At 59.5% G+C, this 56565-nt stretch carries 54 protein-coding genes (1 of these 54 only partly in view); 15 read left to right on the forward strand and 39 right to left on the reverse strand.

The genetic code is table 11. The features are described from left to right. Positions 1-387 precede the first annotated feature (387 nt). The 4 genes from ACWKV9_RS15020 to ACWKV9_RS15035 form a co-directional block, all read right to left on the reverse strand. Positions 388-1158: an SDR family NAD(P)-dependent oxidoreductase gene (locus ACWKV9_RS15020; RefSeq protein WP_483836909.1), complete on the reverse strand. Its 771-nt coding sequence runs from the start codon at positions 1156-1158 to the stop codon at positions 388-390. A gap of 108 nt (positions 1159-1266) precedes the next feature. Continuing rightward, positions 1267-2502, reverse strand: coding sequence for an MFS transporter (locus ACWKV9_RS15025; RefSeq protein ID WP_483836910.1), 1236 nt, complete (start codon positions 2500-2502; stop codon positions 1267-1269). Between the two features lie 55 nt (positions 2503-2557). Continuing rightward, positions 2558-3328 carry a class I SAM-dependent methyltransferase gene (locus ACWKV9_RS15030; RefSeq protein WP_483836911.1) on the reverse strand — a complete coding sequence of 257 codons (771 nt, stop codon included), beginning with the start codon at positions 3326-3328 and terminating at the stop codon, positions 2558-2560. Positions 3329-3443: 115 nt separating this feature from the next. Next, positions 3444-3923, reverse strand: coding sequence for a GlcG/HbpS family heme-binding protein (locus tag ACWKV9_RS15035; protein WP_483836912.1), 480 nt, complete (start codon positions 3921-3923; stop codon positions 3444-3446). Positions 3924-4254: 331 nt separating this feature from the next. On the opposite strand from ACWKV9_RS15035, the gene ACWKV9_RS15040 reads away from it, so the two are divergent. From ACWKV9_RS15040 to ACWKV9_RS15065, 6 genes are all read left to right on the forward strand, one after another. After that, a complete protein-coding gene (locus ACWKV9_RS15040) occupies positions 4255-5178 on the forward strand; it encodes a LysR family transcriptional regulator (RefSeq protein WP_483836913.1) in 924 nt (307 codons plus the stop codon). 146 nt (positions 5179-5324) lie between these two features. Continuing rightward, positions 5325-6392 carry a maleylacetate reductase gene (locus ACWKV9_RS15045; RefSeq protein ID WP_483836914.1) on the forward strand — a complete coding sequence of 356 codons (1068 nt, stop codon included), beginning with the start codon at positions 5325-5327 and terminating at the stop codon, positions 6390-6392. A 40-nt stretch (positions 6393-6432) separates the two neighbouring features. Continuing rightward, positions 6433-7308 carry a dioxygenase family protein gene (locus ACWKV9_RS15050; protein WP_483836915.1) on the forward strand — a complete coding sequence of 292 codons (876 nt, stop codon included), beginning with the start codon at positions 6433-6435 and terminating at the stop codon, positions 7306-7308. 12 nt (positions 7309-7320) lie between these two features. Then, entirely contained in the window at positions 7321-8238 is a 918-nt protein-coding gene (locus ACWKV9_RS15055) for an alpha/beta hydrolase (protein ID WP_483836916.1), read from the forward strand. A gap of 50 nt (positions 8239-8288) precedes the next feature. Further along, entirely contained in the window at positions 8289-10211 is a 1923-nt protein-coding gene (locus ACWKV9_RS15060) for a flavin-containing monooxygenase (RefSeq protein ID WP_483836917.1), read from the forward strand. Between the two features lie 101 nt (positions 10212-10312). Further along, a complete protein-coding gene (locus ACWKV9_RS15065) occupies positions 10313-11245 on the forward strand; it encodes a LysR family transcriptional regulator (RefSeq protein WP_483836918.1) in 933 nt (310 codons plus the stop codon). Here ACWKV9_RS15065 and ACWKV9_RS15070 read toward each other — a convergent pair. The 11 genes from ACWKV9_RS15070 to ACWKV9_RS15120 form a co-directional block, all read right to left on the reverse strand. Further along, positions 11239-11895: a hypothetical protein gene (locus tag ACWKV9_RS15070; protein ID WP_483836919.1), complete on the reverse strand. Its 657-nt coding sequence runs from the start codon at positions 11893-11895 to the stop codon at positions 11239-11241. The two genes, ACWKV9_RS15065 and ACWKV9_RS15070, sit on opposite strands and share 7 nt — an antisense overlap. A gap of 125 nt (positions 11896-12020) precedes the next feature. Beyond that, positions 12021-13391, reverse strand: coding sequence for an MFS transporter (locus tag ACWKV9_RS15075; protein ID WP_483836920.1), 1371 nt, complete (start codon positions 13389-13391; stop codon positions 12021-12023). Positions 13392-13439: 48 nt separating this feature from the next. Next, positions 13440-14126, reverse strand: coding sequence for an SDR family NAD(P)-dependent oxidoreductase (locus ACWKV9_RS15080; RefSeq protein WP_483836921.1), 687 nt, complete (start codon positions 14124-14126; stop codon positions 13440-13442). Between the two features lie 77 nt (positions 14127-14203). Further along, positions 14204-14977, reverse strand: coding sequence for an enoyl-CoA hydratase/isomerase family protein (locus tag ACWKV9_RS15085; protein WP_483836922.1), 774 nt, complete (start codon positions 14975-14977; stop codon positions 14204-14206). Then, positions 14974-15771, reverse strand: a complete 798-nt coding sequence (pcaD, locus tag ACWKV9_RS15090; RefSeq protein ID WP_483836923.1) for a 3-oxoadipate enol-lactonase — start codon at positions 15769-15771, stop codon at positions 14974-14976. Before pcaD ends, ACWKV9_RS15085 begins: the two co-directional genes overlap by 4 nt. Positions 15772-15871: 100 nt before the next feature. Continuing rightward, the gene (locus ACWKV9_RS15095; RefSeq protein WP_483836924.1) at positions 15872-16492 is read right to left on the reverse strand and encodes a glutathione S-transferase N-terminal domain-containing protein; all 621 of its coding nucleotides are present in this window, start codon (positions 16490-16492) and stop codon (positions 15872-15874) included. 275 nt (positions 16493-16767) lie between these two features. Beyond that, the gene (locus ACWKV9_RS15100; RefSeq protein WP_483836925.1) at positions 16768-17055 is read right to left on the reverse strand and encodes a DUF3861 domain-containing protein; all 288 of its coding nucleotides are present in this window, start codon (positions 17053-17055) and stop codon (positions 16768-16770) included. Between the two features lie 77 nt (positions 17056-17132). After that, a complete protein-coding gene (locus tag ACWKV9_RS15105) occupies positions 17133-17897 on the reverse strand; it encodes a glucose 1-dehydrogenase (protein WP_483836926.1) in 765 nt (254 codons plus the stop codon). A 149-nt stretch (positions 17898-18046) separates the two neighbouring features. After that, a complete protein-coding gene (locus ACWKV9_RS15110; protein WP_483836927.1) occupies positions 18047-19456 on the reverse strand; it encodes an efflux transporter outer membrane subunit in 1410 nt (469 codons plus the stop codon). Between the two features lies 1 nt (position 19457). Next, a complete protein-coding gene (locus ACWKV9_RS15115; RefSeq protein WP_483836928.1) occupies positions 19458-20489 on the reverse strand; it encodes an HlyD family secretion protein in 1032 nt (343 codons plus the stop codon). After that, positions 20486-22015, reverse strand: coding sequence for an MFS transporter (locus tag ACWKV9_RS15120; protein WP_483836929.1), 1530 nt, complete (start codon positions 22013-22015; stop codon positions 20486-20488). The genes ACWKV9_RS15115 and ACWKV9_RS15120 overlap by 4 nt, the downstream gene beginning before the upstream one ends. A gap of 81 nt (positions 22016-22096) precedes the next feature. Between ACWKV9_RS15120 and ACWKV9_RS15125 the strand changes: the two genes are divergently transcribed. Beyond that, positions 22097-22852, forward strand: a complete 756-nt coding sequence (locus ACWKV9_RS15125) for an IclR family transcriptional regulator (protein ID WP_483836930.1) — start codon at positions 22097-22099, stop codon at positions 22850-22852. Positions 22853-22892: 40 nt separating this feature from the next. Here the strand turns inward: ACWKV9_RS15125 and ACWKV9_RS15130 are convergent, their stop codons facing one another. The 16 genes from ACWKV9_RS15130 to ACWKV9_RS15205 all read right to left on the reverse strand — a co-directional run bounded on the left by ACWKV9_RS15130 (position 22893) and on the right by ACWKV9_RS15205 (position 38683). Then, positions 22893-23132 (reverse strand): hypothetical protein, encoded by a 240-nt coding sequence (locus ACWKV9_RS15130; protein ID WP_483836931.1) that lies wholly within the window; start codon positions 23130-23132, stop codon positions 22893-22895. Between the two features lie 177 nt (positions 23133-23309). Continuing rightward, a complete protein-coding gene (gene fumC, locus ACWKV9_RS15135) occupies positions 23310-24722 on the reverse strand; it encodes a class II fumarate hydratase (protein WP_483836932.1) in 1413 nt (470 codons plus the stop codon). A gap of 48 nt (positions 24723-24770) precedes the next feature. Further along, on the reverse strand, positions 24771-26270 hold the full coding sequence (gene mqo / locus ACWKV9_RS15140; RefSeq protein WP_483836933.1) for a malate dehydrogenase (quinone): 1500 nt from the start codon (positions 26268-26270) through the stop codon (positions 24771-24773). Positions 26271-26377: 107 nt separating this feature from the next. Then, positions 26378-27310, reverse strand: a complete 933-nt coding sequence (locus ACWKV9_RS15145; protein ID WP_483836934.1) for an AEC family transporter — start codon at positions 27308-27310, stop codon at positions 26378-26380. A gap of 65 nt (positions 27311-27375) precedes the next feature. Beyond that, positions 27376-28239 carry an alpha/beta fold hydrolase gene (locus tag ACWKV9_RS15150; protein ID WP_483836935.1) on the reverse strand — a complete coding sequence of 288 codons (864 nt, stop codon included), beginning with the start codon at positions 28237-28239 and terminating at the stop codon, positions 27376-27378. A gap of 45 nt (positions 28240-28284) precedes the next feature. After that, positions 28285-29616: a c-type cytochrome gene (locus tag ACWKV9_RS15155; RefSeq protein WP_483837112.1), complete on the reverse strand. Its 1332-nt coding sequence runs from the start codon at positions 29614-29616 to the stop codon at positions 28285-28287. Positions 29617-29624: 8 nt separating this feature from the next. Beyond that, entirely contained in the window at positions 29625-31397 is a 1773-nt protein-coding gene (locus ACWKV9_RS15160; protein ID WP_483836936.1) for a GMC family oxidoreductase, read from the reverse strand. Positions 31398-31401: 4 nt separating this feature from the next. Continuing rightward, positions 31402-32115: a gluconate 2-dehydrogenase subunit 3 family protein gene (locus ACWKV9_RS15165; protein WP_483836937.1), complete on the reverse strand. Its 714-nt coding sequence runs from the start codon at positions 32113-32115 to the stop codon at positions 31402-31404. 51 nt (positions 32116-32166) lie between these two features. Beyond that, entirely contained in the window at positions 32167-33015 is an 849-nt protein-coding gene (locus tag ACWKV9_RS15170) for a fumarylacetoacetate hydrolase family protein (protein WP_483836938.1), read from the reverse strand. A 92-nt stretch (positions 33016-33107) separates the two neighbouring features. Then, positions 33108-33374, reverse strand: coding sequence for a DUF2790 domain-containing protein (locus ACWKV9_RS15175; RefSeq protein WP_483836939.1), 267 nt, complete (start codon positions 33372-33374; stop codon positions 33108-33110). A gap of 219 nt (positions 33375-33593) precedes the next feature. Next, a complete protein-coding gene (locus ACWKV9_RS15180) occupies positions 33594-34412 on the reverse strand; it encodes an alpha/beta fold hydrolase (protein ID WP_483836940.1) in 819 nt (272 codons plus the stop codon). 149 nt (positions 34413-34561) lie between these two features. Continuing rightward, positions 34562-34909, reverse strand: a complete 348-nt coding sequence (locus ACWKV9_RS15185; RefSeq protein WP_483836941.1) for a hypothetical protein — start codon at positions 34907-34909, stop codon at positions 34562-34564. An 83-nt stretch (positions 34910-34992) separates the two neighbouring features. Beyond that, a complete protein-coding gene (gene dmeF, locus ACWKV9_RS15190; RefSeq protein ID WP_483836942.1) occupies positions 34993-35910 on the reverse strand; it encodes a CDF family Co(II)/Ni(II) efflux transporter DmeF in 918 nt (305 codons plus the stop codon). A gap of 15 nt (positions 35911-35925) precedes the next feature. Then, entirely contained in the window at positions 35926-36201 is a 276-nt protein-coding gene (locus ACWKV9_RS15195; protein ID WP_483836943.1) for a metal/formaldehyde-sensitive transcriptional repressor, read from the reverse strand. A 166-nt stretch (positions 36202-36367) separates the two neighbouring features. Beyond that, positions 36368-37747, reverse strand: coding sequence for an aspartate aminotransferase family protein (locus ACWKV9_RS15200; protein ID WP_483836944.1), 1380 nt, complete (start codon positions 37745-37747; stop codon positions 36368-36370). A 42-nt stretch (positions 37748-37789) separates the two neighbouring features. Next, positions 37790-38683 carry a phytanoyl-CoA dioxygenase family protein gene (locus ACWKV9_RS15205; protein WP_483836945.1) on the reverse strand — a complete coding sequence of 298 codons (894 nt, stop codon included), beginning with the start codon at positions 38681-38683 and terminating at the stop codon, positions 37790-37792. A 247-nt stretch (positions 38684-38930) separates the two neighbouring features. Here ACWKV9_RS15205 and ACWKV9_RS15210 point away from each other — a divergent pair, with 247 nt between their 5' ends. Both ACWKV9_RS15210 and ACWKV9_RS15215 read left to right on the forward strand, forming a co-directional pair. After that, entirely contained in the window at positions 38931-39824 is an 894-nt protein-coding gene (locus tag ACWKV9_RS15210) for an alpha/beta hydrolase (RefSeq protein ID WP_483836946.1), read from the forward strand. 100 nt (positions 39825-39924) lie between these two features. Then, entirely contained in the window at positions 39925-41259 is a 1335-nt protein-coding gene (locus ACWKV9_RS15215; RefSeq protein ID WP_483836947.1) for an aspartate aminotransferase family protein, read from the forward strand. 57 nt (positions 41260-41316) lie between these two features. On the opposite strand, the gene ACWKV9_RS15220 is transcribed toward ACWKV9_RS15215, so the two are convergent. From ACWKV9_RS15220 to ACWKV9_RS15255, 8 genes are all read right to left on the reverse strand, one after another. Then, positions 41317-42114 (reverse strand): SDR family NAD(P)-dependent oxidoreductase, encoded by a 798-nt coding sequence (locus tag ACWKV9_RS15220; protein ID WP_483836948.1) that lies wholly within the window; start codon positions 42112-42114, stop codon positions 41317-41319. A gap of 156 nt (positions 42115-42270) precedes the next feature. Next, the gene (locus ACWKV9_RS15225; protein WP_483836949.1) at positions 42271-43245 is read right to left on the reverse strand and encodes an alpha/beta hydrolase; all 975 of its coding nucleotides are present in this window, start codon (positions 43243-43245) and stop codon (positions 42271-42273) included. Further along, positions 43242-44723 (reverse strand): flavin-containing monooxygenase, encoded by a 1482-nt coding sequence (locus ACWKV9_RS15230; RefSeq protein WP_483836950.1) that lies wholly within the window; start codon positions 44721-44723, stop codon positions 43242-43244. Before ACWKV9_RS15230 ends, ACWKV9_RS15225 begins: the two co-directional genes overlap by 4 nt. Before the next feature lie 126 nt (positions 44724-44849). Beyond that, positions 44850-45650 (reverse strand): SDR family NAD(P)-dependent oxidoreductase, encoded by an 801-nt coding sequence (locus tag ACWKV9_RS15235; RefSeq protein WP_483836951.1) that lies wholly within the window; start codon positions 45648-45650, stop codon positions 44850-44852. 93 nt (positions 45651-45743) lie between these two features. After that, positions 45744-46886, reverse strand: coding sequence for an AraC family transcriptional regulator (locus tag ACWKV9_RS15240; protein ID WP_483836952.1), 1143 nt, complete (start codon positions 46884-46886; stop codon positions 45744-45746). A 515-nt stretch (positions 46887-47401) separates the two neighbouring features. Next, on the reverse strand, positions 47402-47977 hold the full coding sequence (locus tag ACWKV9_RS15245; RefSeq protein WP_483836953.1) for an NAD(P)-binding domain-containing protein: 576 nt from the start codon (positions 47975-47977) through the stop codon (positions 47402-47404). 28 nt (positions 47978-48005) lie between these two features. Continuing rightward, positions 48006-48884: an NAD(P)-dependent oxidoreductase gene (locus ACWKV9_RS15250; RefSeq protein ID WP_483836954.1), complete on the reverse strand. Its 879-nt coding sequence runs from the start codon at positions 48882-48884 to the stop codon at positions 48006-48008. An 85-nt stretch (positions 48885-48969) separates the two neighbouring features. Then, positions 48970-49956, reverse strand: a complete 987-nt coding sequence (locus tag ACWKV9_RS15255; protein ID WP_483836955.1) for an aminotransferase class IV — start codon at positions 49954-49956, stop codon at positions 48970-48972. A 213-nt stretch (positions 49957-50169) separates the two neighbouring features. Here ACWKV9_RS15255 and ACWKV9_RS15260 point away from each other — a divergent pair, with 213 nt between their 5' ends. The 6 genes from ACWKV9_RS15260 to ACWKV9_RS15285 form a co-directional block, all read left to right on the forward strand. Continuing rightward, complete coding sequence (locus ACWKV9_RS15260; RefSeq protein WP_483836956.1) at positions 50170-51105, forward strand: NAD(P)-dependent oxidoreductase; 936 nt, start codon at positions 50170-50172, stop codon at positions 51103-51105. A 164-nt stretch (positions 51106-51269) separates the two neighbouring features. Further along, positions 51270-51494: a hypothetical protein gene (locus tag ACWKV9_RS15265; protein ID WP_483836957.1), complete on the forward strand. Its 225-nt coding sequence runs from the start codon at positions 51270-51272 to the stop codon at positions 51492-51494. Positions 51495-51507: 13 nt separating this feature from the next. Next, positions 51508-52983, forward strand: coding sequence for a cytosine permease (locus tag ACWKV9_RS15270; RefSeq protein WP_483836958.1), 1476 nt, complete (start codon positions 51508-51510; stop codon positions 52981-52983). A gap of 166 nt (positions 52984-53149) precedes the next feature. After that, positions 53150-54625 (forward strand): cytosine permease, encoded by a 1476-nt coding sequence (locus ACWKV9_RS15275; RefSeq protein ID WP_483836959.1) that lies wholly within the window; start codon positions 53150-53152, stop codon positions 54623-54625. Positions 54626-54926: 301 nt separating this feature from the next. Then, on the forward strand, positions 54927-55568 hold the full coding sequence (locus tag ACWKV9_RS15280) for a TetR/AcrR family transcriptional regulator (RefSeq protein ID WP_483836960.1): 642 nt from the start codon (positions 54927-54929) through the stop codon (positions 55566-55568). A 105-nt stretch (positions 55569-55673) separates the two neighbouring features. Then, positions 55674-56565, forward strand: the 5' portion of a protein-coding gene (locus ACWKV9_RS15285; protein WP_483836961.1) for an AraC family transcriptional regulator. The gene runs 137 nt beyond the window's last position; 892 of the gene's 1029 nt are visible here — the first part of the coding sequence; its start codon is at positions 55674-55676; the stop codon falls past the right edge of the window.

Here is a 56565-nt window from a genome sequence, read left to right on the forward strand (position 1 = left end):
CTATATCGCGGGCAAGCGCGCTCCTACAGATCTCGCGTCAGAACTGAATTTCAGCGGCGATGCGCATCCGGTGTGGGAGCGGATCTGTGTCAGACCTCTATTTCGGTAACGCCCAGACCTGTTGTAGGAGCGCGCTTGCCCGCGAAAGCAATCTGCAAGGCGCTGAAGATGCGTCGGATGTACCGGCCTATATCGCGGGCAAGCGCGCTCCTACAGATATCGCGTCAGATCTGAATTTCAGGGGCGCTGCGCATCCAGTGTGGGAGCGGACCTGTCCGCGAAGAGGTCGGGATGTTCAACGCAGCTTCAGCGCCTGACCCATAGCCTTCGTGACAAGTCCGCTCCCACTGAATCTGTGTTGAATCAGTAATTCGCAAATTCACCCAATCACCACGCAATAGGCTGGTCGTCCCACGCCCAGAAAGTGCCGGTGTCTGCCGGGCCGTGACGGCCGACCAGGTCGATGATGCATTGCGCAGCGAAGGCGGGGGTGAACAGTTGCTCGGCTGGCACATTGGCCTGAAAAGGTTGCGACAGCTGCGTGTCGGTGGTGCCGGGGTGTAGCGTCAGCACGGTGGAAGCAGGGTTCAGGCGCTTGAGTTCGATGCTGGCGGTGTGCAGCAGTTGATTAAGCGCCGCCTTGCTCGCTCGATAGCTGTACCAACCGCCAAGACGGTTGTCACCGATGGACCCCACCCTGGCCGACAGTGCCGCGAAGGTCGACGGTTGCTTGCGCAGTAGCGGCAACAGGTATTTGAGCAACAGCACGGGGGCAAAGGTATTGGTTGAGAAGCTTGCCTGAAGGCTGGCCAGGTCCAGTTGCGTCAGACCTTTTTCCGCCCGAGCGCCGTCCTGATGCAGGATGCCCAGGGTGCTGATGACCAGATGCAGGTGCTCGCACGTGGCGCTGATTTCTTGGGCGAGGGCCGCAAGCGCAGGCTCCTGGCGTACGTCGCAATCGATCAGCGTCAGTCGCGGGCCATATTGCCGGGCGAGCCTTGAAAGCTCATTCGATGTGCTGGCCTGACGCGAAGCGGCCCATAACTGGCCGACGTCATCGCGCTTCAATAACAGTTCACACAATGCCAGGCCGATACCCTGGCTGGCCCCGCAGATCAATACGCTGGCGTTGCCGGGCAGATCAGGAATCAGACTCATAAGACACCTCGCAAAAGAGTGATCGCAGTATGGCAGGCGCTCGAATCTGCGCACGTGGCGGTCTGCACCGTCGCACTGCAGCCCCTGATGTCCCTGGCTAATGCATCCTCAGCCTCGGGTTCGCGTCAGTAGACCACGCTGAACCCGCCACACCAGATAACAGGCCACAAGGGTGGTGGCGACCAGGCAATACCCGACCACGTCGAAGTGCTGCAATTTGCCGTCGGCACCGATCACTACGATGTGCCCGGCCAGCAGCGAGGCAAAGCCGCCTGACAACTGTTGAATTGCCGCGCTGACGGCGTTGAACGCGCCGCGATGGGAGGCCTCCGGAACTCCCGCGACCATGGCCTGGAAGGGGATCAGCCTGGAGAAAATGCCCACGAACAACACAGCATTTACCACGATGACCCAAGGCAACGGCACGTCGGACAGATGCGTGTAAATGGTCACCATGATGATGGTCAGCGCGCTGCCGAGGTAGAACACCGGCAACTTGCCGAAAGCATCGCTGGCCCGGCCTATCAAAGGCCCGGTCACAATCGTGCACAGTCCGGTGAGCAGATACACCGTAGGCAAGCTGGCAATATCGATGCCCAGATTATTGACGGTGAAGGCGCTGCCGAACGGCATCAGCATATAGCCGCCAGTGGTCAGCAGCGCAGTGGCGGCGAAGGCAGCCCAGTGGCGACGCGTTGCCAGCGTGGTGAACAGATGTCTGAAGGCGGTGTGTTCCTGGCGGGTCGCCAGATGGTCGACCACTGGACGCATCGCCATCACAATCACCAATCCGCCGGCGGCGCCCATGGCTGCCAACAACAAAAAGGGTGCATGCCAGCCCCAGTGATTGGCCAGAAACAGCCCCACCGGCAGGCCGAGCACCTGGCTGGCGGCGAAGGCTGTCTGGATCACACCCATGACGCGGCCGCGCGATTGTGGTGCGAACAAATCGGCGGCGATGGCCAGGACGATGGAGCCGATCACCCCGGCGAAGATGCCAGTGACCACCCGTGCCAGCAGCAGGGTCTCAAAGCTGTCGGCCAGGCCGCACCAGAGCGTGCCGATGACGAAGCCAGTGTAGAAAAACAGCAGCAGCTTTTTGCGATCGAAGCGATCGGCGAAACCTGCGGTGAGCAGACCGGACAGCCCTGCGCTGAAGGCATAGGCGCTGACCACCAGGCCGAACTGACGGGCCGACATGCTCAGCGCCGGCATGATCATCGCGCCCAGCGGCGCCATGAGCATGAAGTCGATGATGACGGCGAACTGCAAGGTGGCCAGAAGGCCGACGACGAATTTCTGATAACGGCTGAAGGGCGTCAAAACGGGTACGTCGGAAGTCATCAATGGGCTCGGGCAGGAATTGGCAGGTAAGGATCTCGACGGTTTAATCTCTCTCTCAATCCAGTCGACGGCAAAGATAGGCCTGAGTCTGGTACGGAAACTCGATAGTCTCGCGACCGCTCAGGGCAGGGTGGGTGGCAATCAGCTCGCGCAGTTGCCGTGTGACGATGGCTTTTTCAGCGGGGGGCAGTGCGGCAATAAAGCTCACCGAAAGGAATCGGTTCATGATCACGGTCTCGGCATTGCCTGAGTGGGTATAGCGGAAGGTGCTCAGTTCAGGCTGCGCGAAACAATCGCCGTTGAAAGGCACGCGCCAGTTGCCGGTGTGAAAGCGCGGGGTGTCGCCCTCAAAGGGGGTGATGATGCGGGTGATCTCGGCGACCCAGTCGACAGACTCGTCACGCACGTTCCAGATCAGACCAAGGCGACCACCGGGCTTGAGAACGCGATGAATCTCGGCCAGTGCGGCCTCGTCGGCAAACCAGTGGAACGCCTGTGCGCAGACCACAGCGTCAGCGCTTGCAGCGGCAAGGGGCAGCGATTGGGCGGTGCCGTCGACGATGGTGGTGTCGGGGAAAGCCTTTTCGAATTCCTCGCGCATGGCTTGCACCGGCTCTACAGCGGTCAGGTGCCGGGTCAACGGCGTGAGCAATCGGGTGAACTTGCCGGTTCCCGCCCCCAGATCTACCACGCAAGCCTCAGCATCGACGCCCAATGTGTGCCGCAGCCAAAGGTCGAGTGCTTGCGGATAATCCGGGCGACCCTGGGTGTAGGCGCCCGCTTGCGTCGAAAATCCCACCTGAGCAGCTGTATGAATGACTGACATTGTCGGCGATCTTCTTCGTTAAAAAAGTGGCCGGCGCATTATGCGGCAAATTCACAGAAGCTGATCGGCTGTCAGTTGTTGTCGTCAGGTCTTTTTCAAAAACTAACGATCAGACTTAAAAGGCGGCGAGGGCCGAGGCTGTTTTTTCCGCCAACGCGCCATCGTCGGGCGATGCCCCTCCTGCTACACCGACGGCACCTGCCAATTGGCCGTTAACCACAACAGGAATGCCCCCCTCTACGGGTAACATGTCCGGCAGATTCTGAAAGCCCGGGTGCCCTTGAACGATTTGCTGCTCAAGCATTTTGGTTGAATACCCATAAAGCGCCGCTGCTCGCGCTTTGCCGATAGCGGCCTGAACCATTCCGCTGGCGATCCCGTCAGCTCGCTCCAGATAAATCAGCTGCCCGCCGTCATCCACCACGCAGATCACCAAGGGCGGATGCCCCTTTGGAGCTGACTGCGCAGCAGACGAAATCACAGCTTTTGCGGATTCCAGTGTAATGAGGGGCTTCGTCGCCGAAGATTGAGCAAACGCAAAACAGGGAACGAGAAACGAGAATGCGAAGACCGGCCAATTTTTTTTCGATGTCATGCTGCGCTCGCATAGAGGAAATAATCCAGGTGCTGGCATTCTCTCAAGGCTGCGGCTTTCGTTGTTTCCAATATCCAGCGGATTAGCGTCGAGATTATCGATAGATTACCCGCCAATTTGTCTGGGAAAGGGAGATGCCTGAGGAATGGGGCGATTCTCCACGCCTCGCAGAGTGACTGTGTGATCAGCTGTGGATCGGTGTCGCCGCTAGATCGGACAATCATTCATTGGCGTGTTCGCTTTACGCATAGGACAATGGAGCAAGTTTTTACAACAGTCTGAATCGCACACTTTTACTCGACGGCTTAATTCAAAACGGGAGTGGCCTCGGATGGACACCAGGGCACTGACGATCTTCTTGAAGTTATCCGAGCTGGGCAGCTTGACGCGTGCCTCATTGGCCCTGGAGCTGACTAACTCGACAGTCAGCCGACAATTGGCGCAACTGGAAACGGAATGCGGGGGCAAACTGTTTTTTCGTAATGGCCGCGGCGTCATCCTGACACCGCTGGGAGAGTGCGTTCTTCCCCACGCGAAGGCGATTCTGTCCGGGGTCGAACGGCTGCAGCGTGACTCTGCAGGCATGGCAGGCGTACCCACCGGCGTGGTCAGAATCGGGATGATGCCCGCGCTGGCACCATTACTGGTACCGCAGCTTTACGCACGGGTCGCGGAGCGTTATCCGCGCGTCACACTCAGTGTGTCGGAGGGTTATAGCAGCCAGTTGGACGAGATGCTGGCGGACGGTTCCATCGATTTGGCAATCATCTTCCAATACGGCAGATCGACCCGGGTCGGAAGAGATTTCCTCGCACCAGTCGACTCTTGGCTGGTAGCTGGCCCAGGTGTGTTGGCTGCTCACGAAGCGCCCATTGCCTTCGAAAAAATGGCACGTCATCCGTTGGCATTGCCACCGTTGCCCAATAACCTGCGCGTCACTCTGGCCCGTCAGGCTGAGCAGCGGGGCATTGATCTCAACGTGGTCATCGAAATCAGCTCGTTCATGGCCCTGCTGGAATTGCTCGGACAAGGACAGTGTCTGGCCATCCTTCCTTATTTCTCCGTCCGCAAGAAGCTGGCCAATGGTGAGTTGTCCGGAGTACCCATTGCCGAACCTTCCATCGCAAGGTCGATGGTACTGGCCACTACATCATTCGTACCGGCAAGCCTTGCCGTGCGCGAAGTGTCACGGATATTGCGCGAACTGGTGATGGAAGAGCGGGACAACATGCTGCTCAGTGCCGATCCGTTGTAACTGCTGCACCGGATGTTGCGTCTGAAGCGTAAGCGGTCGCGTTGTTCGCGTTTCGCAAACAGTCATTTCGCCGAGAATGGCCTTGTGAGGCAAGGGGGGGCACCTTAACGTCTGGCCACTCAACACAAAAATAAAAGGCCAGAACGATGCATTCCTTTATTTACCAAGGCACGCCGACGCGGGTAGTTTTCGGTGCGGGCAAACTCTCCAGTCTGAGCGACGAAATTCAGCGGCTTGGTGCCCGTCGTGCCCTGATCCTTACCACCCCTGAGCAACAGGAACTTGGCGAGCAGGTCGCCCGTCTGCTGGGTGATCGCAGTTCCGGCGTGTATTCCAGAGCGGTGATGCACGTCCCACTTGAAACTGCTCAGGCCGCCCGCCAAGAGGCCGTGCGTCGCGAAGCGGATTGCTGCGTGGCGGTGGGCGGCGGTTCGACCATCGGCCTGGGCAAGGCCATCGCCATGGAGAGCGGTTTGCCGATTCTGGCCGTGCCCACTACCTATGCCGGATCGGAAATGACGCCGATCTACGGCCTGACCGAAAACCGCCTGAAGAAAACTGGACGCGATCCGCGGGTGCTGCCAAAGACAGTGATCTACGATCCGCAACTGACCCTGACGCTGCCGGTCGCGATGTCGGCCTGCTCAGGCATGAACGCCATGGCCCACGCCATTGAAGCGCTGTATGCAGAAGACGCCAATCCGGTGATCTCGTTGATGGCCGAAGAGTCGATCCGCGCACTGGCCCAGTCACTGCCCAGGATCGTGGATGACCCACACAACGTCGAAGCTCGCAGTCAGGCTTTACAAGGGGCGTGGCTGGCCGGTATCTGCCTGGGTTCGGTCGGCATGGCGATCCACCACAAGCTCTGCCACACCCTGGGCGGCACTTTCAATCTGCCGCACGCTCAGGCCCACGCCATCGTTCTGCCCCATGCCGCGCACTACAACCGCGAAGCCGCGGCCGAGCCGTTGCGCCGTGCAGCGCGGGCTCTGGGTGGTGATCAGGCAGACGACGTCGGGCCGCTGCTGTACGCCCTTAATCGGCGTCTGGGCATCCCCTTGGCCCTGGCCGATGTCGGCTTCCCCGAACATGGCCCTGCCGAAGCTGCGCGCATCGCCTGCGCCAGTCCTTACTACAACCCGAGGTCGTTCGAGCAGGATGCCATTGAGTCTTTGCTGACCCGCGCGTTGAATGGGCACGCCCCGGCCTGAGGGTGTTTGCGCTGATCCACCATTGCCAGAGAATATAAAAATGACTAACGCAGATTTAGCTTCCGAGCGTGAGATCACTGCCCGGGCCGTCAACAGTTTTGCCCATACACCTGATGCGCGCTTACGATTTTTACTGCAGAAACTGGTAGGGCATCTTCACCAGTTTGCCAGCGAAGTGCAGCTCAGCGAGGCCGAGTGGTTCCAGGCGATACGGTTCCTCACCGCCACCGGGCAGAAATGCGACGACGTGGTGCGCCAGGAATTCATCCTGCTTTCCGATGTGCTGGGGCTGTCGATGCTGGTCGATGCCGTTGAGCACCGCAACGGCGCCGAGGCGACCGAGAGTACGGTGTTCGGACCGTTCTATATCGCCGGCATGCCGGATCGCCAATACGGTGAAAACATGGCGCTGATTCCCGGTAGCGCTTCGTTGATCACCGGCCATGTTCGCGACACCGCCGGCAAGCCGCTGGTGGGCGCCACCCTGGATGTCTGGCAGACCGCCGAAAACGGCCAGTACTCGGGGCAGGACGTTACCCAGCCGCACGGCAACCTGCGCGGTCGTTATCACACAGACGCACAAGGGCGCTATGCAATCCGCAGCGTAGTCCCGGTCAGTTATCCGATTCCTACCGATGGCCCCGTGGGTCAGTTGCTTGACGCGACCGGGCGGCATCCGTGGCGCCCCGCGCACCTGCATTTCATGCTCGATGCCCCGGGCCACAAGCGTCTGGTGACGCATGTGTTCAATGACGACGATCCCTATATCGATTCGGACGCGGTGTTCGGTGTCAAAGACTCCCTACGAGTGGTCTATCAGCCACGTGAAGCCAGCGACCCACTGGCGAACGGGTTCGATATCGGCACCGATTTCCACTTGGCGAATTTCGACTTCGTTCTGGAAGCCACGGCGTAGGAGGGCAACGCTATGACACTCGATATCGAGTCTGCCCGGCTGTTGGCACAGTTGGCCGAAACCGGTTTGAAGCCGTTTCATTTGATGGATCCGCCAGAGGCCCGCGAGGTCATGGCGCAGATGCGACCTGTGGAGCAAGGGCCGACCATGCACCGCGTCGAGGATGTGCAACTGGGAGGAGCGCGTCTGCGGGTGCTGAGCCCAGGCGCCTCGGTCCGTGGCGCCATTCTGTACCTGCACGGCGGTGGCTGGGTCCTCGGCGGCATCAATGATTTCGACTATTTCGCTCGCCAATTGGCGCAGCGTACTCAGTGCACTGTGGTGCTGGTCGAGTATCGCCTGGCCCCCGAGTTTCCGTTTCCGGCGGCCATTGATGATGTCGAGCGCGCGGCGCAGTGGCTGGTGGATCGCCGCGCACAACTTGCTGGCGGTGCCGAGGGCACGCTGATCGTCGCCGGCGATAGCGCTGGCGGCAACCTCGCTGCGGTGTTCGCCCAACGCGCGGCTCGGCTGGGTCAGTTGCACTGGACCTTGCAAGTGCTGATCTACCCGGTCACCCAGGCGGATCTCGACGGCCCGGCCTATCAGGACCCGCAACGTCAATTGCTGCTGACCCGCGAAGGCATGCGCTGGTTCTGGGATCACTACCTGGCCGATGCCAGCCAGCGTCAACAAGCCGATGCCTCGCCGCTCGCCGCCACGGACCTGCGCGGCGTGCCACCGGCGGTCGTACTGACCGCGCAGTTCGATGTGCTGCGTGACGAAGGCCAGGCTTACGCCGACCGCCTTACGCAAGCCGGTATCACGGTGGTCGAGCGCTGTTTCAGTGGGCAGATGCACGGCTTCGTGACCATGCCTTTGCTGCGTGCCAGCGGCGATGCGCTGGACTGGCTGCACGAGCAGATCGAACCTTTTTTATCGCCCGTTTGACCCCTCGCTGACGATCAACGACTCCTGACAAAAAGAACAAGAGGTTTACCATGAGCGCCTTCAATACCACTGTACCCTCCATCGATTGTGATGATGAAACCCTGCGCGACCACCTGCAGGGTGCCGATATTCCCACCTTGCTGATGACGGTCGCACACCTCACTGGCGACCTCTCAGCACTGGATCCCGCCTGGAAACCCGTGGTCGCCATGGGCGTGGCGGTCAGCGGCATGGCCCCTGAAACAGAAGCCCAGGTTCGCGAATTCTGCCTGCAGCGCCTAGTGGCTTTTCGTGACAGCGGTCGGCGTGTGCCCGGAAGGCCTACCAGCGACCAGTTGCACACGTTGGGCACTTGGTTGATGGGGCCGGTCATTGAACCGTATCTGCCACTGATCGCCGAGGAAGCCGTCACCGCCGAGGAAGACCTGCGTACCCCGCGCTGGCATAAGGACCATATTGCCCCTAACCGTGACTTCAAGGTTGTCATCATCGGTGCGGGTGAGAGCGGCATGATCGCCGCCCTTCGCTTCAAGCAGGCCGGTGTGCCCTTTGTAGTCTACGAAAAAGGCGATGATGTCGGGGGCACATGGCGGGAGAACACTTACCCCGGTTGCCGCGTCGACATCCATAGCTTTTTCTATAGTTTCTCTTTTGCACGGCATATCTGGGACGACTGTTTTGCGCCCGCGCCGCAGGTCTTCGCCTACATGCAGGCGGTGGCCCGGGAAAAAGGTCTGTACGAGCATATCCAGTTCAACACAGAAGTCAGCGATGCCCATTGGGATGAAGCAACGCAGCGCTGGCAGCTGCTGTGTCGTAACAGCGCCGGGCAGGTCCGGGTAGACAGCAACGTCGTGGTGTTTGCCGTAGGGCAATTGAATCGGCCGATGATTCCGGCAATTCCCGGTATCGACACGTTCGAAGGGCCGACCTTTCACTCGGCGCAGTGGGACCACAGCATCGACTGGAGCGGCAAGCGTGTCGGGGTGATCGGCACGGGGGCCAGCGCGACCCAGTTCATTCCTCAGCTCGCCGGGACAGCTGCCGATCTGAAGGTGTTTGCGCGCACCACCAACTGGCTGCTGCCGACCCCTGATCTGCATGGTAAGAACTCCGACAGCTGCAAGTGGCTGCTTGCCAATCTGCCCCATTACAGCCTGTGGAACCGGGTAGCCATGGCGATGCCGCAGGGTGTCGGCTTCCTGGAAGACGTGATGGTGGATGTCGATTATCCACCGACCGAAGTCGCGGTGTCGGCACGCAACGAGCAACTGCGCCAGGATATCAGTGCCTGGATGGATCCGCAGTTCGCCGACCGACCGGATTTGCGAGACGTGTTGGTGCCTGACTCGCCCGTAGGTGGCAAGCGCATCGTGCGCGACAACGGCACCTGGATCTCGACGCTCAAGCGCGACAACGTCAGCATGATTCGCCAGCCTATCGAGGCCATCACGCCCAAGGGGATCTGCTGTATAGACGGCACCGAGCACGAGTTCGACCTGATCGTTTATGGCACCGGGTTTCATGCCTCCAGGTTCCTCATGCCGATCAACATAACCGGACGTGGCGGCGTGAACCTGCACGACGTGTGGAAGGGTGACGACGCGCGCGCCTATCTGGGCATGACGGTGCCTGAATTTCCCAACATGTTCTGCATGTACGGGCCTAATACCAGCCTGGTGGTGTACAGCACCATCATTCAGTTTTCGGAGTTGACCGCTAAATACATCGTCGATGCAGTGAGGCTACTGCTCGAAGGCGGGCACCAGAGCATGCAGGTCAAAGAGCCGGTGTTCGAAACCTATAACCAGCGTATCGACCAGGCCAACCTGCTGCGCGCCTGGGGCTTCTCCAAGGTCAACAGCTGGTACAAGAACAGCAAAGGGCGGGTCACGCAGAACTTCCCTTTCAACGCCGTAGAGTTCTGGCACCGGACCCATGAGGTCGAGCCCACCGACTACCATCTTTCCTGACCGCTGCGCTGGCGGCAACACAGGCACAGCCTTACCATGCAACGGCGGCTGTGCCTGATCGACCCGATGAGGCCGCCGATAACTACAAGAAGAGAGAGATCATGGATCGTCTACTCAGTACAGAAGCATTCGTGCGCGTGGCGCAGACCGGCAGCTTCGCCAAGGCTGCCGAGCAGTTGGGCGTGACCCGTTCAGTCATCACCCACCGTGTGCAGCAGCTCGAGACGTTCATCAATTCGCCGCTGTTCCACCGTAGCACCCGTCATGTGCGTCTATCGGACATTGGCGAAGCGTATTTTCAGGAATGCGCCGACATGGTCGCGGGCTTTCACGGCCTGACCGAGAAAATGCGCCATCAGCGTTCCAACCTCACCGGTCAATTGCGCTTACAAGTACTGCAAGGATTTGCAATCGACCACATGGGTCCGATGCTGGCGGATTTCACTGCGATGTACCCTGAGATCGAGCTTGATGTGGTGGTCACCGATCGCGTGGTCGAGCCGATCGAGGAAGGCTTCGACATCGCCTTCCAGATGTTCCCGCCACACGCCGAGCGCTTGGTAGTGCGCAAGCTGTTTACTTTGCATCGGGTCTTCTGTGCATCACCGCAGTATCTGAGTGACCAAGGCATTCCGGAGCATCCTGTGCACCTCAAGGATCATCGCGTCGCTTTGTTCAGTTCTTATCCGTCGCGCAATCGCTGGCAATTTTCTCGCGGGGACGAGTGCGTCGAGCTGACGCTACACGGGCAGATGCGCTCAAGTTCCATCCACTTGTTGCGCGATTACGCATTAAGCAGTGCGGGTATCACTTGCCTGCCAACCCTGATTGCCAGCGACGATTTCATCAGCGGGCGCCTGGTACCGATCCTTACCGACTATCGCCTGTCTTCTTTTGATTTCGCTGCCGTGTACCCCGAAACCCAGCGACGGGCTTTGCGGGTGCGAACACTGATCGACTTTCTGATCGAGCGCATCGGCGAAGTACCGCAATGGGATCAACGCCTGCTTGATCGCGGCATAGTGCTTCACTGACGCACTTCGTAATAGCGGCCTACCAGGGATTTGGAGTCGAAGGCGTCGTTCCATCTTGTGATGCCGGTCGAAAGTCTTCGATTGATCTCGGTGATCGTCGCATCGATATCCACGCTGCGAAGTGTATAGCGCACAGCGTAAGTCGGCAGAACATAGCCACTGGCTGAGAAGGTGGTCTGCAGCTTGAAACGCTGGGCCGAAACGAAGCCTGGGTTGCGTAATACGTCCGGCAGATGAGTGTGTTCGTACCATTCGTTGTATTCGGCATCACGGCCCGCAACCGCGTTGGACAGCACGATGAGTTCGTAGTCAATGGCGCCTTGTGCAGTGACCGCCTGGGCACCGGGAACATCCTTGGCGAGCAGGCGTTTGCCGATGGAACGATAGGTGCCTGCTACCCCTTCAGTGCGTAGCGGTGCGGCGGCATCTGTCGAGCATTCGATAAGACCTTCTGGCAGGCCAGGCGTCGGTACAAGATCACGACGCAAGACAAGAGTGGGGTTGGATGAGGCTGTACAAGGCCCGGTTACCGAGGGCTGGTCTGTGAAGTTCAGCACAGTGAGCGACTGCTCGGAGGCGTTACTGGTACAGGCCGTTAAACTCATCAACAGGGGTAGCGCGCCGAGAGTCATCCGTTGCAATGGGTTCATAGCCAATAGCCTTTTTTGTTATCGGGGAAGTTATTGAGATGGGGAACTTGATTCAGAGGCGTCGCCCACAAGGGTTTGCATTGGCTTTCCAAGTGGGTCAGCAATGTCTTTCATTGTATTTAGTCTCACTGACCTGACTTAACTACGTTCTCTTCTGAATATCTGATGCCGTCGCGATGAGATTGTGGAGCGTCACTGACGACGGGATGGCCCTGTGGTGAAAGGGGTTTGTCGAGCTCGCGGCCACGTGTTTCCGGCATGAATAACAACGCAATGATCGCCACTACATAGCCAGTTGCGCAGAGCACTTCAATGGCCCAGTTCAGCGAAGTGTAGTTTGCGAGAATAGCCACCAGCATTACCGAAAAAGCGCCCACCAACTTGCCGAAGTTGTAAGTGAAGCCCATCCCGGCGGCCCTGACCTCGGTCGGAAACTGCTCACTGAGGTAGGGACCCACAGCGGCGAACATGCCGTTGACGGTAAATCCAATGGGGAAACCCAAAGCCAGAAATACCAGCGGGTCAGTGGGCATCATCGTATAAAGCGCTGTCAGGATCATGCTGGCGACACTGAACGAGATCAGGCAAGGGCGACGTCCGAACCGATCGCACGCGTAAGCGCACCCTGCAAACCCTGCGAATGCTCCCAGGCTGACAATGATGGTGGCAGTAACCACATCGTGGGGGGTCATGGCGCGTGACTGGATCAATAACGTCGGCATCCAGGAAACGAGCGAATAACTTGCCGATTGCAAACCACACAGCAGGATGCTGGCCAATAAAGTGCTGCGCAACACACCACGCTGGAAGATGGCGCCGATGCGCACCGGGGTTGTTTTCGACCTCACCCCGCGCATTTGGGTGAACAGTTCAGGTTCGGCGACACCGCGAACGATCCACAGCACCAGCGCGGCGGGGATCACACTGAACCAGAACGCAAAACGCCATGCCGTGTCAGCGGGAAAAAAAGCAACGATCCCCATGGTCACTACGGACGCCAATGCAAGGCCAATGGAATAACCGCTTTGCACCAGGCCCAGTGCCTTGCCCCTATTCTTCGGGGCAATGACCTCAGCCATCAAGGCTGCGCCAATCGCCCATTCGGCACCAAAGCCGATACCTTGCAAGGCACGGCAAAAGAGCAGTTGGCCATATGTTTGCGCAAAGCCCGCAACGATCCCCATCACCGTAAACCAGATGATCGTGATTGCCAGCATGCGAACACGGCCATATCGATCACTTAATATGCCACCGACCCATCCTCCAACAGCAGAAGACAACAGGGCAGCAGTTGCAATGGATCCAGCATCGGATTTACTAAGATGAAGGGCCAGCATCAAGCTGGGCATGATGAAGTTAAATACTTGAAGATCGAAAGTATCCAGCGCCCATCCTGAAAAGCATGCCCAGAATGTTCGACGTTCCTTCGGCGTACCCGTTTTATACCAGTCAACCATGTTATTCATATTGTATGGTCTCGTACCGAGCAAGGTCATTGAATGACCTCGCTACTTATTATTGTGAGAGACGGGTCGGTTAGTTCATTACGTCATGCCGCCGCACACCGCCAGCGTCTGGCCGTTGACGTAGGCCGCCTGGTCAGAGGCGAGGAAGGCGATGACATTTGCAACATCGACTGACGTAGCGATGCGGCGTAACGGAATGGTCTTGATGCGCTCATCCAGCACGTGCGGGGGAATGCGCCGGCCCATGGGAGTGTCGACAATGCCCGGGGAAACCGCATTAACGCGGATCGAAGTGCCTGCCAATGCCTTGGCCAGGCTTTTGGTAAGGTTCTCGATTGCTGCTTTGGACGCTGCGTAATCGACTACCGTACTGCCGATCCGTCCCGAGACCGAGCTGACGTTGACAATCGCGCCAGGTATTTCCCGCTGTTTGAGATGTCTGGCGAACGCACGACTGGCGAGAAACACCGCTCTGACATTGACATTGAAGTTACTGTCAAAACCGTTCACGTCGATATCGAACAAGTCTTGAGGCTGATACCAGCCGGCGCAATTGACCAGGATTACGGATTCAGGATACGAGGCCAATAACGCATCGAAGCGTTCCTCGATATCCGGATTGCGCAGATCCATTTCGACAAGATCAGGCAGGTTATCCGGGTTGTTGTAGTCGATTTGCACAACACTGTACCCATCCGCTGCAAACCGCTGGACCACTGAGCGGCCGATGCCACCCGTTGCGCCGGTCACGATGGCAGTCTTCATTTTGCGCTCTCCTATATATTTATTTTTTCTACGGCCGCTAAGGAGCAATGCCTTGGCATGCCATCCGCATTTCAGACTCAGGGCGTTTGTTCTTTGGCCATGCACGCCCCGAGGCCTTCAAGCGCGAGACCGTAGCCAAGCAACTCGTGCATCTTGCGCTTGATGTCGTGGGTCAGCAGGACGCGAGCGTATCGCCGGATCAGGCGAGGGCGCTGCAGTAACTGGCGCGCCAACGCCCAGGCCCTAGGCAATACCAGCTCGGGCGCGAGAACTTCGCTGATCAAGCCGTAGTCCAGCGCCTGTTGGGCATCCAGTACCTGACCCGTCAGCAGAAAGTAACGGCCACGGTTCAGCCCCAATAGCGCTGGGAACACTATGTGCACACCATCCCCCGGGACCAGGCCGCCGTTCACGTGAGCCGAATCCTGGAAGGTGGCGGTGTCGGAGGCGATAACGATGTCGCTTAACAGGGGAATCTCGGCATGGCGGGTAGTCGGACCATTGACGGCGGCGATGACCGGGACTTCTATGTTCAGCAGGTTCCCCAAGAGGTGTTTACCCTCCCAGTAAATGCCGTCCCATTGCTGCGGGGTCAGCGGCTCCTTGACATGGCGATGGCCGCCTGGCGGCAGTGCGGGCCCGCAGAACGCATCCCCGGTGCCGGTGAGAATGACGACTTCGTTGTCCCAATCCCGGGAAATCTCGAGAAAGGCCTGCTCGAACTCGCGGTGTGGGCCCAGCCCCCATTGAAACGGCGTTCCGTTGGTATGGAAGCGCACTTCGAGGATGCCGTCTTCGCGGCGCATTTTGATGCATTCGAAACGCTCCGAATACTCGCTGAACTGGCTCATGGCTTCGCGTTCCCCTGTAAAAAACCGGCGAGGGCTGCATTGAATGCGGCCGGATTTTCAACGTTCGAGATGTGCGCGGCTTCGATCTCCAAGTAGCGCGCGCCGGGTATGAGCGTTGCCACTTCCATCACTCCTTCCGGCGGTGCAGCCTGGTCCAGCGCGCCGCCGATCACCAGTGTTGGAACGTGAACCCCTGGCAGGGTTTCCCGGAAATTCGCAAGTTCGATTGCCGCGCACGCGCCGGCATAACCCACTGGCGGAGTCAGTACAAAACCCTGATGAATGGCTTGAACAGCAGCAGGGGACGTCTGGGCGAAATGCGGGGAAAAGAAGCGCGCCATGACCCCGTCAACGATGGCCTGCATGCCGTCGCGCAAAACCAGGTTGGCGCGGTCATGCCAGAAAACAGGAGACGCGGTAACGGCCGCGATATTGCAGATCCCGACACTGTGCAGACGCTTTGGCGCGTGCACCGCTAGCCATTGTGCGACGAATCCGCCCAGCGACAAGCCGCAGAAATGCACTCGCTCCAGTTGAAGATGATCGAGCAACGCGGTCACGTCTTCGCCCAGATCGTCCAGCGAGTAGGGCCCCTGCGGCGCACTGGACTGGCCGTGCCCGCGTGTGTCGTAGCGCAGGATGCGAAACTGACTGCCAAGCGCGTCTACCTGCCCGCGCCACATATCCAGCGTTGTGCCCAGCGAGTTGGAGAGCATCAGAACGGGGGCGTCGGGACCCGCTTCACTGTGCAAGTCGTAAAACGTAGTGATGTTTTTCGAGTGGAATATCGGCATGGTTTAAGAGTTCGCACTGAAGAGTAAGTAAGGCGTTGGTCGCCAAACACGACCAGGCCGCTTTAGGGACCGGCGAAGGCAGGGCCGGCTCAGGTGCTGTCTAGCAAGGACGTGTGCTGGCAAAAGATTCGCGTGCCTCAAGACGATCAAGGAGGTGCCTCAGCCCTGGAAAGTCGATCGGCCAGGAATGATCCGGGAAGCGAAAGGCGAGCCAGCCCAAGGTGACGCCTACCGTCAAGTCTGCGAACGTCAGCGTGTCACCGATGAAATGTTGGCGATTGCCCAGCTCTCTGCCAAGCGCCTGAACGCCGTTGTTGAGTTTCTTTGTCTGGCGAGTGATCCAGGCAGGATCCCGGGCGCCCTCGGGACGCTGGACATTTTCCCAGCGCATTAGAATGCCGGCGTCGAGCACGCCGTCAGCCAGTGCTTCGATGCGCTTGACCTGCACCCGTGACACAGCGTCTGCCGGGAACAGAGCAGGCGTCGGCGAAATCGCTTCGAGATAATCGACAATGACCGAGGAGTCGTAAAAGGGTTCGAGATCCGATGTCATCAGACACGGAATCTTGCCGAGGGGATTGCGGGTGTACACCGTCGAGTCTGGATCAATCACATCCACTTCCTCGAACTGATAGGCCATGTTTTTTTCTGCCAGGGCGACCCGCACTTTTCGAACATAGGGGCTTGGCTTGGATCCGAGCAAAACGGGTAGGTTGTTCAATTCCGTCTCCAGTCTTTTTTATAGTGCTGCGTGAGGCAGCAGGTTTGTGGAGTGATGTTGGCAACTGCCTGCGGGCTGCGCAATCGTGCTTCCTGACTAGCAGGTTTGCACTTTATGCAAAACGGGGATTTTTGAGCGGGGGCGGGGGCGGGTGCGGGATAAGTGGAGTGCCTCGTCGCAGCTGACGAGTTTGTGCTGACAGCAACCGAGCAGACAGCGCACGCAGTAACGGCAATCAGGCAGTCAGGGACGCGCTGTAGACACGGACGTCATTTTTACTTTTTGCTTTTCAGGTGCTTCATGAACTGGACGAAATGAGGCCTGAATTCCTCGAATAGCGGGTGGTCCTTGTGTTCCAGCATCACTTCGCTGAACAGCTTCAGGCCAATCGCAAGAGAAGTCGACGTGTCGGGGTCGAAATCCCCTCGCGCACGCATGAGTTCAACGATGTGGAACATGTCGTCATGGTTGCCAACCTCAAAGCTCAACGGATCCCGTGAAACCGGTTGGCCTTTGGTGTCTTCAAGGTGTTCAATCTGAACGCGATAACGATGCTGCTTCATGTGACCATCCCTCCTGATTTAAACGATCGCGATCCTGGCACCTGTTCTCAGCCTATTGCATATGGCTGAACGAATCATCAGTGACTGGTTTGTCCGCCATCGATAATGAATACCTGCCCGGTGGCAAAGGTTGCCATGGGCGAGCACAAGTAAAGCACTGTATTGGCCAGCTCTTCCGGTTTACCTGCACGCCCCATCAACGGTGCAGCCAGTAAATCGTCACGCATGGCAGGATCAGCCAACCAGCGCTCGGTCATGGGCGTTTCCACCAGGCCAGGAGCCAGAGCGTTCACGCGAATTCCCGATTTGGCGTAGTCAATGGCTGCTGCTTTCGTCAGGCCGATGACGGCATGTTTGGCGGCAACGTAGGGCGCCATTCCGGCATCCGCGATGATGCCGGCCACCGAGGCAGTGTTAACGATGACGCCGCCTCCGGCTTTCAACATGTGCTGGATCTGATATTTCAGGCACAGAAATACTCCGCGCACGTCCACCGCCATCACACGGTCGTATACCGCTTCGTCCTGTTCTGCCAATGGCAGGGTAGGCGGCAGAATCCCCGCGTTGTTGAAGGCGCAATGCAAGCCGCCATAAGTCTGTACGGTGATGTCCACCAGTGCGCGAACCTGCGAGGCGTCAGCGACGTTGGTTTTTACAAAAAGCCCGTCGCCGCCTTCTGTATTGATCAGGTCGATGGTTTCCTGGCCCTGATCGCTGACATCGCCTACCACCACTTTCGCGCCGCGTCTGGCGAATGCCAGTGCGGTGGCGCGGCCTATGCCGGTGCTGCCGCCCGTGATCAGGATGACCTGGCCGGTGAAATCAAGAAGCTCGTCATTCATGTTCGCTCAACCCTTTGATGTGTTGGAGAGGTGAATCAGATGCGCGCAGCCGTCGTGAAACCTGGCGACGAGAAACTGATTTCGGTCCTCGACGCGTTATGTTCTGCCAGTAAATCCTGTTCATTTATGGCAATCAGCACCTGTGCAATTCAGCCCTTGGGCCAACCACCGCCCAGCGCCCGATACAGTTGCACGCGATCGAGCGCAGCTTGCGTTGCGCTGTCGACCAGATCACTTTGCGTAGCCAGCAATGCCCGCTGCACGCCCAGTACGTTGATGAAGTCCACGGCGCCCTGGCTGTAGCGATCCCGCGCGGTGCTCAGGGCGATGGTGTTTTGGCGCACGGCCTCGTCCAGCGCGGTGTAGTGCTGTTTTTCGGCCGCGTAGTCGGTCATCGCATTGTCGACTTCATGCCAGGCGCCCAGCACGGTCCGCTGATAATTGATCGCCGCTTCCTGCTCCTGGCGCTTGCGCAGTTCCAGAGTGCCGGTCAAACGGCCACCCTGGAATATAGGCAGATAAAAGCTTGGGCCGTAGGACCACGCGCGAGAATTCCAGTTACCGAAATTGGAACCGTCCAGAGCTTGCGATCCGATACTCGCGCCCAGGCTGATACGTGGGTAGAAATCGGCCTGTGCTACACCGATGGCGGCGGTCGCGCGGTGCAGCGCGGCCTCGCTTTGTTGAATGTCCGGGCGGCGCTGGGCCAGCTCCGAAGGCAGGCCGACCGGGACGTCAGGCGCCGGGTTCGGAATGGCTTTGGGTTCGATCAGTTCTGCATGCAGGGCACGAGGCGCCTCGCCTAGCAAGAAACTCAGGGCGTTGATCAAGCGCTCCTGCTGCGCGCCCAGCACGGGCAGCACAGCTTCAATGGTTGCCACCTGCGCCGCCGAGTTGGCCGTGTCGAGGTTGGTGGTGACGCCATTGTCAAAACGGGTCTTGGTCAACTGATAACTCTGCCGGGCGATTTCCAGGTTTTGCCGAGCGACTGCCAGCTTCGCCTGTACACCGCGCAAACGAATGTAGTCCGATGCTGTTTCGGCGCTGATGCTTAGCAGCACACCGTCACGTTGCGCACGGGTCAGCTCGACGTCGGCGTCAGCGGCCTCGACACTGCGGCGTACATGGCCCCAGAGGTCGACTTCCCAACTGGCATCGACGGCGCTGCTCCACAATTCGAATGGCGCATTGCCCTCAAGGTTGGACTCATCGAGGATGCCAACCGAACTGTTGCGCGCACGTTTGTAAGCGCCATTGGCACTGATGCCGGGCAACTGCTCACTGCCGGTGACCTGACGCATCAGCCTGCTTTGCTCAAGGCTGTTGCTGGCCGTGCGCACGTCAAGGTTGGCTTCTGCTGCGCGCCCTACCAGTGCCGTCAGCTGTGCGTCTCCCAACTGCTGCCACCACTGGCTGTCGATTTTGCCTGCCAGGGTCGCGCCTGGTTGCACAGCGCCTTGCCAGGTCGCGGGGAGATCAGGGCGCGGCGCCTGAAAGTCCGGGCCGACAGAGCATGCGCCCAAGGCGGCCATGGCCATGAACAATAGAGTGCGCTTCATCTCAATGCCCCTTGGTGGTATCGATGGTCGCGACCACCGACATGCCAATGCGCAATAGATCAAGGTCGGTCTGATCCTGCTCGAAGATGATTTTCACCGGGATTCGCTGCACGACTTTGGTGAAGTTACCGGTTGCGTTATCCGGGGCAATCTCGGAGAAGGACACGCCAGTGGCTGGCGCGACGCTTTCGATGTGTCCTTTGAAACTGTGATCCGGAATGCTGTCGACATGCAGCTCTACTTCCTGGTGCGGCACCATATGCGCCAGTTGGGTTTCACGGAAGTTGGCCACCACAAATGCCTGGTGCAGTGGTACCACGGCCATCAGCGGTTGCCCTTGCGAGACATAGGCACCGACGCGCACTGAACGCTGACCGACCATGCCATCCTGCGGTGCAGTGATTTTGGTGTAGGAAACGTTCAGGTCAGCCTGATTCAACGCCGCCTGATCCTTGGACAATTCTGCTTTGGCCACTTCTAGCTGCGCCTTGAGCACGTCCAGGGTTTTGGTCGCGGCAACCCGGGAGGCTTCATCGCGGTCGCGGGAGGCTTGCCAGCCCTGCAAATCGGCCTCGGCTTTCTGGTGTTCCTGCTGGGTGCCCGCGCCGGCGTTTGACAGGTTCAGGTAGCGCTGTTCGTTGGACTGCGCAAACTTCAGGGAGGCGGCCGTGGCGCGAGTGGTTGCCGCCGTCTGCTCGATAACCGCTGCCTGGCGTTCGATGCTCGCCTGCAGATTCAACAGCTGTGCCTTGGCCGCCGACACGGTGGCAGCGGCGGATGCCTGAGCGACTACAAAATCCCGATCATCGAGTTCTGCCAGTGCTTGACCGGCCTTGACTGATTGGTTGTCCTCCACCAGCACTTTAGTGATCTGCCCTGGCAGGCGTGCGGAAATCAGCACTGAGTCGGCCCTGACATAAGCGTCATCAGTGCTTTGAATAGCGCTGGTCGAGAGGATTCGATAGCCGGTGTAGACGGCGCAGATAACGACAGCCGTGCATACCAGGCTGATGGCGGTTCTATGTTGTTTCATGGCGATACCGGAGGTTGCGGTGGATAGGCGCGTTTGGGCACGGTCAGTAGAACGATAAGCAGAACGGCGATAACGCCCAGCAGCGCCAGGTAGGCGTCGCTGAAGCTCAGCACGAAGGCTTGTCGCTGAACGCGTTCCGAAACGGACGCGAGGGTTTGATTCTGGAACAGCGGGCTGAGGGCCTGATGACCTGCGCCCAGGCTGTCGAGCAGGGTGTTGGAGTGCAGATGCTCGCGATGAGTAATCAGGTTTTCCAGCGCTGAAGCGCCGACCACTGAAAACAGCCCGCGCATGGTGTTGACCATCGAGGAGGCAAACGGCCCCTCCATGGGCGCGATGACACCAGTGGCGTTCATCAGCAGCGGTACCACGATCATCGGCTGGGCAAACGCATGAAGGATCTGCAGTGCGTAGAAGTCTTCGCGAACCCACCCGCTGGTCAGCATCGATCCGCCGACGCAGGCGATGGCCATCAACGCTAATCCGGCGCCGATGACGTAGCGCGAATCCACCCAGTTACGATTGATCACAAACGCCACCAACGGCGCCAGGACCAGTTGGGGGACGGCAATCATCAACGCTGTTGGCATGGTTTGCAGATACCGATAACCCTGGATTTCTGTCAGGTAAGCGGAGGGGATGGCACCGCCGGCCAGTGACAGCACCAGGAACAGGCAGAGGGTGACGATGCCGTAGGCGAAATTGCGCCGTTCCAGCAACTGCAATTTGAACAAGGGGAGCGGGTGGAACCATTCGTTGAGCAAAAACAGCGGCAACGTGGTAACAGCGCCCAGCAACATGAAGGCAATCAGAGGAGAGTTGAGCCAGTCGAGGCGCTCGCCTTGGGTCAGGGCCACCACCAGCATCGAAATTCCGCTGACCCCAAGCAGTGCTCCGCGCCAGTCCGCCTGTTTGAAGCGCTCCAGGCGTAGCGGATCCTGCGGCAGGCCGTACGCGATAAACCCTGCACCGATCAGGCAGGACGGCACGATTTGCCAGAACACCATTCGCCAATCGCCGCCCTCGGTCCACAGTGCAGCCAGTGGCGTGGCGAGGTTCGGCCCGAAGGTTGCTGTCAGCGCGTAGGCCGACAGTCCATAGAGTTTGGCATGCCAGGGCAGGAAGCGCAGGGCAGCGGTCATTAGCAGCGGCGGCAAAGCGCCCCCCGCCAGACCTTGCAGCACGCGTAGGGTGACCAGGCTTTCGAAATTAGGTGCGAACGGGATGAGGATGCCGAACGCGGTGAAGGCGCACGTGACCACAATGGCGTAGCGGCGAATCGAGAAGGTCATCGCCAGCCAGGGCGACAACAGCATGGCGCTGACTTCGGCGGCGGCATAGGCGGTGCTGATCCACGTACCTTGGTCGTGACTCAGGCCGAAAATACCTAGAATATCCACCAGCACGGTTTCGGTGACCCGGTCGTTGATGCCGGAGGTCAGTGCGGCGAGCAGAACGCCGACCAGACCAATGGCCAAGCGCAAGCCAAAAGGTGCCGAAGCAGGGGGAGAAATGGGTGCTGACAATGGAGAATTCCTGTTGCTGCAAAAGATAGATAACCTGATATGCGGTACACTGTACCAACTATCAATACTCTGGACAATGCCATGACGAGTGCTGAATCTGATCGAAGCGGCGTCGGGGTCATCGCCCGCGCGGCAGCGATCCTGCGAACACTGGAGGACGAACCCACGGGTTTGAGCCTCGGAGCCATCGCTAAAAAGAGTGGATTACCGCGTTCTACCGTTCAGCGGATGGTCGACGCGCTGGCTCAGGAAGAGCTTTTGGAAGTCCACGGGCCGGGCGGCGTTTGCCTGGGCCCTGCGTTAATGCGTCTGGCGTCACATAGCCATATCGACATCACGCAAAAAGCCCGGCCGTACCTGGAGGAGTTATCGCGAGTCACCGGTGAGACGGCGGTATTGATCGGGGCGAGCGGGGCCGAGGTCCTGATCCTGCACTCGGTGGTGTCGCCGAATGCGTTACGGGTCGCCCCGGTGGCGGGTAATTTTCTGAGCATCTATGCCACGGCGGGGGGCAAGATCCTGCTCTCGACGATGCGTGAAGAGGCGATGTTGACCATGCTCGGCAGCGAGCTCGAACGCCTGACGCCCAAGACGCCGACGCTTGCGCAGTTGCTGGTCCAGCTTGAACAGATCAGACAGGACGGATTCGCCTTCGACTTCGACGAGCACACCTTGGGCGTCGGCGCGATTGCCGTCGGGCTGCAGACACCCCAGGGCCAGTACGCGATTGATGTGGTGGGGCCGGTATGGCGAATGGAAGAGTCGATCGACAGCATCAAGGCCGCGCTGACCACCTGCCAGCGAGACCTGACTGACGCCATGCGCAGCATTGTCTGAAGGCGGCGCAGCTCACTTGGCAGGCGATAACGGGAAGGCGTTATTTCTTCAGCGCCTTGGCCTCTGCGGCCAGGCACTCAAGGGCGAACTGTTCGGTGTACGTCATCTGGATGGGCGTGGTTTCGCCCTTGACGGTCCTTTCGCCTTCGAGAATGTAGCGGATGCGTTTGTCGGTGACGCCGATACGTTTGGCAATCCAAGAAGGCGTCTGGCCAATGCGCGAAATCAGCTTGTCGGCGTATTCGGTGGAAGGGTTGTAGAACTCTGCGTTGGGTGTCATGTGGCGTCCGGATTCAGGTGAGTCGTGATGCGTTAGGGGCTTGTGCGGACACGGTGCGCCAAATATCCGATTGTGTCGCGATCTCAATGGTTCTGCGCAAAAGGGAGGGACCGTCGCGCAGTGATCGTGGCAGTTTCCGGCTGCCGGAATCAAGCCTGCTGCATCAAGCCTGCTGCATCAAGACCCACTGCCCTCGGCAACGTAGGGCGACACCATCTTTCGAGGATCGACGATACGGTCAAATTGCGCTTCGTCTACAAACCCCAGTTGCAGCGCCGCAGCCTTGAGCGTCAGGTCGTTGTCCATGGCGTGATGGGCGATCTGCGACGCCTTGTCGTAGCCGATCACCGGCGCCAGGGCCGTGACCAGCATCAGCGATCGTTCGACGCTCTGCTGGATTTTCTTCAGATTGGGCTCGGTGCCCTCAATCAGAAACCGCCTGAAGTTAACGCAGCCATCGGTCATCAAGGTGATCGAGTGGGTGACGTTGAAGATGATCAGGGGCTTGTAGACGTTCATTTCCAGATACCCGCCAGCGCCACCGAAACCCACCGCGACATCGTTGGCCATGACCTGTACCGCCAGCATGGTCAGTGCCTCGCACTGCGTCGGATTGACCTTGCCCGGCATGATGGATGAGCCCGGTTCGTTTTCCGGGATGATCAGCTCGGCAAAGCCTGCCCGTGGGCCGCAGGCCATCAGGCGGATGTCGTTGGCGATCTTGTACAGCGAAACCGCTAGCGTGCGCAGCGTACCCGAGAGCTGCACCAGTGCGTCGTGGGCGCCCTGAACGGCGAACTTGTTGGGCGCGGTGATGAAGGGCAGGCCGGTCAACTGCGCGATATTGGCCGCCGCCGTTTCAGCGAAACCGGGGGCCGAGTTGATCCCCGTGCCGACGGCCGTGCCCCCCAGCGCCAGCTGATAAACGCCCTTGAGCGCGTAATCGATGCGCTCCAGATCATCCGACAGCATGCCAGCGTAGCCCGACCACTCCTGGCCGAGGGTCAGCGGCGTGGCGTCCTGCATGTGTGTGCGACCAATCTTGACGATGTCTTTCCAGGCCCTTGCCTTGGCACCGATCGCATCACGCAGGGCCGTGACGGCGGGCATCAGGCGCTCACTCACGTTAACCGCCGCTGCTATGCACATCGCCGAAGGGAAGCTGTCGTTGGACGACTGCGCCATGTTCACATGATCGTTGGGATGCACCGGCGCCTTGCTGCCCAGTTCCGTGCCCGCCAGTTGGCAGCAACGGTTGGAAATCACCTCATTGACGTTCATGTTGAATTGAGTGCCGCTGCCGGTCATCCAGACGTGCAGCGGAAACATGTCCCGGTGCTCACCGGCAAGTATCTCGTCGCAGACCTGAACGATGAGTTGGCAGGGCTCTTCGTCCAGGCGTTTGCCAGTGTGGTTGGCCAGCGCTGCGGCTTTTTTGAGGGTCGCGTAGGCGGTGATCATTTCTCGCGGCATCAGGTCGCTACCGATGCTGAAGTGCTCCAGCGACCGTTGCGTCTGCGCACCCCAGAGCTTATCGGCCGGCACACTGACCGGCCCCAGGCTGTCATGTTCGATACGAACGTCTGTCATCTTCGTCTCCTGTTAGGTAAGCGTCTTTCAGGGCGTCCTGCATCGGGCTCAGACGTTTTCCAGCTTGAGCACTTGCGCCGTCTCGGCCCGCGTTGCGCGGCAGGCTTCGGCGTCGTGCTTGAGGTCAATTCCATAGGTGGGGAAAAGCACCTTGAGCCTGGACATCCAGCTTTCGTCCGTCAGCTGGGCGGCGAAGCATTTGTGCAGCACTTCAACCGCGATGTAGGCGGCGGTGGATGCGCCGGGGGAGGCGCCGAGCAACGCAACGATGGAGTTGTCTTGGGCGCCGATCAATTCGGTGCCGAACTCCAGCACGCCGGTGCGCTCCTTGTCCGGCCGGATGATCTGCACCCGTTGTCCGGCGACGGCCTCCCGCCATTGGTGGCGCTGGGCGGTGGGGAAAAACTCACGCAGCATCGCGAACTGGCTGGCTGAAGTCTGCAACACCTGGCCGATCAGGTATTCGCTCAGTTGCCAGTCGTCTCGCGCCACCGCCAGCAGAGGCAGCACGTTGCCGGGCTTGATCGAGGCAAACAGATCGGTCAGCGACCCATGTTTGAGAAACTTGCTGGAGAATCCCGCATACGGCCCGAACAACAGCGAGCGTTTGCCATCGATAATCCGGGTGTCGAGATGGGGCACTGACATGGGCGGTGAACCGTGCGCCGCCTTGCCGTAGACCTTGGCCTGATGCCGGGCGCTGACCTCTTCGGCGTCGCAGCGCAGCCAGATACCGCTGACGGGAAATCCGCCATAGCCATGACCCTCCGGGATGCCCGATTTTTGCAGCAAAGTAATCGAAGCGCCGCCCGCACCGATAAACACGAATTTCGCTGAAATGCTCTGTTTGCTGTGGACCAGGGTGTCCTCGATAGTGACCCTCCAGCGGCCGTCTGCCTCGCGCACCAGATCGGTGACGTGGTGTTTGTAATGCACGGAAAACCCTGGCTGGGCTTTCAATTGATCAACCAGCAAATGGGTCAGTGCGCCGTAATCGACATCCGTTCCGGTGACGATACGGGTGGCGGCCACCGGCTGGTCGGCAGGGCGACCTTCCATGATCAGCGGTGCCCAATTGGCGATGACTTCGCGGTCCTCGCTGTACTCCATGCCGCGATAGCAATGGTGCGCAGACATGGCCTTGAAGCGGGCGCGCAGGAACTCGACGTTCTCCTGGCCCCAGACGGCGCTCATGTGCGGGCAGGGGTGAATGAAGGCGCGCGGGTCCGGAATCGCACCTTTGCCGACCAGAAACGACCACAGTTGCCGGGACAGATCGAATTCAGTATTGACCTCAAGGGCCTTGGTGATATCGATGCTGCCATCGGGCAATTGCGGGGTGTAGTTCATCTCGCAATTGGCCGCATGGCCGGTCCCGGCGTTGTTCCAGGCCTGAGAGCTTTCCATGGCGCAATCCTCGAGGGTTTCGCACATGGCCATGCTCAGCGAGGGGTCGAGTTCCTTGAGCACAGTGCCCAGGGTGGCGCTCATGATGCCGGCACCGATCAGCAGGACATCGGTTCGTTCAGGCATTACGGTCATGTTCATGACTCCCTTCTGGTGGGCGGGGTGATGTTGCTGACACGTTAGGCAAGCCGCTGCCAGGGCGATTGAACAGCTGTGCTATTTGGGTCGAGGGGTTGCGGGGCGGATCGCTAGTGGGTGAAAAGCGTCACCAGCACGGCAATCGTTGCGACCGAAAGCACCGTTGAGATCAGGATGCTGCCGGCAGTGGTGCTGGCGTCACGGCCATACATGTTGGCGAGCATGTAGGGGCCGGTGCCGGTGGGCAGCGCCGCGACGACCACGGCGATGGCAGTCACGGCGGGCGTCAGGTTAAACACGAACGTCGCGGCCGCCCAGGTGATCGCGGGTTGGCCGACCAGCTTCAGGCCCACCAGACTGGACAGCTTTGGCCAGTGAAATTGGCCTTTGGCGCCGGCGATGAACGCCCCCAGAGATACCAGCGCGCAAGGACTGGCAGCGCTGGCGAGCAAGGTCAGAAAGCGGTTGGGGCCTTGAGGCAATGGCGGCGCGACCACCGCATAGATCAGCCCCAGCGCCGGGGCCAGCAGCATCGGGTTTTTCGCCAGGGAAATACCGACCTTTTTTGCGATGCCCCAGAGGCTCGCGCGGGGCTGCAAGCCTACTTCCACCAGCAGCACCGCAACGCCGAACAGCACGCTGACGGTGGTGAGGGACGCAATGGTCACGAGGGGCAAGCTGTCCGGGCCGAACGCGGCCACGCACAGCGGAAAGCCGATAAAACCGACGTTGGCGTAACCACCGTTGAGCCCGTCCAGGCTGGCATCGGCCAGATGAGCGGACTGGCGATGCCGAACATACACAGTTACCCCGAAGGTGATCGCGCAGCCCAAGGCAAACGCGGCAGTGAATCCGGGATGGTCAAGGTCATGCCATTTGGCAGTGGCCATGATTTGAAAGAGCAAGGCCGGCATGCCCAGATACACGACAAACCGGTTCAGCTCGGAGGCGGCAGTCGGCCCTAGAAACTCATAGTGCCGGGCAGCCCAGCCCGCGCCCACCAATGCAAAGATCGGCAGTACCACAGAAAACAGAACATTCATGAGCGCAGGCCCTGGCGGTAAATCATTGAAAGGCTCTTTGCTTCAAGAGCCGTTGGCGGGGAGGATCAGCCTTTCCAGGGCTCCAGGAACTTCATCAGCAGCCTGTTGACCTCTTCAGGCTGTTCTTCCTGAGGCAGGTGGCCGCATTGTTCGATGGCGTGGGTTTCCAGGTCGTCGGCCATCTCGGCCCAGACTTTGGGCATGTCGAACAGCTTGCCGACGGACAGGAAATCAGCGCCCCACAACGACATGGTCGGCACCGAAATCTTGACGTCACCGTCTTCCAGATCCTGGGCGACATCGGTGGCGTTGGCGCGGTAGTCGGACATCGCGCCGCGCACAGCGCCGGGTGCCTGATAGGCCTTGACGTACGTGTCGAAGGCTTCACCGGTAATCGCCTGCGGGTCGTGGCACCAGTCGGAGAAGAAATGCCGCAGCCAGATGTGCTCGCGGCCGGCAATCAACGCTTCCGGCAGGTCCGGCACCAGATGGAACAGGAAGAACCAGTAGGCTTTGGCGATCTTGGCGTCCAGGTCACGGGCGACGATGCGCGTAGGGACGTTATCCATCACCACCAACCGATCCAGCAAGTCCGGGAAGTCCTTGGAAAACCGCGTCGCCACCCGTGCGCCACGGTCGTGGCCGACCAGCGCAATCTTGGGAATGTCCAGTTCGCGCATCAGCTCTCGAATGTCCAGCGCCATGTTGCGTTTGTCATAACCGCTGGCCGGTTTGTCGGTCTCGCCATAGCCGCGCAGGTCCGGAACGATGACCCGGTAGCGCTCGGCGAGCACCGGGATCTGGAACCGCCAGGCATAACCGGTTTCCGGGAAGCCGTGGAGCAGGATTACCGGTGGGCCTTCGCCCGCCTCGACAATGTGTTGGCGGATGCCATTGGCGTTGATCGAATAGCTTTTCAACTTGGTCATAGAGACTCCTGAGGGGGATGTGCTGCTGTGATTTGAATTCAACGGTCAGTGATCGAATCTGGCCTCCATGGCACCGGCGTGCACCGTCATGCCTTGGCCACGCTGATCGTCTGCGGACAGGGTTTTACGAATCTGCCTGACCTCTTGTGCCGAGACGCTGGTGCCGCTGTTGCCCCACGACTGACGAATGAAGCTCGCCACGGCGGCTACTTCGTCGTCCGTCAGACGCCACCCAAAAGCCGGCATGCTGTAGGCGGTCGGTGCCGTTTGTGTGGCTTGCACGGTGTTGCCGGTCAGGATGATCTGGATGACCGAGTCAGGCGCGGAGTCGTTCAGCACGCTGTTTTGAGCCAACCCCGGAAAGGTCTTCGGATAGCCATTGCCTGTACTGCGGTGACACGCCATGCAGTTGTCGGCGTAGACCTGCGCGCCAGGACTGTCCAGTTCCAGGTTGTGCAGCTTGCGTGCGGTACTGCCGTCATCCTGTGTCGCGAAAGCCTGATCAGGGTGTTTCGGCGTCAGGCTTTTCAGGTAGCGGGCGATGGCGGTCAAGTCGTCATCGGACATGTATTGCATGCTGTGGCCGACTACCTCGCTCATGCCGCCGAACGCTGCGGTATGGTCGTTGCGCCCGGTTTTCAGGAATTCGACGATGTCCTGTTCCTGCCAGCGGCCCAGACCTGTGACCCGGCTGCCGCGAAGGTCCTTGGGCACCCAGCCTTCGATAGGCGCACCGCCGGAAAGAAACAACGCATCGCTCTGGTTGCTCAGGGCTTTCTCCTGCAAGGTCAGCGCGCGCGGCGTGTGGCAACTGCCACAATGCCCGAGACCTTCGACCAGATACGCGCCCCGGCTGATGACCGGATCGGCCTGTGTGGTGGCGCTGCCCTGGACCGGTGCCGGTGCGAACAGCCAACGCCAGGACGCCAGCGGGAAACGCATCGACAGCGGCCAGGGGATGTCGCTGTCCTTGTTGGGCTGATCCACTGCCGGAACGCCTTTCATGAAATAGGCATACAGCGCTTTCATGTCTTCTTCGGTGACTTTGGCGTAGGACGGGTAGGGCATGGCGGGGTACAGCGTGGCGCCGTCCTGGCGCACGCCTTTGCGCACCGCGTCATCGAACTGCTTGAACGAATACCCACCGATACCGGTGGTAGGGTCCGGCGTGATGTTGGTGGAGTAGACCGTGCCGATAGGCGTGCCCAGTGGCAATCCACCGGTGAATGCCTGTCCGCCTTTGGCGGTATGACAGGCGACGCAGTCACCGGCCCGTGCGATGTATGCCCCGCGAGCGATCAGGGTCTCGTCTTCGCTGGCGGCCCAGGCCGACACCGTGGCGCCCATGCACAGCGCAAGGAGCAAAGTGTTGCCCATCGCGCGCTTCATGCCTGCACCATCGGGCCGGGGTTGGCCAGGTAGCGTTTCTTGATGTGATCCACCGACCAATAGGTGAGGGCAGCGACCAGGCCGGTGGGGTTATACCCCAGGTTCTGCGGAAAAGCGCAGGCCCCCATGACGAACAGGTTGTGCACATCCCAGCTTTGCAGGTAGCGGTTCACCACGCTGTTGCTTGGGTTGTCACCCATGATCGCGCCGCCGGTGGTGTGAGTGCTCTGGTAGGCGCGGGTGTCGAAGTGACTGCCGGACTGACGCAGGTTGACTTGCACCTCGCCGCCCACGGCCTTGCCGATTTTCGTCGCGCCGTCGATGGCGTGCTTGATCATCGCAAACTCGTTTTCATGCCAGTCGAAGGTCATGCGCAGCAGCGGCTGCCCGTGGGCGTCTTTGTAGGTCGGGTCCAGGCTCAAGTAGGTGTCGCGGTACGACATCACCGAACCCTGGGCATAGATCGGCAGCGTTTGCTGATAATCCTCCTGCACGCTGGCCTTCCAGCCCTTGCCCCAATTGGGCCCGTCTTTGAGGGCTTTGCTTTGCTGGATCGGCCGACCGCCCGTGCGCAGGTGATACACGCTGGCGCCGCCGATGAAACCCAGTGGCCCGTGATCGAAATTATCGCCGTTGTAATCATCCAGCGCCGAGCCTGCGGCTCCCGTGCCGATATAAGGATTGAGCTGCGTGCCTTTGGGCATCAGCACATTCACGCTGCTGTTCATGTGGTACGCGTAGTTTTTGCCGACTACGCCTTCGCCAGACACCGGGTCATAGGGTCGGCCAATATTGGAGAGCAAGAGCAAGCGCACGTTGTGCATCTGGAACGCGCACAGGAGCACCATCTTCGCGGGCTGGAATACTTCCTGGCCCTGGGGATCTATATAGGTGACGCCGGTCGCCAGTTTGCCGCTGGAATCGGTGTTGACCTTCAACACATGGGAGCGGCTTTTGAGGGTGAAGTTTTTCTTCTGACGCAGTGCTGGCAGGATCGAAGTCTGCGGCGAGGCCTTGGAGTACATGTAGCAGCCGTAGCCTTCACAAAAACCACAGAAATTACACGGGCCCAGGCGCACGCCGTATCGGTTGGTGTAGGGCGAGGAAGCATTGGCGGCGGGCACCGGAAAAGCTTTCATGCCCAGCTCGGCGGCGGCCTTGGAAAATACCTGAGCGCCATAGATCGATTGCAGCGGCGGCAGCGGATAACCGGCACTGCGCGGCGCTTCCCAGCGATTGCCGCCGGTCAGTATCTGGCCGTTGATATTCCCCGCCTCGCCGGACACGGCGGCGACATCTTCCCACTGCGCAAAATAGGGCTCCAGCTCTTGGTAGCTGACGGGGTAATCCTGAATCGTCATCTCTTTGGCGATGAATTTTTCGCCGTAGCGCTCCTGGTAATGACTGCGGATTCGCAAGTCCTGGGTGAATGCTCGCCATGACATGCCGTTCCAGTGAAAGCCCGCGCCGCCGACGCCATTGCCCAGCAGAAAGGCCCCGTGTTGCCGGTAGGGCACGGCGGTCTGATTGGCCGAGTGGCGAATGGTCACGGTTTCCTTGGACAAATCCTGCAGCAGCTTGCCCCTCACGCTGTAGGCCAGCTCGTCGATTACGTTGGGGTAGTTGGCCGTCTGGGGCGTGTCTTGCATGTCGCCACGTTCGAGGGCGATGATTTCCAGCCCTTCGTTGGCCAGCTCCATCGCCATGATTGCGCCGGTCCATCCGAAGCCGACGATGACCACGTCTACAGCAGGTTTTTCTAAGGCCATGGGTTCAGCTCCTGCGCCCGTCGATGGACACTGAGCCCAGGGGGTAGCGCTCATTGGGGTGGTCGATCCAGTCCATGAAGTCCGCCCGCGCACCGGGGAATCCGATCATTTTCCAGCCCGCCATTTTCTTGTTGCCGCCGTAGATCGGGTCGGCGAAATAGCCTTCCTTGGTGTTCTTCAGCAGTTGGGTAAAAAACAGATTGGCGCTCATGTCTTCCATCGCGATGCCGCCCGCTTCGAGTTGGCGCAGCACCTTGATTTGACTGTCGCTGTCCAGCTCGGCAAACGGTTTGCCGAAGGCTTTTTGGCACGCCTTGTCACACGCCTTGATCCCGGACCGATAAATGTCTCGTGGCGTCAGACGTTGCTGATAACCGAACTCCGGCGCCACGTCCGGCACAAAGGGGCCTTGCATGTACCACAGCGCACCGTGGGCATAGGGCGTCTCCATTTGCCGGTCGATGAACTCCGGAATCCCGCACTCGATAGCGCCGGGGCCCAACTCGTCTTCAGGGACCAGTTGCGCGGTAGCAGCATTGATGAACGCCCATTCGGGCGCCGTGAAATAGCGGGGCGTAAACGCCGGGCCAGCGTCCGGCTGTGTCGCTTCCTTGCCGGTCGCTGTAGCCGAGAAGACGGACTGAGGGGCGAGGCTCATCACGGGAATGAGCGTGAGGCCCGCTTGCAGGAAAGAACGTCGAGACGGTTTCTGAGACATGGTGGCTCCGGCAACAAAGGCTGCATCACGGTGGTAGGTCTGCTGCAGTGTTCAGTCTTGCCAGGCAAGAACCTGCTGGTGCTGATTGCCCAGTCCTTCAATGCCCAGGGTGATGACGTCGCCGGGTTTGAGAAACACCGAAGGTTTCTGGCCCAGGCCAACCCCGGCGGGGGTGCCGGTTGCAATCACATCGCCGGCTTCAAGCTGATAGAACTGCGAGACGTAACTGACGATCTGCGGCACGTCGAACACCAGGTTGTGGGTGTTGCCGTTCTGATAGCGATGACCGTTCACTTCCAGCCAGATCGAGCGTTCACCGATGTCGGGTACTTCGTCGGCAGTGACCAGCCATGGGCCGATGGGCGCAAATCCTGGAAAGCTCTTGCCCTTGGTCCACTGGCCGCCGCGATCCATCTGATAGGAGCGTTCACTCAGGTCGTTGACCACGCAAAACCCGGCAACATGCTCCAGAGCGTTGGCAGGCTCGATATACAGACCACCACGCCCGATGACGATGCCCAGCTCGACTTCCCAATCGCCCTTTTCGGCGTTGCGCGGCAGCATCACCGGATCGTTGGCGCCGGTGGGGCGGGCGCCCTTGAGGAAGATGGTAGGTTCGGCGGGTAACGGCAGACCCACCTCAGCGGCATGGTCGGTGTAGTTGAGGCCGATGCAGATGACTTTACCGATCGTACTCACCGGCGGGCCGAGCCGGACATCCTGATTTTCCAGTAGCGGCAGCGTCTGGACATCGATATCCGCCAGACTGGCCAGGCCAGAAGCCGACAACGTTCCAGGGGCGATGTCGTCGATGTGGCCGCTCAGATCACGCAGACGTCCCTCGCTGTCCACCATGCCTGGGCGCTCCTGGCCTTGGGTTCCATATCGGACAAGTTTCATGATTTTTACCTTCTCAATGCAGGTCAAGTAGCAGCGGTTAACTGCCGCTATCTGTTTAAACGCCCTCACGTTCGGGGGGCATGCAGCGACACTCAGCTGTTCTGGCAGCCGTAAGCTTCAACGGTGTATTCAAGGTCGTGGGTAACACCTTTGTGATCGACATACACCATGTGCGCCTCGACCAGTCCGCACACTTTGTTGGTGTCCTGTGCGGTGGTCATGCTGATGACTTTGTCGATGTCCAAGTGCTCGGAGTATGTGTATTGCTCGACGTCGGGGGCTGTTACGTTTGTGACATTTCCGTTGGCCGAGGCGAACACGCTGACCATCATGAGTGCGGCAAAGAGTGAAGTTTTCATCGTTGGTATTCCTGAAGTGAGAAAGGGCTGAACAGTGGGTTGGAAGTAACGTTGCGGGTCGTTTGCTTCTGGAACCGATTCTGTTCGCCTTCAGGTTTTTGCAGAAATACTGACGAGCAATGCCGGGGATCATCGGCACTGATGTCTGGAACGACGAGGTGTTGTGCGCGCAAAAAAAAGCCGCCCGAACATACTCGGGCGGCCGTTGCGCGATGAGGGTCAGGCTTGCAGGAAGGCCAGCAGATCCTCGTTCAGCTGATCGGCGTGGGTGGTCGGGAATGCATGGGGCGCGCCTTCGTAAATCTTCAGGCTGCAGTCAGCGATCATCTCCGTTGCCAGCTTGACCGTTGCTTCAAACGGCGCCACCACATCACCGCCTCCGTGGAGCACAAGGGTCGGTACGTCGATCTTGTCCATGTCGGCCCGGAAGTCGGTTTCGGAGAACGCGGTCACGCAGTCGATGGTCGATTTGAGTGAGGCGAGCATCGCTTTGGTCACGGTATGAGTGAAGATCGCTTGAGAGACTTTCTGGCCGATGTCCGTGCCGTAGAACATCGGATTGAAGTCAGTCATGAACTGCGCGCGGTCCTTGAGAATGGCGCCTTTCATGCCATCGAACACGGCCTTGTCCACGCCCTGTGGATGGTCGACGCTTTTGATGAAAGCAGGTACGACCGCGCCCAGCAATGCCAGCTTCGCGACCCTGGAGCTGCCATGGCGAGCAATGTAGCGTGTGACGTCGCCGCCGCCCATGGAGAAGCCCACAAGGGTGACGTCGCTCAGGTTCAGGTGCTCGATCAGCTGATGAATGTCGTCGGCGAAGGTGTCGTAGTCGTAACCTTCCCATGGCTGGTCGGAGCGGCCAAAACCCCGGCGATCGTAAGCGATGGCGCGGTAGCCGCGAGAGGCCAGATAGTGCATTTGCGCCTCCCACATATCGCCATCCAGCGGCCAGCCGTGGCTGAACAATACCGGCTTGCCTTGCCCCCAGTCGTTGTAATAGATCTTGGTGCCGTCAGTGGTGGTAAAAGCGCTCATGGTGTTCTCCGCAATGGACAGGATCAGAGGTGAATCTCACCCGAGCCTATGCGGTCTGCCTGAAGCCGTATTGAATGTGCGTGCTCTGAGGTCTGACATGGGTTTTCGATTCAGTGCGCCAGCGTGTAAAAGCCCTTGAACACAGGTGATTACGCCAGGCGCTTGTGCCAGTCGCCACCATGAGTCTTCTGGCATTCCTCCTCGGAGTCGAATTGGATGATGTGCACTGAAACCTTCGTATTGATGCCCGCCTCGATCAACGCAAGGCCTGTCAGCTCAATAATTCGCGCTTTTGCAGTCGTCTGGGCAAGTACCTTGTCAGCCAGGGTTTCGAACACCCACGTCACCTTCAACGTTTGCGCCAGCGCGTTCAGATCAGCGGTGTGGGTCAGCCATGTGAAGCCTTTGATTTCAGCTTTGGCGGTCTCGCAGGCTTCGGTCAGCGTTTTCACTAAAAGGCGCTCGACGCGCGCAAGTTCACGTTTGCCTGGGGGCATTGCAGTTCCTGTGAAATTGAAAATAGGACGGTTTTGCCCGCGGGGTAACGGCGCGACCTGATCGGGGCAGCGCCTTGCCCACATCAGGCAGTTCGATACTCGACGGTCAGGTGACTTATTTCGTGAACCGGTTTGAGACGCTCACGAATGCTCTCGGCGTTTGCCGTAGCCTGGCCAGTGACGCTGACGATTACAGCGTGCGCCTGCGGGCCTACCCGCCAGACGTGCAAGTCTGTGATTGTTGCATCGCCGGACTTCTCAACCAGCTCGCGGATTTCCCCGGCTACGTGCTCATCCGTTTGATCGAGCAGCACGCCGCACGTGACGATTATCAAGCTCCATGCCCAGCGCGCGATGACGATGGCACCGACGATTCCCATTACAGGATCCAGCCATACCCATCCCAGGTATCGGCCGGCAAGTAGTGCAACGATGGCCAACACGGATGTGAGCGCGTCCGCTATGACGTGGACGTAGGCGGATTTCAGGTTGTTGTCGTTTCCGTGATGGGCATGGTCGTGATCAGAATGCCCATGACTATGTCCATGCCCCAGCAGCAGGGCGCTCACGACGTTGACCATCAGACCGACAATAGCGATGAGCGTGGCAGTGCCGAATTGAACCTCTGTTGGCTGCATGAGGCGCATGACTGACTCAATACCGATTGCCAGCGAGACCATCCCGAGAATGAGCGCCGATGCAAATCCGCCCAGATCTCCCACTTTCCCGGTGCCAAAGCTATAGCGCTGGCTAAAGGCGTGGCGTTTGGCATAGGCGTAAGCAGCCGCTGCAATGCCCAATGCGCCTGCGTGGGTGGCCATGTGGAAACCATCGGCAAGCAGCGCCATTGAACCGGTGACGTAACCGGCGGTGATTTCGCCAATCATCATCACCACGGTCAACGCTACGACCCAAAGGGTGCGCTTGGCGTTTTCCTCGTGGGCAGAGCCGAGGAATACATGGTGGTGCGTGTGATCAATAGTGCTGTGGGGGCTGTTCATGATTTGCACCTGTCGTCACTTGGAATAGCGGCGGATGGCTTCAAGGAGCTCTTCGACGCCCTTGTTGCGTGCCTCTTCGCTGAGCGAGGGGCTGGCTACATGCTCTCGGGCGTGTTCCTCAATGATTTCTTCCATCAGTCCATTCATCGCGCCTCGCGTAGCAGCGACCAGATGCAATGTTTTTGCACAGTCGAGATCCGATTCCAGTGCCCGCTCAACGGCTTGAATTTGTCCTGCGATGCGTTTTACGCGTTTGAGAAGACTGTCTTTGTTCGACGATACGTGACCCATGTGAATACCCCCAATGCCGATGTCGGATGCATCATAGGGATACCCCCTATCCCTATGCAAATACCGTCTGGCAGAAGTGGTGATCTGAAGGGAGAGATGAGCTGGCGAACGGGGATTCGCAGCACTGCAGCATGGGGCCAATTGCGGCCCAGAGGCAGGCTATGGATCACTCGCCTTGAGCCCGAACCCAGTCGAGGGTTTCATCCAGCGATCGCTGGAATCGCTCCAGCAGAATGTCGATCTCTTCGGGGTTGATGATCAGCGGGGGACACAACGCGATGCTGTCGCCTATGCCCCTGACGATCAGAGCGTTCTGCTGCGCGCGTTCGGTGAAGTGCTTGCCTAACTGCCCAAGACTTCTGAATGGGGCCCTGGTGTCTTTATCAGCGACCAATTCCACCGCTGCTATCAGTCCGCAACCCCGTACTTGCCCCACCAGGGGCGACAGCGCCAGGCGCTGCAGCCCGGCATGCAGGCGCAGCCCCATCGCGGCGGCATGCTCGATTAAGCCGTCCTGTTCGATGATATTGATGTTGGCCAGGGCCACGGCGGTTGCTACCGGGTGGCCGCTGCCGGTGAAACCGGTTCCCAGCACGCCCTTGGTGTGACTCTGGTCAGCGATGGCGCCGTATAAGTGCTCGTTGATCAGCACAGCCGCAATTGGCTGATAAGAGGAGGACAGTTGCTTGGACAGGATCATCGCGTCGGGGGTGATGCCAAACGTCTCGCAGCCGAAGCGCTTGCCGGTGCGGCCGAATCCGCAGATCACCTCGTCGGCAACGATCAGGATTGCGTGGCGACGACAGACCTGTTGAATCCGCGCCCAATAGCTGGCCGGCGGTACGATGACGCCGCCGGCGCCCATCAGCGGTTCGGCGACAAAAGCGGCAATGGTTTCAGGCCCTTCGCGAACGATCAGTTGTTCAAGCTCGACGGCCAGACGCTCGGCAAACTGTTCTTGGCTTTCCCCTTGGCGGCCGTGGCGATAGAAGTGCGGTGTGCCAACATGGAAGAAACCCGGCAGCGGCAAGTCGAAGCCGCTGTGCACGCTCGACAGCCCGGTCAGGCTGGCGCTCAGGGCAGTCACACCGTGATAGCCGCCCAGATGGCTGATGATTTTCTTGCGCCGGGGCTGGCCGATGGCGTTGTTGCGGTACCAGATGAGCTTGATCAGTACGTCATTGGCTTCCGATCCTGAGTTGGTGAAGTACACCTTGCTCATGGGCACCGGCGCCAGTTCAATCAGACGTTCGGCCAGGGCAATGCTCGCCGGGTGCGATTTATGCCCGAACGTGTGATAGAAGGGCAGCGTTTTCAGCTGCTGGCAGGCGGCGTCCACCAAACGCTTTTCGTTGAAACCCAAGGCCACGCTCCACAATCCCGACATCGCTTCGAGATAACGTTTGCCCTGGTCATCGATGACGAAAACGCCGTCACCGCTCTGGATAATCAACGGCCCCTGCGCTTCATGAGCACGCGCGTCGGCGAAGGAGTGCAGCTGAAAACGCACATCTGTGATGGCGAGCGAATCAGTCAAGCCCGGCATTGTCAGCTCCTCGATCAACCACGTAGACGGTCCGGGTGGCGGTCAATCCAGTTCCAGAACACGAGCAAGCTCGATGTAGTCCAGGCTCCACAGCGTGCCTCCGCCCATTTTCTGGTTATGCATGGAGCGAAATCCCGTCAGCTGCTGGCCGCGTTTGCTCAGGGTACGCGCCATCTCCAGCGGGATGGCGAACGGGTAGGCTTCTTCGGGCACCAGCCAGCCAGGGCAGAACGCCAGGGTCAGGGCGCGCCGCGGACGGTTGGAGACGTTGGCGCCACCCCCGTGGACGATCTTCCCCGAGAAAATCATCGCATCGCCTTTCTCCATGACGGCGGCAATGCTGGGCGTGTCCTCCATGCGCTGGCGATCGTTGTAATCGGGCCAGCTATTGCTGCCGGGAATCACCCGGGTGGCGCCCATCTCTTCGGTGTAGTCGGAAATGGCGATGATGCAGTTGCACATAACCTCAGGTCCGGCCGGGCCCAGGTTACGAAACACCGGGTAGTTCTCCAGATCCCTGTGCAGGAACTGCGCCTTTTCTCCCGGCTGTATTTCGATGATCTGCGCAGCATTCATCCAATAGGCGTCGCTGGTTTCCAGCATCAGCGTGTCGATGTACGAAAGCATGACCGGGTGATCCAGCATCTCCTCCCGGAATGTCTTGCTGCGCCGCACCAGTTGCGTAATCCGTTTGGTTTTCTTGCCCGCAAACTCTTGCATCCACTCAGGACCATCGTGCCCTTCATGCCAGGTCTGGACGATAGGGTCCATCTCGGCATTGAAGCGATCGACCTGGGCTGTGAACAGGCCCTTGATGATGACGCCGCCGTCTTCATCGATGATCTGTTTGACGATCTGCGGGTCGGTACCTGACGGTACTTCGCGCATCCTGTCGATGGTTGGGGGCTGAGGATGGGTCTGGGTGGCGAGCATCATGTTCTCCAGTCAAGTGGGACGCGTTGCAACTTACGCATGAAGGCAAGGCATAGACCGATGGTAGGACCGGGGTGGAGGGTCAAACAGGTGGATGACGGCCAATTTTGCAGTTTTTGAAGGCCAACCTTTTTGGCTGTCAGGCACAGAACTTTGGCCGCCGCGAACCTGTGCGCGGGCGCAAGCGACCTGCAACATCTGCTGAAAAAGGGCCGCGTCGACGCCGGTTCTTTACTGCCAGGAGATGCTCATGCGTAGCGATATCAGCTTCAAGACAACCGACGGCCTGACGTTGAAAGGCTGGTTTTATGTACCCACTGGCGCCATTGGCCGGCATCCGGCGATTGTCATGGCCCACGGCTTTACCGCCGTTAAAGAACAGTATCTGGACCGTTACGCTGAAGTGTTCGCGCAAAACGGTTTCGCTGTACTGGTCTATGACAACCGCAATTTTGGCGCCAGCGAAGGTCTGCCGCGTCAGGAGGCGGACCCGCAATTACAAGTGCGTGACTATCGCGACGCCATCACTTACGTAAGCAGTCTGGATGCAGTTGATGCGGCGCGGATCGGTATCTGGGGTTCGAGTTACAGCGGTGGTCATGTGCTGCAGGTGGCGGCATTCGACCGTCGAGTCAAGTGTGTGTCGTCCCAGGTCCCGGCCATCAGCGGTTCGGCAGACGTGCGCATGGCCGTGCGTCCTGACTTGATGCCCGGCCTGATCGATGCGTTCGAGTCCGATCGTGCTGCACGTTACGCAGGCGAGGCGCCGCTGCTGATGGATGTGGTGGCCGTGGACCCCAAGGCTGACTGCGCCTTGCCCGGACAGGACTGTTACGACTTCTTCACCCATAGCGGCGACACGGTAGCCCCAGCCTGGCGCAATGAGGTGACGCTCAAAAGCATCGAGCTGCTCAACGAGTATGAACCCGGCTACGCCATCGACCGCATCAGCCCGACACCGCTACAGATCATCGTCGCGACCAGAGACACCGTTACAGTGCCGGATGCCGCGCTCAAGGCCTATGAAAAAGCCCTGCAACCCAAGCATCTGGTACTCCTGAACTGCGGCCACTTCGATCCCTATCTGAGTGAGTTCCAAGCCTCGAGCGGCGCAGCCGTCGAGTGGTTCAAGCTTCATCTGTGACTCAAGCGTTCACCTATAAACCGCTCGCTTACCGGCGCCGGTGTGCTTCTTCCCATTCGGTCCGTTTCAGGTCCGATCTGCCCGTTCCAAGGAATCCACTATGTCCGCCGCAAAATGGCCTGAAAACCACAGTCAATCCAAAGCTCTCTATGACCGCGCCAGCAAAGTCATGCCCGGCGGCATCACCCGCATTCTGCCGTGGCAGGAGCCATTTCCGGTGTATGCCGGCAGCGGTTCGGGTGCTTATGTCACCGATGTCGACGGCACTCGCCGCCTGGACCTGCTGAACAACTTTGCCTCGCTGATCCATGGCCATGCCCATCCGGCAATCGTGGCGGCGATTCAGGATCAGGTCACCAAGGGCACCGCATTTACCCTGCCAACCGAGCTGGAAGTGGTACTGGCCGAAACCATCTGCGCGCGTGCCGAAAGTTTTGAATGGATACGCTTTTCCAACTCCGGCTCAGAAGCGGTGATGTGCGCGATCAAGGCGGCGCGGGCAATCACCGGGCGCTCGAAAATCGTCAAGTGCGAGGGCGTCTATCACGGCTCCTACGATTACGCCGAAGTCAGTCTTGACTCGTCGCCGGAAAACTGGGGTGATGACCCCAAGTCCGTCGGCTATTCCAAGGGCGTGCCCGAAGGCGTGAAGAATGACGTGGTGGTGATCCCGTTCAACGATGTGCAAGCGGCCGAGCGCATCATCCTGGCAAACCGCGATGCCATCGCTGCGATCCTCATCGACCCGGCCCCCAGCTACTTCGGTTTCGTGCCGGTGTCAGAGGCATTCATCACGATGATTCGCCGCGTGTCGACCGAGATCGGCGCGGTGTTCATTCTGGACGAGGTGATCACCTTCCGCGTCCACAGTGGTGGGGCGCAGACCCGTTTCAACATCAAGCCGGATCTGACCGTGCTGGCCAAAATCATCGGCGGTGGTTTTCCGGTGGGCGCTGTGGCCGGTTTGCGCAAGTTCATGCAGGTGTTCGACCACCGGGAAGGCAAACCACTGTTGCCCTGGAGCGGCACGTTTACCGCCAATCCGATCACCATGACCGCCGGCAAGGTGTGCCTGGACCTCTACACACAGGCCGAGTCCGATCGCCTGGACGTGCTGGGTGATCGGCTGCGTGCCGGTATCACCGAGGCATTTGCCAACGCCAGCTTCCCGGGCCAGGTCACGGGTTTTTCTTCCATGTTCATGGTCTTTGGTCACCAGCGCGAGATTCGCGATTACCGCAGTGGCTATTCCGACAAGCAAGAGTCCAGGTGGGTGACTCGTTTGCAGCGCAACCTGGTGCTGGAGGGCTACCACATTGCCAAGACCGGCAAGGCGTTTTTGTCCACCGCCATGACCGAGGCGGACGTCGATGGCTTCATCGCCGCCACCGAGCGCGCTGCGCGCCTGGCGGTTGAAGAGGCTGCCCACGGCTGATTGACGGCAATAAAAAAGCGGCCCTGCCAGTGCAGCGCCGCTTTGTTTAGCCCCCGATTATTGCGCGGTATAAGCGCCGTCAACGGTCAGCAATGAGCCGGTCATCCACTGTGCGTCCTCTGAAGCCAGGAAGGTCACTGCCTTGGCCACGTCCTGAACGTTACCAATGCGCGGCCAGGGCGTGAGGTTTTCCAGCAGGGTCTTGATCTCGGGATTGTCCAGTTCCTGGCGCACCATGGCGGTGGCGAGAAAGCCCGGGCACACGGCATTGACGTTGATCTTGTGGCCGGCGAAGTCCACGGCCAGTTGGCGGGTCAGGTTGTTGACCGCCCCTTTGGAGGCGCAATAGGCCGCTTCCTGCGCCAGACCTACCAGCCCACCGATTGAGGAGATGTTGACGATCTTGCCGCGCGTGCCGGTGTCACTCACTTCTTGCTTCATCATCTGGGTGATCGCGAACTTGCAGCCCAGCCAGGTGCCTTTGGTGTTGACGTTCATGGTCAGGTCGTAATCGGCTTCGGTTTCTTCGACGATGGTCTTGAGTTCGACGGCAACGCCGGCATTGTTGATCATGATGTCCAGACGTCCGAATCGCTCGACGGCGGCCTGCACCAGCGCTTCCATGTCGGCATAACGGGAGACGTCAGCTTTGACAAAAATAGCCTCGCCGCCGTTGTCGCGGATCCGTTGATCGGTGTCGATGTGCAGGTCTGTTTCAAAGCCTTCCGGCCGGGCCTTTCGGGACAGGTCCGAGCACACCAGATGCGCGCCTTCGGCGGCCAGCGCCAGGGCAATGGCGCGGCCATTGCCTGAGCTAGAACCGGTGACAATGGCTATTTTATTGTTGAATCGCATTGGGTCGCCTCCATCGGCAAGCAGGGTTCAGTCGTGGGCATTTGCCCGATTCAGGTGTCGCGCCCTGAAGTCTAAAAACGCTCTGAAGGCGTTAACAGGTGCAAAAGGGACAGCGAGGGGCCGCTGCGGATGTGTGCCGCAGAAAGGCAGGCGCAGTCAGGCGGATGAGCTGACGCTGGCGGCAATGAACTGCGCGGCCTGGGTGAGCAGCGCGCGCCCGGTCGCGATTTTGCCGGCGCTGGTGAGCAGGCCATGGGCGTGGCGCGGCAGGTGATGATGAATCACCCTGGTGCCGGCCCGTGCCGCGGCTGCGGCATACGCAATGCCTTCGTCAGCGAGTGGGTCATGTCCAACAGTGAGGATAAAAAGATCCGGCTGGACCCGGCCTTCGGCATGCAACAGCGGAGAAAGCCGGGCATCGCCGAGGTCCTGATCCGGCAGCAGGTATTGTTCTCGAAACCAGTACATCGAAGCTGCCGTCAGCGCAAAGCCTTGGGTTAACCGGTGATAGGACGCGTGACTGGCGGTCAGGTCAGTGACGGGATAGAACAGGACCTGAGCCTTGAAATCGATGCCTTCAACCCGATATGCGGGGTGATTGGCCAGTACCGTTGCCATGTTGCCGCCTGCGCTGTCGCCTGCGACCACCACACGGGTCAAGTCCAGTCGCAGATCGTCAGCGTTGTCTCGGATAAACCGCACAGCCGCCAGACAATCATCCAGTGGCACCGGGAAGCGGTGCTCTGGCGCCAGGCGATAGTCGATGGCCACGACGCTTGCACCTGACTGATTGGCCAGGCTGCGGCACAAGGTGTCATGGCTTTGCAGATCGCCGATGACCCAGCCGCCGCCGTGGATGAACACCACCAGCGGCGTCAGCGAGGAGGGCTGACTGCCTGACGGCCGATAGAGACGTACGCTCGCCTTGCCCTGTGCAACCCCGTACTCAAGGGTACGAACCTGGGCCACGGATTGTTCCTCGATGCCATTGGCGGCGCAGGCCGTGAGGTAATTGGCCCGAGCGTCGGCCAGCGGCACGTCCTGGAAAGAGACTTCGCCGTTGGCGCGAAACGCCCGGACCAGCTCCACCGCGTCGACGGCGACCTGATCCAGTGCGACGGTTTGGCTCATGAGCGGGCCTCGCCGTGGTCACCCAGCACATGGTAGTCGTCGGTCTGCCATTGGTTAGCCAGGGCGCGGTATTCGTCCACAGTGCCAGACCAGTTGTTGATCACTTTGCCAGCGGCATTTTTGTACCAGCTGGAGCAGTCGGACGAGAATGCCGAGGACTGCATGTTGGTCTGCAGGGCATCGTTGTAAGCGTTGAACGCATCTTCCTTGACGTCGATCGCTTCACCTGCGAGGGCCTGCACGGCCTGAATGATGTAGCACTGCTGGATTTCCAGCATGGTGATGATCGAGTTGTGATTGAGATTGGTGTTCGGTCCATAAATCATGAACAGGTTGGGGAACCTCGGCACGGTCATTCCCAGATAAGCCTCAGCGCCGTGCTGCCAGCGCTCATGCAGCGTCTGACCGTTAACCCCGATCACCTGCAGGTCGCCCTGAAAAGCCTGGCTTTCAAAACCGGTGCCGAAAATAACGACGTCGAATTCGTGCAGGGTGCCGTTCTTGTCAACGATACCCGAAGGCACGAAGTAATCCACGGCGGCCGTTTCAAGGCTGACGTTGCTGCGCATCAGCGCCGGGTAGTAATCGTCGGAACGCAGGATGCGCTTGCAGGCGAACTCATAGTCAGGGGTGAGTCTGGCGCGCAGTTGCAGATCCGGCACTTGGGCTGCGAGATGATCGCTGGCCATCTTGATGCCTTCCTGCTGAGCTTCGGTGCCATGACGGGTTCGGGCGAAACCGTTCTCGCGAAACGCATGCAGCTGACGACGGCTCTCATGAAACAGGTCAGGTTCAGCGCTGTAGGCGTCCAGTTGATCCTGGGAAAAGACGATCTGATTGCGCGGCATGATCCAGTTGGCGCTGCGCTGGAAAACGGTGAGGTGCGCGGCTTGTCTGGCGACCTCCGGGACATACTGCACGGCACTGGCGGCAGCACCGATACTGGCGACCTTTTTACCGCTCAGCTGCGTATTGTCCGGCCATTGTGCCGAATGGAAGTACTGACCACTGAAGCTGTCCAGGCCGTTGAATGCCGGTATGGCCGGCTTGTTCAACTGACCCCATGCGGGAACGAAAAATCGTCCTTGCAACTGCGCGCCGTCGGCCAGTTCGAAAGCCCAACGCTGCAGACTCTCATCCCAGCGCGCCTGGGTCAGATCGCTGCCAAGCTTGATGTGCTGCAAAAGATCGTAGTGCTCGACCAGGGCGTCCATGTAGGCCAGTAGCTCCTGACGATCGGCGTACATTTTGCTGACCCGCAGGTGTGGATAGAAGCTGTAGCAGTACAGATGTGATTCGGTGTCGCACGCAGCGCCAGGGTAGGCGTTGTCGCGCCATACACCCCCGATCCGCGAGCCGCGTTCGAGGACGATGAAGTTGTCGATGCCTTGCCTCTTCAACTGTGCGGCCATTCCCAGGCCGCCGAAGCCGGCGCCCAGGATCACGATGTCGTAGGATGAATTTGCGGGGGTGGACATGGGCTTTTTCCTTATTGTCGGGCGCTGGGCAGAACGAGGTTGCCGGGGTCAGAGGACTGTTTGTAAAAAGGGCCAGGGCATCGCCCTTGGGCTGGGCGAGGGCCCGTTTGGCGCCAGATTCGGGCGCTACACCGAGTAGCGCGAAAGGGTTTCGCCACCGTCGATTCGCAGCAGCGCGCCGTGGATGTAGCTGGAGCGTTCGGACGCCAGGAACACCGCCAGGTCCGCCACGTCATCGATTTCGCCCCAGCGCTTGAGCGGAATGGTCTCGGCGAAATCGTCGACATAGCCGGGTTGCTCCATGAGGGCGCGGGTGAGGGCGGTCTTGGCATACGTGGGGCAGATGCCGTTGACGCGAATACCTTCGTGGCCATATTCGATCGCCAGGCAGCGCGTCATGTTGGCCTGAGCCGCCTTGGAAATGTTGTAGACCGACTGCCACGGATGACCACCCAGGCCAGCGGTGGAAACCAGGTTGATGATGTTGCCGCCACCGCCCTGGCTGAGGAACGCCTTGATCGCCGCCTGGGCGCCGAAGAAGGTGCCTTTGACGTTCACGTTCAGGCACAGGTCCAGCTCTTGCTCGCTGAACTCATGAATCAGCTTGCCGTCACGGTACACGCCGGCGTTGTTGATCATGATGTCGATGCGGCCGAAGTGCTGAGTCGCCGCTTGCACCAATGCGCTGAGGTCCTGGCTGCGAGTGACATCGCAGTGCTGAAAGATCGACTGGCCGCCTCGCTCGACGATCAGTTGTGCGGTCGTCAGTTCAGGCTGTTCGTCAAAGCCCTTGGGGTTGCTCGCCTCGCTGATATCTCCAATGACCAGTCGAGCGCCTTCAGACGCCAGCTTCAAGGCGATGCCGCGGCCCAGGCCTGTGCTTGCGCCGGTGATAACGACGACTTTTCCGGTCAGATTCATATCCATCGATGGGTGCCTCATGGGGTGACAGTGGATTGGGAAAACCGCCCCGAGCGCTGTGGGTGCAGGCCAGTGGCGTTGGCAGATCGGCTGCGCAGATTAACCGGCTACGGCCATGTTCCTTTCGGCCCGCACGGACGGCGATTGCTGGGGCTGTGCGCCCGTACTTTTTGCGTGGCCGAATCGTGAATATTTACCGCCGTTGTTGAGCACCCGGTACTCGCGCGGCGAGCGCCCGGTCCAGCGTTTGAAGGCATGGCGAAAGTTCGCTGCGTCGCTGTAGTTCAATTGCTCGGAAATGGCTTCGGTGGTCATCGGCGTGTTCAGCAGGTAACGGATCGCCAACTTCTTGCGCACTTCCACCAGCAGGGCGTTGTAGGAGGTGCCCAAGGCGTCCAGGCGGCGGCGCAAGGTGCGCGGCGACAAGTGCAGGCGATTGGCGATGTCCGATAGCGAGGCGATGGATTGTCCTGAACCGAGCAACAGGTTCTGCACTTGATGGCTGAGATCGTATTTCTGGATGACGTCGCGAACCTGGGTCTGGCAAGTGGCCTTGCAGCTGGCATGGGTGATGCTGTTGGCCTGGGCCAGCCTGGCATCGAGCCAGTGGTCAGCGAAGCGAATGGCGGTGCGCTCACAGTTGAAGCGCACGTCCATACCCAGGCTGTTGCGCACACGGTCCTGCTCTTCGAAGGAGGCGTCGATGGCCAGGTCGATGCCTGCGCACTTGAAGCCCAGCCCGAGGATGTCCTGCAACAGGGTGATCAGTTTGGAGATTTCCAGGTAGTACCAGAAACCATTCTGGCCGTTGCTCAGGCCGTATTGATTGCTGAGTTCCAGATGCACGGTCTCTTCATCCTCATGGATGTGCAGACCCAGCTTCAGATTCATCAGCAGGCCGAACTGCGCGGCCACGGCCAGCGCTTCACGCAGGGTAGCGCTGCTGAGAAGGGCGAAGCCGACGATGCCGTAGGAAGTCAGGTGCAGGCGCTTGCCCGTCTCCAGCCCCAGCAGCGGATTATTGCAGCTGTCATGGAAGGCGCTGTGAATCTGCGCGTGCTGGTTGAGCGAGATTCTGCTCTGGGGGTTGTAAAGGTCCGCAAGGCTCAAACCTCCGGCCGCCAGACATTGCCCGAGCTGGTGCTCGTCGCAGCCTGTGACATTGGCCGCAGCGAGGATCTCTGCCATGGAGAAAATCTTGTCGTCGCAGGTAACCGGTGTTGTGTCGATCAGTCCCATCATGCAGCCCTCACAGCGATAATCACGCAAATGGATCGCGCAACAGAGCGCGGTCGAAAGGAGATATCAGCGTCGAATCCAGGTGCGATTCGACGCGTTGGCTTGGGCAGGCCGGGGAGTTCTGCGTGGCGGTAACGCATCGTGTTGCGGTGCGGTGCCGATGTCTGCGCAGAAGCTGATGACAGCAAGTAAAAATCTTGACGTGCGCTGCAAGGCGACGCTTTCACAACGGGTCTTCGACCTCATTTTTATATCTCCTGACCTTTCGGATTCCGGCGTGCGGGACCCTGTTTTTGTTGGTCTATCAGGTAGAAATCGCGTCAGTGCGCAGACCTTCTGAAAAGCGTTTTCGCTTAACTAGGTCGTGTGACCGATTTAATATGGTCGTATGACCTAGGTCAAGCGACAGATGAACGAAATCCATAAAAAAACTCACCCTGGGGTGAGTTTTTTGTGGCGCGGTAGATGGGGTAGCCGATTTATTACGGTCGCTGTGGGGAGAGATGGATGAAGAAGGATTATGCGACGGCAGGCCGGGACCCCGATTCCGGGCAATGTTCCAGGGTTGCGCCGCAATCGCTGCCCAGATAAGTCAGCGGTGCGCCAAGGCTGCTGCACAGTGGCTTGAGCCGCTCGTAAACCCGTCGCGGTCCTGCACACACCAACTCACCACCGGCTGCGCCAAGCCTGTCCCCCTGGCCGGTCAGGCTGATTTCCAGATAATCGATATGCTCGCTTCTGGCCCACTCACCCATTGACCGAGCGCAAGACGCCGCTCGGGTCTGTGAGGTGTTGAAGCTGATCAGCGCCTTGCCGTGAAGGCCGAACGTGGTCTCGGGGCTGCATAGCCTTGCGCTCATCAGCAATTGGTCGGGAAAGCATGTGATCACTACATCACTGCTGTCGACGGCCTGTTCGAGATTGCGCAGCAGTTTGACGCCCTCACAAGGCGCCACCAGGTTACTGCGCAGCGGGTCCAGGCCGGCGACTTCAAATCCATGCGCCGCCAGCGTGCGCGCCAGACTGCTGCCGAAAGAGTCCAGGCCGATGATGGCAATGCGTTGCGGGCGAGCGAGGTTGAGTTCAGTAGTCATGATCGTGGGCTCTGTGGCTGAACGAAATTCAGAGTTGCATGGCGTTGTAGAGGGCGGCGATATCCATTTGACCCATGCCTGCGGTTTGCGCCATTCGGCAGTAGGCCAGATAGGCATCGGTGCTGGCATGGGGCACCTTGGCGCTCACCAGCGCATCAAGCACGATTTCCTGCCCTGCGACGTGAACGTCCACTGAGGCCTGTTCGCCGCCAAAGTCGCCTGCGATGATGCGTTGGGCAGCGGTGTCGATGCCGTCGACCAGCATCTGGGTCATGATTGATGACAGCGTATTGAACGCATCCACCGAAACACCCGCGCAGCTTGCCAGTACGGCGCCTTCGAGCCAGGCGGCGAAGGCCCCGAAATAGAAGGCGTACAGCGCAAGATAGGCCGGGGTGCAGGCTTGCGGATCGACGCCCAGATATTGGGGGTTCCCGGCCAGCAGCGTCAGGGTCTGCTGGTGTGCCTGCCAGGCATGGGGATGGCCGGAATAAAGAATTGCGGTCCTGGCAGCCCCGATGTCTTTGGGGTAGCAAAGAATCCCGGCGTCCAGATATTGCGCATTGTGCTCGTCGGCCCAGCGGGCCAGGCGCGCGACGTCCTCAACGGTGCCGGTACTCATATTGACCAGTGTTCTGCCGCCCATGTCGAAGGTCGGTCCCAGCTCCAGCAGCACGGCTTCGGACGCGACCTTGTCAATCATGCAGATGATGTTCAGATCGCTGGCGAGCAATGCCGATCCCACGTCGCTCGCCAGCGTGGCGCCGGACTGAATTAACGCGGTTGCGCGTTCGGTGCTGCGATTCCACACGGTCACTGCGCAGCCGGATTGCAACAGCGTATGGGCGAGCACCCCACCCATGGCACCAAGGCCCAGAACGCTGACGGAAGGTTTGGCTTGCGGCATAGACTTTTCCTCGGCAAAGAGATGTGACAAACGGCTCGGAAAAGAGCGTGGCGGCAACCCTTCGGATCGCCGCAGACGAGACCGGCTAGACCTTGGCGGGCGTGGTGAAATCCACGGCGGTGCCCAGCCAACCGTCCCAGCGTTTGGTCCAGTACAGATTGTGCAGTTGGGTGGTCATTGCGCCAGGGCCGGCCTTGCCACCCAGCACACGGTCATCGACGCTGTTGATTGGCATCACGCCGCCTGCGGTCGAGGTCAGGAAAGCTTCATCGGCATTGAGCAACTGTTCGACGTGTACGCGCTCGACCTGCAGCGGCAAACCGAGTTCTTGGGCCAGTTCCAGAGTCGTCTGGCGCGTGATGCCTTCCAGACAGCCGGAGTCAGGTGTAAACAGCACGCCGTCCTTGATCAGGAAAATATTCGAACCTGGGGCTTCGGTCAGGTAGCCGTCGGCATCGCACAACACAGACCACTCTTTGTTCGCTGCACGGGCCTCGAACAGCGACAGCTTGAGGTCCATCCAGTGGAAATTCTTGGCGGTCGGGTCAACGGCTTTCGGTGGAATGCGGATGAATTGCTTGCTGACCAGAACATCGATGCCACGGCTGCGTTGTTCGTCATCGGAAATGAACACGTACGGCACGACAAAGGCGTAGAAGCGGTTCTCATAAGCGTGCGGGTTAATACGGTCGCTGCCGTCGGGCATGAAGCCGCGGGTCACGGCCCACCACACGTAAGCCTCTTTGGTGCCAGCCTGCTTGATCAGGTTCTCGAGGATTTCGGTGGTCTGCGCCGGGGTGTAGGGGTTGGTCAGCTGGAACTTGCGACACGCGCTTTCGAAGCGTTTGAGGTGATCCTCAAGGCGGAACAGGTAACCCTTGCTGACGCTGACCACGTCGTAGCAGGCGTCGGCCTGGGTAAAGCCCAGGTCCGCCATCGGGATCGCGGCATTATCCAGGTCGACGTAAGTGCCGTGGATGAAAGCTGAACCGTGACCGTACCTGGGGTCGTGCGCAACCCGCACGTGTGCCGGATCGTTCAACATGATGTGGTCTGCCTGGATGATGCTCATCGCTCGATCTCTCTGCTGTGCGCAAGGGGGCGCCTTGCCTTGGCGATATTGCCGTGGGCCCTATCTTAGGAGGGGCAAGGCCGCCGCCAACAGGTGAGCGGGGGCCAAGTTACCAAGGGGATGCGGCCAGCCGGGCAATGTTGCCTGTGCGTCCGCGCATGTCCGAACCGGCCGTTTTCTTGGCCTGCGATCACCTTTTTTGCCGGGCAACGGATGCCTAAAGTCTTGGCAGCTCCACGCACATTTTTCAGGCGCAATACAAAGGGATCCGGCATGAATCATTCGACTGTGAGTTTTATCGGTCTGGGGCAAATGGGCGCGGCACTGGTGCCGCCTTTTATCCGGGCAGGTCTGCGCGTCACTGTCTGGAATCGCTCGCCAGGCAAAGCCGAACCGCTGGTGGCCCTGGGTGCCAGGGCCGCGGCTGATTTCGCCGACGCAATCAGGGCCTCGGAGCTGATCATCGTTTGCCTGGCCGACTACGCCACAAGCAATGCGCTGTTCCTGCAAGATGACATCGCGGCCTTGCTCAAGGGCAAGACCCTCGTGCAGTTCACCACCGGAGATGCCCGGCAGGCCGAAGCCAGCGCGCAATGGGCGGCGGAAATCGGCGTCGAGTATCTGGACGGCGCGATCATGGATTACCCGACAAGAGTAGGCGGCGCGGACTGCATGCTCTTGGTGTCGGGCGCCGTAAGGGTCTGGAACAGCTGCGCGCAAGTGCTGAAACTGCTGGGCGGACGCATGACGTATGCGGGAGAGAAAGCGGGCTCGGCGAACGTGCTCGATGGCTGTTTGCTGACCCTGTATTACGGCAACACCTTCGCACTCATGCAAAGCGCTGCGATGTTGCAGGCCGAGCAGCTTGATATCAAGGATTTGGCCACGGCCCTAAATGCCTTCAAGCCGGTGATTGAAAGCACCTGGCAGCGCACCATAAGCGCCATTGAACGCCAGGATTACTCAGGGAACGAAGCCTCGATCCAGGTTCACTCGCTGGGTCTGCAGTCGTTGCTCGGGCGGGCCAAGAGCGCCGGGGTTGAGCACAGTCTTCTGGCGTTGTTCTCGGGTTACGTCGATCAGGCGCTGACCAATGGTCACCAGGACCATGAGCTGCCTGCGGCGTTCGAGGTGTTTCGTCGCCGATGAGGCTTCAATGTCCCTCAGGATGACCTCCGCGCACCTGTTGGACCGTGCAGGCACAGTCATAATCGCCCCATGGCCTGACGCCCGCTGGCCCCTTGCGGGGGAACGGCCCTCAATAACAATAATGATTTTCTTGAACACTGCCCTCACTGGTTTCAGGAGCACTTATGCGTGAAGCATCCGGCTTACATTTGTTGGGCGATCATTGTTTTTTGATTGACGAATCCATCGGCGATCTCGATCTGGATCTGGTGAAAAGTCTGGTCGCGCTCGAGTCAGCTGAAAACGTCGGTGACGAAACTCGTCAAGCGACCGGTTCGATCATCGTTTCGGCTGCCGGCTGGTTCATCGCCGGTGTGGTGTTGTGGGCGCTCGTGGGTTTTTACATCTGAGGAGGGCGGGGCCATGAGTCACTCGAATGCAGATGTAAGCAGCCAGATTTCCCGGGAAACCCTTGCCGGTCGATTGCCGGTGCCAGGCGCAGCCAGGCTCTACACCGGCTTTGGTTCGCTGCTCAATGCCTCCGTGGCGTTGGGCGCAGCCAGTTACAACTACTTGTTCGGCGCTTCGGTCGCCGCCGTCGGTAGCACCGCACTGGGCATCGTCGGTTATGTCATCGGTCTGATGATGACCCTGGCGCCGATGTACCTGGCCTCGGGGATGCTCAGCTATCGACACGGCGTCGACCCGGTCGACGCCGCCAAGAGCGCGCTGGGTACTCGCGGGTCATCGCTGCTGCTGTTCATGATCCTGATCACCACACTGGGATGGGGCTTCGTGCTGGTGGCCATGACCGGTCAGGCCGCCGGACGCCTGCAACAGGTGCTGATGAATCCGGGCGGCGGCGTCGATAACACGTTCGTGGCGAGTGTCTCGATCCTGATGCTGGCACTGGTGTGGCTGGCGCTGCGCAAGGGGCCGGCGATGATGGTGCTGATGACGCGCTTTACTTCGCCAGCGGTGCTGATCATTGCCGCGATTCTGCTGTACCTGATTACCCGTGATGTCAGTGTTTCAACGTTGTGGCACACCAATGTCGCGCCGAGCGCCGCCTACACCACGGACCCGCTGCTGCAACTGGCGTACGGTGTGGAGTTCGGTGCCTCCAATGCGCTGACGATCGTGCCGTTTTTTGGCGGCATGGCACGTCTGATCCACAAGCGTAAGCACCTGATTACGCCTTGCCTGCTGGGCTCGGGCCTGATCGGCGCCGGGTTTACTACGGCAGTGGGGGCACTGGCTTGCGTGGCGACCGGATCCACAGAACCTGCCGAATGGGTCGTCAAGACGGCAGGCAACGGTCTGGGGACGGTCATTGTGACGGTCTTGCTGCTGGCCAACCTGGGGACGCTGGTGAGCTTTTTTTATCTGGCGGGCGTTTCGGTTCAGCAGGTCAGGTTCTTTGCCAAACTGCGCTGGGACGTGATCATCGCTTTGCTGTTGCTGCCGGGAGTGTTCGTTGCGTTTGAAACCGAATGGCTGATTGCCCATGTCATGAACTGGCTGGCGTACAACGGCGCCATGTTCGCGGGGATCGCGGCGGTGCTCTTCACCGATTATCTGCTGCTGCGCAGGCAACACATCCTGCCGGCGCATCTGTTCGTGAAAACCAGTGACAGTGCTTACTGGTACTGGGGCGGCGTCAACTGGGTAGCGATGGCGGTGGTGGTGCTGGGAGTGATGTCCTATCTGTCCTTCTTCAATCCGATGACCCTGCAAGTCAGCGCCTCGTTCCGCTACTTCGGTGCAGCCATGCCTTCGTTCGCGCTGTGCATCGCCGTCTACTACGTGGCCATGCGTCTGGTGATCGCTTCGAGCGACAAGGGCGGCTATCGCAACACTGCGCAAGCAGCCGAGAGGAAAGTGCTCGTCGGACTCTGAACCGGGTATCACTCAAACCGGGGCCCCGACGCGATGTCGGGGCCTTTTGTGTGGGTGCAGTCGGCCGATCCGTTCACCTGAAATATGACCGCGGCGCACCTGTTTGCCCGCCGTGGCTGGCTCATAATTGCGGCTGCTTTCATTAACGGTCGAGGCGGGGACGTACATGAGTGATTCCAATTCAGGGCTAAGCGCGGTCACGGCCCGCGAGGCGCTGGCAGGGCGGCTGCCCATACGCGGGGCCGATCGTTTGTACACGGGATTCGGCACCTTGCTGGCGGCGTGTGTTGCCATTGGCGCTGCGAGTTTCAATTACCTGTTTGGCGCCTCGATTGCTTACATTGGCAATACCAGTATCGGAATCGTCGGCTACCTGATCGGATTGATCGCGGGGCTGGCGCCTGTCTATCTGGCGTCCGGCCTGATCTGCTACCGACACGGCGTCGATCCGGTCGATGCAGCCAAGAGTTCGATGGGGACGCGCGGCTCGTCGTTGCTGCTGGCGCTGATTCTCATCACTACCTTGGGCTGGTCTTTCGTGCTCATCGCGATGACCGGCCAGGCAGCGGGTCGCCTGCAACAGGTCCTGTTCAATCCAGGCGGTGAAATCAACAACGGCTTCGTCACGCTGGTCTCGGTCTTGATGCTGGTGCTGGTCTGGGTGCTGCTGCGCAAGGGCCCGGCGATGATCGCGTTGCTCACGCGCTACACCTCACCGGCGATTCTGATCATCGCCTGCATCCTGCTTTATCTGATCACCCGTGATGTCAGCCTGACCACACTGCTGCACACCAATGTCGATCCCAAACTGGCCTATACCACCGATCCGCTGTTGCAACTGGCGTATGGCGTGGAATTCGGTGCCTCCAACGCGTTGACCAGCGTGCCGTTTTTCGGCGGTATCGCGCGTCTGATTCACAAACGCAAGCACCTCATCAGCCCGTCGTTGCTCGGTGCCGGGGTCATTGGTGCGGGGTTCACCTCCGCCGTGGGCGCGCTCGCGGCGATTGCCACTGGTTCGACCGAGCCTGCCGAATGGGTGGTCAAGACTGCGGGCAACGGCCTGGGCACTTTGATTGTCTCGCTGCTGTTGCTGGCTAATCTGGGTACGCTGATCAGCTTCTTTTACTTTGCCGGGGTCTCGGTCCAGCAGGTGCGCTTCTTCGCCCGTATGCGCTGGGATCTGATTATCTGTGTCCTGCTGTTGCCGGGGCTGGTGGTCGCGTTCAACACGCAGTGGCTGATCAACCATGTGATGAACTGGCTGGCCTATAACAGCGCGATGTTCGTCGGCATCGCGGGGGTGATGCTCACTGACTACCTGCTGCTGCGTCGTCAGGTGGTGTTGCCGGCACACCTGTTCGTCAAGGATCGGCAGGGCGCTTACTGGTTCTGGGGCGGGGTCAACTGGGTGGCAATGGTCACGATCGCCCTTGGCCTGATCGTCTATCTGATGCTGTTTGACCCTCTGTCGTTGCAGGTGGGTCCGACGTTCCGTTACGTCGGGGCGACGTTGCCGACTCTGCTGATCTGCATGGTCGCGTACTACGTGATGATGCGTGTGGTGATTGCCGCAAGTTACCGTGGCGGCTACCGCAATGTCCGTCAATTGGCCGAGAAGAAGGTGCGGGTAGGGCTTTGATCCTCTATCGACATCAGTATGCTGCGGTCTATTGAGTGAGGTGTTTGGATGGATCGAGGGCGTTCATGTGAACGCCTTCGTCGTCTTTCTTGGCGGCAAGTTGCGGCCAGGACGCTCAGGCAGCCCAGGCGCAGACTGATTATGATGCATTAAAATAGGTCGGTTGACCTTGGTTCTCCCCGTTCAGTACACTCGGTCCGATCAGGGTGGACAACCGATACTGCGTGCATCGCAGCAGGGTTGCGCCACATGTTCTGCGGCAGGCATTCTGTGCCGCAGTTATCTGCTTTGGAGTACGTCAATGTTGAGTGAAGCTGCTCGTGCCGAGTCGCTGTTCGAGCGCACTGCCAGCCCCCGCGAGAAGAAACGTGTTCAGCGCATCGAGGACATCATCGACACCGCGGCCATGCTCTTCGTGCGTGATGGCTACGCGCAGTTTTCCGCCCGCCGGGTCGCCAGTGAAATGGGCATCAGCCTGAGTAACCTCCAACACTACTGCGGCACCACTGAAAACCTGCTGCTGTCGATGATCCGCGCCAAGATCGAAGTCTTCGTGACGCAGTTCGTCGCCATCGCCAACGACACCTCGCGCAGCCCCGAACAGCGCTTCATCGAAGTGGTCGAACAGGACATGGAGGCTTCCCGCGATCCCTGGATTGCCTCGTTCTCCTTCCAGAGCTGGGCGCTGGCCGAACATGATCAGGCGATCGGCGAGCATTTGAAGAGCATCTACGAAACGTTCTGCCAAGTGATGGCCAAGTTGATCGGTGAGGTGAATCCGCAACTCACCACGACCCGTTCAGAAGTGTTCGCCGTGTTGATCGCGTCGCAGATCGAAGGCTTGCTCTTCTACAACAAACACACCAGCGCCCCGCACCAGCATTGGCATGAGACGGTCGCGACCATGCGCGACATGTGGCTGAAGATGATTCACGCCGGCTGATCGGTTCAGCGGCCACCAATCCCCGTTTTTAGGTCATTGATCACCTGTTGGACGAATCGACCAGCGCTTTATGCTCTGGGTTGAATCAGCTTTGGGGTGAGTATCATGGCTACCTCTGGTCAATACATCGACCGCCTGGCCACCTTGCATTTCATTGCATTGGTCAATGCATTCGTCGGTGAATCGGGACACTCCACTCAAAGCCTGTTGCTTGGAACCGATCTGGTTGCCGATGACCTGCGAACCGGCGACAAGCTGATTTCGGTGGAGCAGGAATGCGTGATTCTGCGCAATGCCTGGCGTCTGACCGAAGCCAAGCATCTGGGCCTTGAGCTTGGCCATCGTTGCCGGCTGGCAGCCTACGGTTTTTTTGGCTTTACCTTGTTGTCGAGCCCCGACTTGCGTGCGGCCCTTGAGCTGTTCTTCGAATACCCGTTGCCGCTGGGCACAGGATTCGAGTTGACCCTGGTGCAGGAGCAGGGCCGTGCCTGGCTGAACATCGACGCTGCGTTCGACATCGAGGACGAGCTGCGCTGGCTGGCAATCGAGTTCTCCCTTACCGCATTGCAGAGCGTGATGGCCGATCTGCTTTACCAGACGTTGCCGTTGGCAGCGGTCAACATCGGCTTTGCCGCCGAGCCTCTGTGTGCGCCTTATCTGGAATACTTCAATTGTCCGGTCACTTTCGATGTGTCCCGGCCTACCAGTCTGTCGTTCGATGTCCGATGGCTGGATCAACCCTTGCCCTGCGCAGACCCATCCGCGCACCGCGAGATGAAAGCCCGCTGCTCGGTGCTCAAGTCCCACCTGGAAAGCCCGCGTGACTTTCTGACCAGCGTCAGGTCGGCGATCTGCGCAGGCTTCGATACGTCGCCTTCGCTGAGTAATGTCGCGACTACGATGGCCTGTTCCAGCAAGACGCTGCAACGCCATTTGCGTGCTGCCGGCACCAGTTTCAACGAACTGTTGTGTGAGACCCGCTATCAGCGCGCGCGGG

Source organism: Pseudomonas corni, assembly GCF_057128765.1.

Excerpts from the sequence above, each read along its gene's own strand:
- ACWKV9_RS15020 (WP_483836909.1), bottom strand. The coding sequence starts at position 1,158 with ATGAGTCTGATTCCTGATCTGCCCGGCAACGCCAGCGTATTGATCTGC.
- ACWKV9_RS15025 (WP_483836910.1), bottom strand. The coding sequence starts at position 2,502 with ATGACTTCCGACGTACCCGTTTTGACGCCCTTCAGCCGTTATCAGAAA.
- ACWKV9_RS15030 (WP_483836911.1), bottom strand. The coding sequence starts at position 3,328 with ATGTCAGTCATTCATACAGCTGCTCAGGTGGGATTTTCGACGCAAGCG.
- ACWKV9_RS15035 (WP_483836912.1), bottom strand. The coding sequence starts at position 3,923 with ATGACATCGAAAAAAAATTGGCCGGTCTTCGCATTCTCGTTTCTCGTT.
- ACWKV9_RS15040 (WP_483836913.1), top strand. The coding sequence starts at position 4,255 with ATGGACACCAGGGCACTGACGATCTTCTTGAAGTTATCCGAGCTGGGC.
- ACWKV9_RS15045 (WP_483836914.1), top strand. The coding sequence starts at position 5,325 with ATGCATTCCTTTATTTACCAAGGCACGCCGACGCGGGTAGTTTTCGGT.
- ACWKV9_RS15050 (WP_483836915.1), top strand. The coding sequence starts at position 6,433 with ATGACTAACGCAGATTTAGCTTCCGAGCGTGAGATCACTGCCCGGGCC.
- ACWKV9_RS15055 (WP_483836916.1), top strand. The coding sequence starts at position 7,321 with ATGACACTCGATATCGAGTCTGCCCGGCTGTTGGCACAGTTGGCCGAA.
- ACWKV9_RS15060 (WP_483836917.1), top strand. The coding sequence starts at position 8,289 with ATGAGCGCCTTCAATACCACTGTACCCTCCATCGATTGTGATGATGAA.
- ACWKV9_RS15065 (WP_483836918.1), top strand. The coding sequence starts at position 10,313 with ATGGATCGTCTACTCAGTACAGAAGCATTCGTGCGCGTGGCGCAGACC.
- ACWKV9_RS15070 (WP_483836919.1), bottom strand. The coding sequence starts at position 11,895 with ATGAACCCATTGCAACGGATGACTCTCGGCGCGCTACCCCTGTTGATG.
- ACWKV9_RS15075 (WP_483836920.1), bottom strand. The coding sequence starts at position 13,391 with ATGACCTTGCTCGGTACGAGACCATACAATATGAATAACATGGTTGAC.
- ACWKV9_RS15080 (WP_483836921.1), bottom strand. The coding sequence starts at position 14,126 with ATGAAGACTGCCATCGTGACCGGCGCAACGGGTGGCATCGGCCGCTCA.
- ACWKV9_RS15085 (WP_483836922.1), bottom strand. The coding sequence starts at position 14,977 with ATGAGCCAGTTCAGCGAGTATTCGGAGCGTTTCGAATGCATCAAAATG.
- pcaD (WP_483836923.1), bottom strand. The coding sequence starts at position 15,771 with ATGCCGATATTCCACTCGAAAAACATCACTACGTTTTACGACTTGCAC.
- ACWKV9_RS15100 (WP_483836925.1), bottom strand. The coding sequence starts at position 17,055 with ATGAAGCAGCATCGTTATCGCGTTCAGATTGAACACCTTGAAGACACC.
- ACWKV9_RS15105 (WP_483836926.1), bottom strand. The coding sequence starts at position 17,897 with ATGAATGACGAGCTTCTTGATTTCACCGGCCAGGTCATCCTGATCACG.
- ACWKV9_RS15110 (WP_483836927.1), bottom strand. The coding sequence starts at position 19,456 with ATGAAGCGCACTCTATTGTTCATGGCCATGGCCGCCTTGGGCGCATGC.
- ACWKV9_RS15115 (WP_483836928.1), bottom strand. The coding sequence starts at position 20,489 with ATGAAACAACATAGAACCGCCATCAGCCTGGTATGCACGGCTGTCGTT.
- ACWKV9_RS15125 (WP_483836930.1), top strand. The coding sequence starts at position 22,097 with ATGACGAGTGCTGAATCTGATCGAAGCGGCGTCGGGGTCATCGCCCGC.
- ACWKV9_RS15130 (WP_483836931.1), bottom strand. The coding sequence starts at position 23,132 with ATGACACCCAACGCAGAGTTCTACAACCCTTCCACCGAATACGCCGAC.
- fumC (WP_483836932.1), bottom strand. The coding sequence starts at position 24,722 with ATGACAGACGTTCGTATCGAACATGACAGCCTGGGGCCGGTCAGTGTG.
- mqo (WP_483836933.1), bottom strand. The coding sequence starts at position 26,270 with ATGAACATGACCGTAATGCCTGAACGAACCGATGTCCTGCTGATCGGT.
- ACWKV9_RS15145 (WP_483836934.1), bottom strand. The coding sequence starts at position 27,310 with ATGAATGTTCTGTTTTCTGTGGTACTGCCGATCTTTGCATTGGTGGGC.
- ACWKV9_RS15150 (WP_483836935.1), bottom strand. The coding sequence starts at position 28,239 with ATGACCAAGTTGAAAAGCTATTCGATCAACGCCAATGGCATCCGCCAA.
- ACWKV9_RS15155 (WP_483837112.1), bottom strand. The coding sequence starts at position 29,616 with ATGGGCAACACTTTGCTCCTTGCGCTGTGCATGGGCGCCACGGTGTCG.
- ACWKV9_RS15160 (WP_483836936.1), bottom strand. The coding sequence starts at position 31,397 with ATGGCCTTAGAAAAACCTGCTGTAGACGTGGTCATCGTCGGCTTCGGA.
- ACWKV9_RS15165 (WP_483836937.1), bottom strand. The coding sequence starts at position 32,115 with ATGTCTCAGAAACCGTCTCGACGTTCTTTCCTGCAAGCGGGCCTCACG.
- ACWKV9_RS15170 (WP_483836938.1), bottom strand. The coding sequence starts at position 33,015 with ATGAAACTTGTCCGATATGGAACCCAAGGCCAGGAGCGCCCAGGCATG.
- ACWKV9_RS15175 (WP_483836939.1), bottom strand. The coding sequence starts at position 33,374 with ATGAAAACTTCACTCTTTGCCGCACTCATGATGGTCAGCGTGTTCGCC.
- ACWKV9_RS15180 (WP_483836940.1), bottom strand. The coding sequence starts at position 34,412 with ATGAGCGCTTTTACCACCACTGACGGCACCAAGATCTATTACAACGAC.
- ACWKV9_RS15185 (WP_483836941.1), bottom strand. The coding sequence starts at position 34,909 with ATGCCCCCAGGCAAACGTGAACTTGCGCGCGTCGAGCGCCTTTTAGTG.
- dmeF (WP_483836942.1), bottom strand. The coding sequence starts at position 35,910 with ATGAACAGCCCCCACAGCACTATTGATCACACGCACCACCATGTATTC.
- ACWKV9_RS15195 (WP_483836943.1), bottom strand. The coding sequence starts at position 36,201 with ATGGGTCACGTATCGTCGAACAAAGACAGTCTTCTCAAACGCGTAAAA.
- ACWKV9_RS15200 (WP_483836944.1), bottom strand. The coding sequence starts at position 37,747 with ATGCCGGGCTTGACTGATTCGCTCGCCATCACAGATGTGCGTTTTCAG.
- ACWKV9_RS15205 (WP_483836945.1), bottom strand. The coding sequence starts at position 38,683 with ATGATGCTCGCCACCCAGACCCATCCTCAGCCCCCAACCATCGACAGG.
- ACWKV9_RS15210 (WP_483836946.1), top strand. The coding sequence starts at position 38,931 with ATGCGTAGCGATATCAGCTTCAAGACAACCGACGGCCTGACGTTGAAA.
- ACWKV9_RS15215 (WP_483836947.1), top strand. The coding sequence starts at position 39,925 with ATGTCCGCCGCAAAATGGCCTGAAAACCACAGTCAATCCAAAGCTCTC.
- ACWKV9_RS15220 (WP_483836948.1), bottom strand. The coding sequence starts at position 42,114 with ATGCGATTCAACAATAAAATAGCCATTGTCACCGGTTCTAGCTCAGGC.
- ACWKV9_RS15225 (WP_483836949.1), bottom strand. The coding sequence starts at position 43,245 with ATGAGCCAAACCGTCGCACTGGATCAGGTCGCCGTCGACGCGGTGGAG.
- ACWKV9_RS15230 (WP_483836950.1), bottom strand. The coding sequence starts at position 44,723 with ATGTCCACCCCCGCAAATTCATCCTACGACATCGTGATCCTGGGCGCC.
- ACWKV9_RS15235 (WP_483836951.1), bottom strand. The coding sequence starts at position 45,650 with ATGGATATGAATCTGACCGGAAAAGTCGTCGTTATCACCGGCGCAAGC.
- ACWKV9_RS15240 (WP_483836952.1), bottom strand. The coding sequence starts at position 46,886 with ATGATGGGACTGATCGACACAACACCGGTTACCTGCGACGACAAGATT.
- ACWKV9_RS15245 (WP_483836953.1), bottom strand. The coding sequence starts at position 47,977 with ATGACTACTGAACTCAACCTCGCTCGCCCGCAACGCATTGCCATCATC.
- ACWKV9_RS15250 (WP_483836954.1), bottom strand. The coding sequence starts at position 48,884 with ATGCCGCAAGCCAAACCTTCCGTCAGCGTTCTGGGCCTTGGTGCCATG.
- ACWKV9_RS15255 (WP_483836955.1), bottom strand. The coding sequence starts at position 49,956 with ATGAGCATCATCCAGGCAGACCACATCATGTTGAACGATCCGGCACAC.
- ACWKV9_RS15260 (WP_483836956.1), top strand. The coding sequence starts at position 50,170 with ATGCCTAAAGTCTTGGCAGCTCCACGCACATTTTTCAGGCGCAATACA.
- ACWKV9_RS15265 (WP_483836957.1), top strand. The coding sequence starts at position 51,270 with ATGCGTGAAGCATCCGGCTTACATTTGTTGGGCGATCATTGTTTTTTG.
- ACWKV9_RS15270 (WP_483836958.1), top strand. The coding sequence starts at position 51,508 with ATGAGTCACTCGAATGCAGATGTAAGCAGCCAGATTTCCCGGGAAACC.
- ACWKV9_RS15275 (WP_483836959.1), top strand. The coding sequence starts at position 53,150 with ATGAGTGATTCCAATTCAGGGCTAAGCGCGGTCACGGCCCGCGAGGCG.
- ACWKV9_RS15280 (WP_483836960.1), top strand. The coding sequence starts at position 54,927 with ATGTTGAGTGAAGCTGCTCGTGCCGAGTCGCTGTTCGAGCGCACTGCC.